The sequence below is a fragment of the Mesorhizobium sp. KR2-14 genome, assembly GCF_040049255.1.
Classification (GTDB): domain Bacteria; phylum Pseudomonadota; class Alphaproteobacteria; order Rhizobiales; family Rhizobiaceae; genus Pseudaminobacter.
This window is the reverse complement of record NZ_JBDZDR010000008.1, coordinates 57,434-114,224: the sequence shown is the minus strand read 5'-3', so window position 1 is coordinate 114,224 and position 56,791 is coordinate 57,434. Positions and strand designations below refer to the sequence as shown.

Here is a 56,791-nt window from a genome sequence, read left to right as displayed (position 1 = left end):
CTAGGCGGGCTTCGACCGGCAAACCATCCCGGCAATGTCTTGCAATCGCCCTGAAATGGGGCGATTGCTTTTTCGATGCGGACTGAGGAGAGGGTTTTTCAACCATGACGATTGCGCGCAAACTGATTTCGGCGGCGGCGATTGCGGCCGCAGCGGCCAGCCTGGCCGGATGCGTGGGTTCGGGGCCGGGGGTCGGCGGACCGATTTCGGTTGCCCCCAGAGGCGTCGAGGGCGAATGGATGAGCACTGACGGCGTTGCCGTGTCGCAGTTCTCCGGCGGCGCCTTCCAGACCAATGCGCTGGACACCGGCAACAAGCTGGCCGACGGAAGCTACCGTATGGCCGATGCCCGCACGGTGGAGATCACCGTGCGGTCGCTGATCCGCCAGAGCACGACCAACGTCAACTGCGCGCTGGTGACCCCCAACCAGCTCAACTGCACCAGCTCCAACGGCCAGCAATTCGTGCTGACGCGCCGGCAGGTGACAGGCTGAGCCGGAAGGCAGGCGCGACTCTCCAACCTATTCAAAGCGCGGGGCCCGGCCTCGCGCTTCGCCAGTCGGCGCCCGCCGTCGACCGGACAAGCTCCGGCATCGCCGTGAACGCGGTCGCAAGAGCCCGCCGTCATGATATGTGGCGCAGACTGTCTCGCCCGCCCGGTTTCGTCCACCGCGGGACCTCCCCCACACCGCTTCCGCTTTAACCATCGCCCCGCCGCTGCCAGGATTGCGCTTGCATGGACCCGGGCGCGATGTGAACATGCGCCCCGAGAACCGTAGCAAAACGGTCAAAGACAGCGGGCACTCTATTCGTCAGCATCAATCGGGAGACAGTTCATGAAGAAATTTGTCGTCGCCGTTACGCTGGGCGCATCGGCCCTGGCCCTGTCCACCGGCGCTTCATTTGCCGACTACACCTTGACCATCCTGCACATAAACGATTGGCACAGCCGCATCGAATCCAACAACAAGTATGAATCGACCTGCTCCGCGGAAGAGGAAAGCAAGGACGAATGCATCGGCGGCGCGGCCCGTCTGGTGACCGCCATTGCCGAACGCCGCAAAGCGCTGGAAGGGCAGAACGTGCTTCTGCTCAACGGCGGCGACAATTTCCAGGGATCGCTGTTCTACGCCACCTACAAGGGCGCCGTGGAAGCCGAGTTCCTGAACCAGATGAAGTTCGACGCCATGACCGTGGGCAACCACGAGTTCGACGACGGCGAGGATGCGTTGGTGCCCTTCCTGGAAAAGGTGCAATTTCCGGTGCTGAGCGCCAATGTTCACCCGAACGCCCAGTCGAAGGTGGGCGACCGCATCAAGCCCTCGATCGTGCTGGAAGTCGGCGGCCAGAAGATCGGCATCGTCGGCGCAGTGACGAACGATACGCCGGAAGTGGCGGCGCCCGGCCCGAACATCGCCATTGAGGACGACATCAAGACAATCACCGCCGAGGTCGAGAAGCTGAAGGCCGAGGGCGTGAACAAGATCGTCGCGCTGACCCATGTCGGCTATCCGCGCGACAAGGAGATGATCGCCAGGATACCCGGGGTCGACGTGGTGGTGGGCGGGCATTCGCACTCGCTGCTTTCCAACACCGACCCGAAGGCCGAGGGGCCCTACCCCACCATGGTCGACAACCCCGAAGGCTATAAGGTGCCAGTCACGCAGGCAGCCTCCTATTCGAAATATCTCGGCGAGTTCAAGGTCGTGTTCGACGACAACGGCATCGTCAAGGAAGCCAGCGGCGACCCGCTCTATCTCGACGCCAAGATCAAGCCCGACGAAGCGGTGCTGGCGCGCATCAAGGAGCTTGGCGCGCCGATCGAGGAATTGAAGGCCAAGCAGGTGTCGGAGACAACCGCCGACATCGACGGCAGTCGCGAAAACTGCCGCGCCCGGGAATGCGAGATGGGTAACCTGATCGCCGATGCCGTTCTCGACCGCGTGAAGGGACAAGGGGTCCAGATCGTGTTCCAGAACGGCGGCGGCATCCGCGCCTCCATCGGCAAGGGCGTGGTGACCATGGGCGACGTGCTGACGGTCCTGCCCTTCCAGAACACGGTGGCGACATTCCAGCTTTCGGGCAAGGACATTGCCGATTCCATCGAGGCGGGCCTCAGCGAGATCGAGGAGGGCAAGGGCAAGTTCCCGCAGGTGGCGGGCCTGAAATACAGCTTCGACAAATCGGTGGCAGCCAACCAGGGTCGGCTGAAATCGGCGGAGGTGATGGAAGACGGCGCCTGGAAGCCGCTGGACCCGGCCAAGATCTATGGCGTGGCTGCCAACGACTTCGTGCGGGCTGGCGGCGACGGCTACAAGATCTTCGCCGAAAAGGCGCAGAACGCCTATGACTACGGGCCGAGCCTGGAAGACGTGGTGGCCGATTATCTGGCCGCAAACCGCCCCTACACGCCCAAACTGGAAGGCCGCATAACCGAACTCGCCCGGGCAGAAGCCCCGGCCGAAGCCGCAGCGCCCACGCCGGAAGTCGCGCCCGCCGCCGAAGCCAAGCCGGCAGCCGGCGACAGCCACTCTATCGTGGCTGGCGACACCTATTGGCACATCGCCAAGAAGGCCTATGGCAATCCGTCCAAGTGGCGGCTGATCGCCAAGGCCAACCCGAAATATGCCGCGCGGCGTCTGCCGGTGGGCGCCACACTCACCATTCCGGCCGTGCAGTAGGCAAGCCGGCGAGACGGAAGAAAGGCCCTCCGCGTGTCCGGCGGGCCCTGCCGTTGTGCCCCGCGTCCAAGCGTCGGTCGCGCCAGGCGGGTGCAACCTTGCCGTGATCTCGTGAAGGAGGCTGCGGCCAGACGCTGCATTGGAATTCCGGTTCGACATCACTAAGTACCGGGCCTGCGCGGGAGAAATGCCGAGATGAGCTTGACCACAGACGACGTCCAGACCGGAAACCGGAACATCGGGCCGCTGCCCGCCGGCCATCCGCCGGTCAAGCAGCCCAAGGTTGGCATCATGCTGGTGAACCTCGGCACGCCGGACGGCACAGATTTTGCGCCGATGTGGCGCTATCTCAGGGAATTCCTGTCCGATCCGCGCGTGATCGAGCTGTCGCGCGTGGTCTGGTATCCGATCCTCTACGGGCTGGTGCTGACCACCCGGCCGAAGAAATCCGGCGCCAACTACAAGACCATCTGGAACGAGGCGAAGAACGAATCGCCGCTGCGCACCTACACGCGCGCGCAGGCCGAAAAGCTCTCCCAGATGCTGGCCGACAAGCCGAACGTGGTGGTGGACTGGGGCATGCGCTACGGCACCCCGTCGATCGCGAGTTCGGTTCAGCGCTTGATGGACCAGGGCTGCGAACGCATCGTGATGTTCCCGCTCTACCCGCAGTTCTCGGCCACAACCACCGCGACCGCCAGCGACCAGCTTTTCCGGGCGCTGATGAAAATCCGCGCCATGCCCGCGATCCGCACCGTGCCTGCCTATTACGATGAGCCGGCCTATATCGAGGCGCTGGCCAATTCGGTGAACAGCCACCTTGCCACGCTCGACTTCGAGCCGGAGGTGGTGCTTGCTTCCTATCACGGCATACCGAAAGCCTATTTCGAGAAGGGCGACCCCTATCACTGCCACTGCCTGAAGACGACGCGGCTGCTGCGCGAGCGGCTGGGCTGGGATGACAAGAAGCTCATCACCACCTTCCAGTCGCGCTTCGGCGCACAGGAATGGCTGCAGCCCTACACCGACAAGACGGTGGAGAAGCTGGCCAAGGAAGGCGTGAAGTCGATCGCCGTCATCAACCCCGGCTTCTCGGCCGACTGCATCGAGACGCTGGAGGAAATCGCCGGCGAGGCCGCCGAGATCTTCCACCATGGCGGCGGCAAGAATTTCACGCACATACCTTGCCTCAATGACAGCGACGACGGCATGGCCGTCATCGATACGCTGGTGCGCCGCGAACTGGCCGGCTGGGCCTGAGCCGCAGCCGGCTCACGCGCGCGACGCGCGGCCGGAGCGGGACTGAGCTTCGATCAATACCAGGCTCCTGCCCGCCGGCTCATCGGCGGGCGGCGGGCGGCGGAACGGGCGCGGTCACAGCGGCATCGGGCGAGGGCGAACCCGCGGGCGCGGCAAAATCATCGGCGCGCCCGGGCTGTGGATCGGGCGCGAGGCCCTGCTTCATCAGTTTCTCGTTGGGCGAACGTGGCGCCTGCCGCGTCGTCGCCTGCGCGCCAAGCAGCTCGCCGCCACCGTCCAGCGCAGGGTCGCTCAGCGAGACCGGCGGCGTGCGGTCGACAGGCTTTGCCTTGTCGGCCCCGGGCGCCGGCGCAAACACACCGGGCGCCAGCGCTTCGCCCGGCTCGGCAGCCACGCCCAGCATCTTGCGAAGCGGCTTTTCGGCGTAGAAGGCCAGCTTGCGCTTGCCCGCCCTGGTGAAGTTGATGCCGTCTTCCCCCCGCAGGCGCTCGGGCTGGCCATTGACATTGGGGCCCGTGCTCACGAAGGCGCCGTTCTCGTCGACGAAGCCATCCCACACATCCACGAATTCGCCGCCGGCACCCTCGCTGGCCGCGCGATAGATGTCGTTGAAGGCCAGCATGTCGGCCGTCGTCTTCGAAAGCCTGAACGCGGGCATGCCGACCCAGATGAAAGGCACGTTGCGCGCCGCAATGGCCTTCGCCATCTCATCAGCGCGGCGGGTGTATTCCTCCGTCCAGTTGTCCGTTCGAAGCGTCTCGCTCGTCGCGCCGACGCGCATGCGCTGGCGGTCGTTTGACCCGAGCATGACGACAACTGCCGCCGGCTTTTCGGCCTCTATCAAGGGGCCGATTTCCTTGCCCCAGTTGAAATGGTCCTCCCGCACGAAGCCGGACGAGCCTTTCGAGCGGTCGATGACCCGGACTTTCGGATTCTGCGCATAGACGGTCGACAAGCCCTCGGCGAGCCCGCTTCCGAGAAAATCGCCGACGACCAGCACCACCTTGGCGTCGGGCGCCTTTTCAACCGCTGCCACCTCCGGCTCGTGCGGAACGGCAGTGGCCTTGGTGCCCGGCGACTTCTTGGCGGCGCGAGCCTTGGGCTTCGGCTGGTGGTGCGGCACCGGAACCCTCTGCGCCGGCGGCTCGTAATATCTTTCCCGGCGCGGCAGGAAGAGGTCGAACAGGTTCCAGGGCCGTATCATCCGTTCCTGGGCGTAGGCCGGAGATGACAGCGCCTCGGCGAAAAAGCCGGCGGACGCGACCGCCAGCGCCAGAAGCAGCGCCGGCAGCCACGCACGAAATGTCGGCTTTCTCGATGGCAATGCCGGCTCCGTTGGGGTTGGCCCGGTTAACGCTTTCTCAGCCGCAACAGCACTTCCATGCTCGGGTGACCGTCCTGCTCCAGGCCGGCCTGGGCCTGGAAGGCACGGATCGCGGCGCGCGACCCTTCGCCAATCTTGCCATCGAACTTGCCTTCGTAATAGCCAAAAGTGGAGAGGCGCTGCTGAAGCTCCTGCTTTTCCTGGAAGGATAGCTTGGTGAAGGGCCGGTTCCAGTCGCGCACCAGGCCGCCATATCCGGCGATCTCGTCGGCAAGCAGGCCGACGGCGAGCGCGTATTTATCGGCGTTGTTATACCGCTTGAGGACCGAGAAGTTCTTGGTCATCAGGAAAGCCGGGCCGGAACGCCCGTCCAGCACCTTCAACTCCGCCATCTCGTTGCCATCACGGAAAGGCTTGCCTCTGGCGCGGGTGATGCCCAGGCTCTGCCACTTGGCCACCGAGAGCGAGCCGTTCGGGAACTTGCGCCCCTCCGGCAACTTCACCTCGTAGCCCCAGGTGCGGCCGGTCTGCCAGCCATTCTTGGCGAGCAGGTTGGCGGCGGTGGCGAGCGCATCCGGCACGGAGTACCAGATGTCGCGCTTGCCGTTGCCGTCAATGTCGACGGCATAGCGCTGGTAGCTGGTGGGAATGAACTGGGTGTGGCCCATGGCGCCGGCCCAGGAGCCCATCAGGTGGCTTTCGTCGATGTCGCCGCTCTGCAGGATCTTCAGCGCCGCGATCAGCTGCGTCTGTGCGAACTTGGCGCGCCTCTGGTCGCCATAGGCAAGCGTGGCCAGCGAGCGCACCACATTGCGCATCACCTTGTCGTTCTTGAGAATCTCGCCGTAGTTCGATTCCATCGACCAGATGGCGAGCAGGATGTGGCGATCGACGCCGAAGCGCGCCTCGATGCGGTCGAGCCAGGGCTTCCACTGGCGCGCCATGGCGCGGCCGTTGGCCACCGCCTCCTCATGCACGCGGTTGTCGAAATAATCCCAGACCGGGGCGGTGAATTCGGGCTGGAAGCGCGCCTTCTCCAGCACCTCGGGATCGACATCGCGCACATTGCGAAAGGCGCGATCGAAGGTGGTGGCGGAAATGCCGTTTTGCAGCGCGGTGCTGCGGAAGCCCGCGATCCACCGCTGGAAACCAGCATCGGCAAAGGCTGTGGTGCTTGCCGAAAACAGCAGGGCAAGCGACAGGCCGGCAGCCGCCGCGACGCCTGCGAAGCGAGTTGCGGTCTTACGAACGAGCATGATGTCCCTCCTTATCGGTCCTCGAAAAATACATTCATCGCGCACCGGGGTTATCAATCGGTTTACCATAGCGAAATTGGTTGCTATCGCCTTCGCGGCCTCCCAGCCGCCGTGGCTGTGGCAGTGCGATGTTCAGTATTCATCAATTTCGACGTGAAAATGTCTCATCCCGTGATAGGACCGACTCGCCTATTGGACCGTTCGCCATGAAAAAAGTACGCAAAGCAGTTTTTCCTGTTGCCGGGCTCGGCACGCGGTTTCTCCCAGCCACCAAATCCATCCCGAAGGAGATGCTGACGGTGGTCGACCGCCCCGTCATCCAGTATGTGGTGGACGAGGCGCGCGAGGCGGGGATCGAGCATTTCATATTCGTGACCGGGCGCAACAAGGCCGTCATCGAAGACCATTTCGACGTCCAGTTCGAGCTTTATGACACGCTGGCGCAGCGCGGCAAGGACGACCAGCTATCGCACCTGCAGCGCCTGCAGCCGCAGCCCGGACAAACCAGCTTCACCCGGCAGCAGGTGCCGCTGGGCCTGGGCCACGCGGTGTGGTGCGCGCGCGACCTGGTGGGCGACGAGCCCTTCGCCCTGCTCTTGCCCGACATGATCATGCAGACGGACCAGAGCTGTCTGAAGGAAATGGTCAAGCTCTATGAGCACACCGGGCAGAACATCGTGGCCGTACAGGAATGCGACCCGGCCGAGACCCACAAATACGGCATCGTCGGCCGCGGGCAGGACGTGCATTCGGGCTTCGAGATCACCGGCATGGTGGAGAAGCCCAAACAGGGCACCGCCCCTTCCAATCTCTACATCAACGGCCGCTACATATTGCAGCCGGAAATCTTCAAGATCCTGGAAGGTCAGGAAAAGGGCGCGGGCAACGAGATCCAGCTGACCGACGCCATGCTCAAGCTTGAAAAGCAGCAATCCTTCTATGGCTATCACTATCAGGGCCGCACCTTCGACTGCGGCTCGCCGGAGGGCTTCATCGAGGCCAATGTGGCCTTCTCGCTGTGGCACCCGGACATGCACGACAAGGTCGCAGCCATGCTGGGCAGGATGCTGGACGAACTGAAGCCCATCGAGAGGCGCAGGGCGCCGCGCTGAGCACAAGCGAAAAGGCCGGGTTCTCCCGGCCTTTTTTTTAAGCGCCGCGCCGGGTCAGCGCTGCAGCTTGAGGCCGAGGAAGGCGCTGTTGGCGTCGTAGTCGCGGTCCGGCAGACTGCTTCGGAGCCTCTCGTGCCGCAGCCTGCCGCTGATGCCGGCATAGCGGCTCAGCCACCATGTGGCGCCCGCCTCGGCCAGGAAGGTCACGTCGCGGCCATCCGAATGCGCATAGTTGCGATAGCCGATGCCCAGCACGGCATTGCCGGTGAGATTGGCGCGGATCGCGCGCTCGGCCGAAAGGGTGGCGACGTTCAGGACCGAACCGCTTTCGCCAGCATTGGTGGTGTTCTCGATGGTGGTCGAGGCAGCCAGATTGACCAGTGTGCCGCGCTCCGGCGACCATGTCAGCGCTGCGGCCACGCTTGGCGTCGAAACCGGGCCGAGCCGGGCGTCGTCAAAGCTTTCGCGCAGCCAGCCGGCCGAGAATTCGCCCGAAAGCTTCTCGCCGAGGTCGAGCGCCACGCCGGCGCGCGCGCCGACAAGATTGGAAGAGCGTTCATAGCCGCTGTCGTCAATCTTCTGGTCGTAGTAGCGGCGGCCAAGTTCCACCTCGGCAAAGGGCGTCAATGCCGGCGATACCTCGTAGCCGCCGCGCAGGGTTATCGACGCCAGGGTCGAGTCGCGATCCTTCTGCGAGAGAACGCTGCCGTCCCAAAGCTCGGCATCGCCATAAATGTCGCGTTCGACGCTGCCGGTGACACCCAGCAGAACGCGGCCGACATTCCTTTCGACGCCGAGGCTGGCGCCCAGCGTCTGCCGGATCGGCGACGATGCCGCGCCAATGATGGCGACGGGCGACGAGGCGCTTTCGGGAGTGCGCAGATAGCCGAATTCTCCACGGCCGTTCAGGCTCTCGCCAAGGTCGAGGTCCAGCCGCAGGTCGACGCCGATCTCGTCGTCCCTGACCTGCTCACCGGAAAGGGTGCGCTGGATCGCGCCATAGGCGTCAAGCGTTGCCGAATGGCCGCCCCAGTCGCCGATGGCATTGAGGCGCAAGGCGGTTTGCGACAGAACCGCGCTCGAGCCGCCGGGCTGGAGACTGGCATTGGAGGTGCCGACCAGCCCCTGCTCGAGCGTGGATCGCAGCAGAAAGCGGCCGACATGAATGCCAGGTGCGGCAAAGGGAGCCTCCTCCCGTGCCACATTACGGGCCTCGATGGCGTTCTCACGCTCTGCGCGCCGGACACTCTCCGGGTCCTCCTGCACGCCTTCCGAGGGCACGCGCACCGCAGCGGTGACAAGATCTTCGTCGACAGCGCCGGCTCTGCGGTTTTCCCGGACCGGCTGAGCACCCGCCGCTACGCGCGCGGCCTCGGCCCGCTGGCGTGCTGTGGAAAGCGGCCGCGCGCCCGATGCAGTCGACGGCCCGTCGAACGCGTCGGCATTGGCCGGCAGCGAAAACAGGTCCGGTTCGGCCGGGCCGGCATCCGGCACCGCGCCGGTGCTGACCGGATCATATTGCCAGGAAGAAGTCTGATCGGCCTGGGCTGCCTGGCCGCGCGGCAGGGGCGCGTTGGCGTTCGTGGCGGGAAGAGAGCCGCGCAAGCCGGTTTCCTGGGCCTCGGCCACGGCGGCGCCGAGCACGCCGGCGGCACCGGCCATGCACAGCACGACCGGCAGCAACCGTCGACCTCGGCGTCGTGACTGATCGGGGCGCACGCCTGACATTCTCACCTGACTGCATTCCGTGGCGCGGGGCGGCGCCAGCATTACCGAATCGTAAATTCGGATGGTTAAGAGAGTGTTGAGGGCGCAGGCAGCCCGGCAGCGCGCGCATCGATATGGACAGCCGCCCGACAACACGGTAATCGCATGCAACATGCACGCACGAACCCTAAAGACACCGCCCGACAGGCAGGCCTCCATAGCATCGGCGATGCGCACCGTGACGACGGAGCGCGCCGGCGTCGAGGCACTGGCCGAGGCGCTGCAAAATGGATTGTCCGAGCCTTTCGCCGAAGCGGTGGAGCTGCTGTCGGCAATCGGCGGGCGCGTGATTGTGACCGGCGTGGGCAAGAGCGGCCATATCGGCTCCAAGATCGCGGCGACGCTCGCCTCCACCGGCACTCCGGCCTTTTTCGTGCATCCCGCTGAAGCCAATCACGGCGACCTTGGCATGATCGCGCGCGACGACGCGATCCTGGCCATCTCCTGGTCGGGCGAGACGGTGGAGCTGAAAGGCATCATCGCCTATGCTCGCCGCTTTGCCATTCCCTTGATCGCGGTGACCGCCGGCGAAAATTCGGCGCTTGCGCGCGAGGCCAACGTGGTGCTGAAGCTGCCCAAGGCGCAGGAAGCCTGCCCGCACGGGCTGGCGCCCACCACCTCGACCCTGCTGCAGCTGGTGATAGGCGATGCGCTGGCAGTGGCGCTGCTGGAGGCGCGCGGCTTCACGGCCGAGCATTTCCGCACCTTCCATCCGGGCGGCCAACTGGGCGCCAACCTCACCCGCGTCGCAGACATCATGCATTCCGACGACAGGATGCCCATTGTGGCGCTCGGCACCAGCATGCCGGATGCGGTGGCCGAACTGTCTCGCAAGCGCTTCGGCTGCGTATGCGTGGTGGATGCCGATGGCAAGCTTTCCGGCATCGTCACCGACGGCGATCTCGCCCGCAACCTGCACCGCAACCTCGGTGAGCTGAAGGTTGAAGACGTCATGACGCGGCAGCCCCGGACCATCGAGCCGCGCATGATGGCAAGTGCGGCGATGGCGGTGATCAACGAACACAACATCAGCGCGCTGGTCGTGGCCGAGGACGAGCGCCCGGTGGGCGTCGTGCATTTCCACGACCTGCTGCGCATCGGCGTGGCGTGACGCCCTGCCCCGAACCTTGTCGGGGGCAATTCGCAAACATAGCAAACTGCGGAGAAAGCATGACGGCCAAAGCCGTCACGCTTCCTGGATTTGCACTCAGCGCGGCAACACGCTCGTGCCCATCAGCGCTTCATCGATAGCGCGCGCCGCCTGGCGGCCTTCGCGGATCGCCCACACCACCAGCGACTGCCCTCGCCGCACGTCGCCGGCCGCATAGAGCCGGTCGACGCTGGTGCGGTAGTCGCGCTCGTTGGCTTCGACATTGGTCGAGCGGCGCGCATCGAGACGGGTCTTTAGCCCCTCGCCCAGCTCCTCGGTCACGCCGCCGGGCATCGGGCCGGCGAAGCCGATGGCGATGAAGGCGAGGTCGGCGCGGATGACGAATTCGGTGCCAGGGATGGGCTGGCGCTTCTCGTCCACCTCGCAGCACTTGACGCCGGTGAGTTGCCCTTCCTCGCCGATGAACTCCAGCGTCGCCACCTGGAACTCGCGCTCGGCGCCCTCGGCCTGGCTGGAGGAGGTGCGCATCTTGGTGGCCCAATACGGCCAGACGGCAAGCTTGTTTTCCTTTTCCGGCGGCTGCGGGCGGATATCGAGCTGGGTGACGCGCACCGCACCCTGACGGAAGGCCGTGCCGATGCAGTCGGAAGCGGTGTCGCCGCCACCCACTACCAGGACATGCTGGCCGCTGGCGTAGATCGGCTGCGAACGCCACGCAGTCGACTGGATGTCCTCCTGCGCGACACGCTTGTTCTGCTGGACCAGGTAGGGCATCGCGTCATGCACGCCTGCGAGCTCCTCGCCGGGGATGCTGGCCGCGCGCGGCTTTTCGGAGCCGCCGCAATAGAGCACCGCATCGTATTCGGCGAGCAGTTCCGACACCTTCTTGTCGACACCGACATTCACGCCGCAGAAGAAGGTCACCCCCTCGCCCTGCATCTGCTGGACGCGGCGATCGATGAAGTGCTTCTCCATCTTGAAGTCGGGGATGCCGAACCGCATCAGCCCGCCCGGACGGCTCTCGCGCTCGTAGACATGCACGTCATGGCCAGCGCGGCCGAGCTGCTGGGCCGCGGCCATGCCGGCGGGGCCGGAACCGATGATGGCCACGCGCTTGCCGGTCATCTTCTCGGCCGGCTGCGGGCGGACGAGGCCGAGTTCGTAGGCCTTGTCGGCGAGCGCCTGCTCGATCGTCTTGATGGCCACCGGAATGTCCTCGAGGTTCAGCGTGCAAGCCTCCTCGCAAGGCGCGGGGCAGATGCGGCCGGTGAATTCGGGGAAGTTGTTGGTGGAATGAAGATTGCGGATCGCCGTCGCCCAGTCGCCGTTATAGACGAGATCGTTCCAGTCCGGGATCTGGTTGTGGACCGGGCAGCCCGTGGGGCCATGGCAGTAGGGGATGCCGCAATCCATGCAGCGTGCGGCCTGCTTCTCGACTTCGCTATCCGACAGCGGCAGCGTGAATTCCCGGAAGTGCCGGATACGATCGGCGGCGGGCTGATACTTGTGCACCTGCCGGTCGATCTCCAGAAAACCTGTAACCTTGCCCATTTCAAAACTCTTGTTCGTGGGTCGCCGCGCCCGCGCGGCAAAAAAGCAATTTCAGTGAGGATGGCGGCCTCGGGCGGCCGTTTCGCCGCCCGTCGCCGTGCGCTGCAGCGGCTATTCCGCCGCCACGCCCATGCGCATGCGTTCCATCTCGATCAGCGCGCGGCGATACTCGACCGGCATGACCTTGCGGAACTTCGGCCGATAATTGGCCCAGTCGTCCAGGATCTGCTTGCCCCGCGTCGAACCGGTGTAGTGCACATGGTTCGAGATGAGCTGGTACAGGCGCTCCTCGTCATGGCTGCTCATGTCCTCGGACACGTCGACGCGGCCCTTGTGGTCGATGTCGCCGCCATGGTGGAGCAGCTTCTCCAGCATGTCGTCTTCCGCCGGAACCGGCTCGAGCTCGACCATGGCCATGTTGCAGCGCTCGGCGAAGTCGCCGGCCTCGTCCAGCACGTAGGCGACGCCGCCCGACATGCCGGCGGCGAAGTTGCGCCCGGTCTTGCCGATGACGACGACAACGCCGCCGGTCATGTACTCGCAGCCATGGTCGCCCACGCCCTCGACCACCGCCACGGCACCGGAGTTGCGCACGGCGAAGCGTTCGCCGGCGACGCCACGGAAGTAGCACTCGCCCTCGATGGCGCCGTAGAGCACGGTGTTGCCGACGATGATGGATTCCTCGGCGATGATGCGCGAGTTCTCCGGCGGGCGGATGACGATCCGGCCGCCCGACAGGCCCTTGGCGACATAGTCATTGCCGTCGCCGACCAACTCGAAGGTAATACCGCGCGCCAGGAACGCGCCGAAGGACTGCCCGGCGGTGCCGGTCAGCTTCACCGTGATGGTGTCGTCGCGCAGGCCCTTGTGGCGGAAGCGCTTTGCCACCTCGCCCGACAGCATCGCGCCGGCGGAGCGGTCGACATTGCGGATTTCCGTCTCGATGGTCACCGGCTGACGTGCGTCCAGCGCGGGCTTGGCCTGCTCGATCAGCTTGCGGTCGAGCACGTCGTCGATCGGGTGCTTCTGCCGTTCGGTCCAGTGCGTCTTTTCGGGCGCGGCCTTGGGCTTGTGGAACAGGCGGCTGAAGTCCAGCCCGCGAGCCTTCCAGTGCTCGATCACCGCCCGCTTCTCCAGGAGGTCGGTGTTGCCGACGATCTGGTCGAGATGGGTGAAGCCCATCCGGGCCAAGAGCTCGCGCACCTCTTCCGCGACATAGAAGAAGTAGTTGATGATGTGCTCGGGCGCGCCCTTGAAGCGCTTGCGCAGCACCGGGTCCTGGGTGGCGACGCCGACCGGGCAGGTGTTGAGATGGCATTTGCGCATCATGATGCAGCCCGCCGCAATCAGCGGGGCGGTGGAGAAGCCGAACTCGTCGGCCCCCAGCAGCGCGCCGATGACGACATCGCGTCCGGTGCGCAAACCGCCATCGACCTGCAGCGCAACCCGGCTGCGCAGGCCGTTCAGCACCAGCGTCTGGTGCGTCTCGGCAAGGCCCATCTCCCACGGCGAGCCGGCATGCTTGAGCGACGTAAGCGGCGAGGCGCCCGTACCGCCGTCATAGCCGGCGATGGTGATGTGGTCGGCACGCGCCTTGGCGACGCCCGCCGCGACCGTGCCGACGCCGACCTCGGAGACGAGCTTGACCGACACGTCGGCCGCCGGGTTGACGTTCTTCAGATCGTAGATCAGCTGCGCCAGATCCTCGATCGAGTAGATGTCGTGGTGCGGCGGCGGTGAGATGAGGCCGACGCCCGGCGTGGAGTGGCGGGTCTTGGCAATCGTCGCGTCGACCTTGTGGCCGGGCAGCTGGCCGCCCTCGCCCGGCTTGGCGCCCTGCGCGACCTTGATCTGCATCATGTCGGAATTGACGAGATATTCGGCCGTGACGCCGAAGCGACCGGATGCCACTTGCTTGATGGCCGAGCGCTCGGGATTGGGCTTGCCACCCGGTAGCGGCAGGTAGCGGTCGGGTTCCTCGCCGCCCTCGCCGGTGTTGGACTTGCCGCCGATCTGGTTCATGGCGCGCGCCAGCGTGGTGTGCGCCTCTCTGGAGATCGAACCGAACGACATCGCGCCGGTGGAGAAGCGCTTGACGATCTCGGCCGCCGGCATCACCTCGTCGAGCGGCACCGGCTTGCGGCCGGTTTCCTCCGCGAGCCTGATGTTGAACAGGCCGCGGATGGTCTGGGCGCGTGCCGTCTCGCTGTCGATCTGCTCGGAAAATTCCTTGAAGGTTTCCCACGAGCCCTTGCGCACGGCGTGCTGGAGCGAGGCCACCGCATCAGGCGACCAGATATGCGCCTCGCCACGCATGCGGTACATGTACTCGCCCCCCACCTCGAGCGAATTGCGCAGCACCGGATCCTCGCCGAACGCCTCGGCATGACGGCGCACGGTCTCGGCGGCGATCTCCTCCAGCCCCACGCCTTCGATGAGGGTCGCGGTGCCGGTGAAATACTTGTCCACAAAGTCCGACTTGAGGCCCACTGCGTCGAAGATCTGCGCGCCGCAATAGGACTGGTAGGTCGAGATGCCCATCTTGGACATGACCTTGAGGATGCCCTTGCCGATCGACTTGATGTAGCGGTTGACCAGTTCCCGTTCGTCGACTTCCGACGGGAAGGCGCCGCGGCGGTGCATATCGATGAGGGTGTCGAAGGCGAGATAGGGGTTGATCGCCTCCGCACCGTAACCGGCAAGACAGCAGAAATGGTGGATTTCGCGCGGCTCGCCCGACTCGACCACCAGGCCGACCGAAGTGCGAAGGCCCTTCCGGATCAGGTGGTGGTGCACCGCAGCCGTTGCCAGCAGCGTCGGGATGTCGATGCGGTCCGGCCCGACCTGGCGATCGGACAGCACGATGATGTTGTAGCCGCCGGCGACCGCCGCCTCGGCACGCTCGCACAGCCGCTCGATTGCCGCCGGCATGCCCGCCGCGCCCTCATTGGCCGCATAGGTGATGTCGATGGTCTTGGTGTCGAAGCGATCCTCGGTGTGGCCGATGGAGCGGATCTTCTCCAGGTCGGCATTAGTGAGGATCGGCTGGCGCACTTCCAGCCGCTTGCGCCGCGACGTGCCGACAAGGTCGAAGATGTTGGGGCGCGGTCCGATGAAGGACACGAGGCTCATCACCAGTTCCTCGCGGATCGGGTCGATGGGCGGGTTGGTCACCTGCGCGAAGTTCTGCTTGAAATAGGTGTAGAGCAGCTTCGGCTTGTCGGACATCGCCGAGATCGGCGTGTCGGTGCCCATCGAGCCCACAGCCTCCTGGCCCGTGGTGGCCATGGGCGACATCAGGAGCTTGAGGTCTTCCTGCGTGTAGCCGAAGGCCTGCTGGCGATCGAGAAGCGAAACGTCCCGGCGCAGCGCCCGCGGCTCCACCGGCTTCAGGTCTTCGAGGATGAGCTGGGTGTTGGCGAGCCACTTCTTATAGGGGTGCCTGGCCGCGATCTCCGACTTGATCTCCTCGTCGGAGACGATGCGGCCCTTTTCCAGGTCGATCAGCAGCATCTTGCCGGGCTGCAGCCGCCACTTTGCAACGATATGCTCTTCGCCCACCGGAAGCACGCCGGCCTCCGAGGCCATGATGACGCGGTCGTCGTCGGTGACGATGTAGCGCGCCGGGCGAAGCCCGTTGCGGTCGAGGGTGGCGCCGATCTGGCGGCCATCGGTGAAGGCCACCGCCGCCGGGCCGTCCCATGGCTCCATGAGTGCTGCGTGATACTCGTAAAACGCCTTGCGGTCGTCATCCATGAGCTTGTTGCCGGCCCAGGCTTCAGGGATCAGCATCATCATGGAATGCGCGAGCGAATAGCCGCCCTGCCAGAGGAACTCGAGCGCATTGTCGAAGCAGGCGGTGTCCGACTGGCCTTCGTAGGAGATCGGCCACAGCTTGGAGATGTCGTTGCCGAAGAGCTCGGAATCGACCGAAGCCTGCCGCGCCGCCATCCAGTTGTTGTTGCCGCGCACGGTGTTGATCTCGCCGTTGTGCGCGACCATGCGGTATGGGTGCGCCAGCTTCCACGAAGGGAATGTGTTGGTCGAGAAGCGCTGGTGAACCAGGATCAGCGCCGTTTCGAAGCGCGGGTCCGACAGGTCCTTGTAATAGGCGCCCACCTGGAAGGCCAGGAACATGCCCTTGTAGACGACGGTGCGCGACGACATCGACACGCAGTAGGCGCCGATGTCGCGGTTGTTGTTCTCGGCATAGATGCGGCCCGAGATCACCTTGCGCAGGATGTAGAGCCGGCGCTCGTAGTCGTCATCGCTTTCCAGTTCGGCAGGGCGGCCGAAGAAGGCCTGCCGGTGATAAGGCTCGGAAGCCACGATTTCAGGCGCCTTCGACAATGAGGAATTGTCGACCGGCACGTCGCGGAAGCCGAGGAAGGGGATGCCTTCCGATTGGGCTGCCTCGCGGATCAGCGCCTCGATATGCTCGCGCTGGGCGGCGTCCTGCGGCATGAACCAGTGGCCCACGGCATAGTGGCCGGCCGGCGGCAGCTCAACGCCCTGCCCTGCCATCTCGTCGCGGAAGAAGCGGTCGGGGATCTGCACCAGCACGCCGGCGCCGTCGCCCACCAGCGGATCGGCGCCGACAGCGCCGCGATGGGTCAGGTTGTTCAGCATGAACAGGCCGTCGACGATCAGTTGATGCGACTTCTGCCCCTTCATGTTGGCGATGAAGCCGACGCCGCAGGCATCGTGCTCGTTGCGCGGATCGTAGAGCCCCTGCGCGGCCGGGGGAATACAAGTGCTCGGCGGGATAGTGGTGGAGTTGGTGGTTTTGGCGTCCATGGCTTTCGTCTGCGCGGGCGCCCAAGGCTGCGTCGTCACAGATGTCATGTGCGTCATCTTCCTACCTTTTTCGATCTCCTGCCCTCAAAGCGGGCATCTTTCCACTCCCTGCCAGCAGGCGGCTGTTTCCGTCGGCCGGCGGCACATCTTGTCGAGATCCATGGAAGGGCACACTGCGGTGGCGGTATGCCGTCCTTGGCAGATGCGCGGAATTGTGCCGCGCCGTACTCGCGGCAGGTCCGGCATCCATCGCAGCCATCGCCGGACTGGGGCGCAATTATACGCCAGATCCGCCGTCTTTTGCGCAGACAAAATAAGACAGCACTGCTGTCCTAATTTTCTATCGCAGACTTTTTTTTCCGGCACAAGAGACGCTTTCACAAAAAAACAACGAGGAGAGCGAAACAAAGTTTCACTTCTTCATGACAGGCTGAAACTTTCGCACGTTCGCCAAACTCGGCGGCTGAGGCGACTGCCGGGGCGGCGGACGGAATTTTGCACCCCAGGGTCTTGCGGAGGTGCGCCGAAACCGGTCAAGGTCCGCTCACTTTCAACCCGCATTTCCCGGAACGACAGCATGTTTTTTGCCTCAGACAACTGGGCCGGCGCCCACCCCAGGATCTCGGCCGGCCTTGCGGCCCACGCCTCTGGATTCGCCTCGGCCTACGGCACCAGCGACATCGACCGGAAGGTTGGCGAACGGTTCAACGAGATCTTCGAGCGCGAGGTGGCGGTGTTCTTCGTCGGCACCGGAACGGCGGCCAACACGCTGTCGCTGGCGGCGTTCAGCCGGACCGGCGGCGTTTCCTTCATGCACCGCGAGGCGCATATGCTGGAGGACGAATGCGGCGCTCCGGAATTCCTCACCGGTGGTTCGCGCCTGCGGGCCGTGGACGGGCCGCTCGGCCGCATGACGCCGGAAAACCTGGAACGGGCGATCTCGCATTTCGAGCCGGAATTCGTCCATTCCGGCCGGCCGATGGCCGTCTCGGTCACGCAGGCCACCGAGGTCGGCACTGTCTACAGCCTAGCCGACCTCGAGGCGATCGCGGCGGTCGCCAAGAAGCGCAACCTGCCGTTGCACATGGATGGCGCACGCTTTGCCAATGCGCTGGTGGCGCTGGACACGACCCCGGCCGAAATGACCTGGAAGCGCGGCGTCGACGTCGTTTCCTTCGGTGGCACCAAGAACGGCTGCTGGTGCGCCGAAGCCGTGGTGCTGTTCGACACTTCCCGGGCGCATGAATTCGGCTTCCTGCGCAAGCGGGCAGCACAGCTTTTCTCCAAGTCGCGCTTCATCGCAGCGCAGTTCGATGCCTATCTGGCCGACGATCTGTGGCTGGAAACGGCGCGCCACGCCAACGCCATGTCCGCGCGGCTGGCCGAGGCAATCGCGGCCTCGGGCAAGATGCGCCTTGCCTGGCAGCCGCAGGCCAACGAGGTGTTCGCGGTCATGCCGAAGGCGACGATGAAGGCGCTGAACGACAGGGGAGCGGTGTTCTATCCCTGGAACACACCGCGCAGCTATACCGACCCGATCGGCGTGGACGAGACCATGTGCCGCTTCGTGACCAGTTTCGCCACGACTGCCGAAGAGGTCGACCGCTTCGGTGATCTCATCGCCTGAGACCGCATGACCACGCAAAAAAGAGCGGCGCCCTGAGGCGCCGCTCTTTTGCTCGGGAGGAGCGTCCGGTTACGACCGGTCGGGTTTGTCAGTGGGTGGCCTTGGCCTCGATCTGCATGGCGTCCTTATCGGCGGCCTTGGCGATGGAAATCCGGCGCGGTTTCAGCTCTTCCGGAACCGTACGCTTCAGGTCGATGTGCAGCAGGCCATTCTTGAGCTTTGCGCCGACAACGTCGACATGGTCGGCAAGCTGGAAGCGGCGCTCAAAAGCGCGCGAGGCGATGCCGCGATAGAGAATTTCCGCGCCTTCGCCCTCGGTTTCCTTGCGCTCGCCCTTGATGCTGAGCACGTTCCGGTGGGCTTCGATCGCGATATCATCTTCCGAGAAGCCTGCCACGGCCATGCTGATGCGATAGGAGTCCTCGCCTGTCCGCTCGATGTTGTAGGGCGGATAGGACTGGCCGCTTTCCGGCTGGCCAAGGGAATCGAGCATCGTGAAAAGGCGGTCGAAACCGACGGTCGAACGATAGAGCGGCGAGAAATCAACGTGACGCATGGTTCTGTTCTCCAGTTGAGCAACACGGTTTGCGTTTGACCAGCGGGGAAATCCTGAGTGGCATTTCGTCCGGTCAGCGGCCCCGTTCTGGCGGCCGCATCAGTCATTTGGGGGCCCTGGGATGCCGTTTCAAGAGCCTGTTCGAGCTGGTGGCGCTGGCCGCATAGTTCCCTCTTGCAAGGGCCGGGGCGGAGATGAACGAGCGATGAACCGGGCCTTCGGCCGCGGTTCAGCAGGGCTCGGCTAAACCTTTCATCAACATCGCAATTGCAGCCCACGGGCTGTGGCGATGCCGACCCGGGCTGTCACGTCCCTTCCTCCCGGATCGATACGGCCGGAAGCCAGCCGCGCGCTGCTTCCGGCCGCTTTTTTTCACCCGCACGGGCGGTGGGAATTTCTTTGCTTTTGGTGGTTACGCTTCCTATCACCAGGGCAACGCCCGGAGCAGGCGAAGCGATGACCGACTTCCTCTATGACATTCCCGAGAATCCAAGGCCGGAAAAGGGCGTTTCGGGATTTCTCACCCGGCGCGATGGAAAGCGGTTGCGCTACGCGCGGTTCGCGGCGACCACGCGGCCACTGCACGGCACGGTGGTTCTTCTGCCCGGCCGCAACGAAAGCATCGAGAAATATTTCGAGACCATACGCGACCTGGCGCGCCGGGGCTTTGGCGTGGCCACGCTTGACTGGCGCGGACAAGGCGGCTCCGACCGGCTCCTGCGCGACGGCGCGCGCGGCCATGTCCGCAGCTTCGACGACTATGTGCACGATCTGGAGCAACTCTTCACCGAGATCGTGCTTCCGGATTGCCGCGGGCCCTACTACATTCTTGCCCACTCCACCGGCGCGCTGGTTGCGCTGCTGGCCGCGCCCTCGCTGAGCAATCGCGTGCGCCGCATGGTGCTGCTGGCGCCCTTCCTGGCGCTGTACAACGCGCCGCTTTCGATGAAGGCGCTCGGCCGGGTGGCTTCCATCTGCTACGGACTGGGGCTCGGTCGCCTCTATGCGCCCGGCACGCGGGACACGCGCACGCCTGTGCCCTTCGCCAGCAACGTGCTGACCAGCGACCCGCAGCGCTATGAGCGCAACGGGCGGATATGCGCGGCCTATCCGCAGCTTGCGCTCGGGGGGCCCACGGTGGCCTGGATCCGCGCCGCGAGTAAGGCGATTGCGCGGGTCTCGGAACCCGAGTTCATGGCGCGGATTCAGATACCCACACTGCTGATTGCCGCCGGCGCCGACAAGGTGGTTTCAAGCCACGCAGTCGAGGACTATGCAAGGCGGCTGCGCGTTGGCTCGCTGCTGACCATCTACGGCGCCCGCCATGAAATCCTTCAGGAATCGGATTTCTACCGCGAGCAATTCCTGGCCGCCTTCGACGCCTTCATTCCAGGCAGCGACGCCCCCACAGGGCACTAGCCCACCTGCGTATCCAGCCCGAAACTCAGCCGTTCATGATCGCCATGGCAGCCGCGTGCAGCTCGGGCGTGGCGGCCGCAATGATGTCGCCGCCCTTTTCGGCCGGGCCGCCGCTGAAAGTGGTGACGATGCCGCCGGCCTTCTCGATGATCGGGATCAGCGCAACGATGTCATAGGGCTGCAGGCCGGGGTCGATGGCAATGTCGGCATTGCCGGCCGCAACCATGGCAAAGGCGTAGCAGTCGGTACCGTAGCGGGCGAGCCGCACCTGCTGCTCCAGCCGGTCGTAGAGCGCGCGCTGGCCGCCCTTGAACAGCGCCGGCGTGGTGGTGAACATCGTCGCCTCGGCCAGCGAGGTGGTCTTGCGGGTGGCAAGCTTTCGGCTGCCGCCCGGTCCCTCATAGTAGGCGCCGCTGGCGTCGGCGTAGAACAGCTCGCCGGTGAAGGGCTGCGACATCATGCCGGCGACCGCATCCCCGTCTACCGTCAGGCCCACCAGCGTGCCCCAGACCGGCAAGCCCGAAATATAGGCGCGGGTGCCATCGATGGGATCGATCACCCAGACATGGCTGCTGGTTGCATTTACGGTGCCGTGCTCCTCGCCCAGAATACCGTGCTCAGGGAATTCCGCGTTGATGACGGCGCAAATGGCGCGCTCGGCCTCGCGGTCGGCCTCCGTGACCGGGTCAAAGCCGCTCGCTTCCTTGTTGGAGACCGCGTTCTGCTGGCGGAAACGCGGCAGCGTCTCGGCCGCGGCCGCCTCGGCTATGCGCCGCATGAATTCTACGGTGACTGGCAATGGATTCTCCCGATTTCCGGCTGTTCGCCACTAGCCCTAGCCCCGCCTTGTCGCATTGGCCAGGGTTAAAAAAACGTAAATGTAACTTGACATTTGTGCAGCGCACAATAGCTTTATGGGCAGACAGCTTTGCCTGTCGATGCCCTCTTTGGGCGTTTCCTCCCTAGACTCAAGCCGCGTTGTGCAAGCAGCGCGGCATTTTTTTGTTCGCCGCTTCTATTCGGCGGCCAGGGGCGGCGCGCCGATGTCGCTGTCCGGTGTGGCCATCAGGTCGGCGCAGAAGCGGGTCAGGTCGTCAGCCAAGGCATGGAAGCCGGAAGTCCTCTGGAACGTGCGCTCGTTCATATAGAGCCCCCGGTTGACCTCGATCTGTAGTGCGTGGAGGTTTCGCGAGGGCCGGCCATAATGCTCGGTGATGAAGCCGCCGGCATAGGGGCGGTTGTGGGCCACCGTGTAGCCCATCGAGATCAGCAGGCCGATTGCCCTTTCCGTCAGGGCGCGCGACGCCGAGGTGCCGAAACGGTCGCCGATGATGAAATCCGGCCGCATGCCGGTTTCGCCAACGCGGATGCTGGCCGGCATGGAGTGGCAGTCGATCAGCACTGCGAAGCCGAAGCGCGAATGGGTGCGCGCCAGCAAGCGCTTGAGCGCGTCGTGATAGGGCTTGTAGACCGTCTCGATGCGGCCGAACGCCTCCGAAAGCGGCAGCCGCCCGGGATAGATGGTGAGCCCCTCGCCCACCAGCTTCGGCACCGTGCCCAGCCCCCCGGCCACGCGGGCGGAGCGGATGTTGGCGAATGACGGCACCGGTTCGACGAACATGCGCGGGTCGAGTTCCCACGGCTCGCGGTTGACGTCCAGATAGGCGCGCGGAAAATTCGCCGCCAGCAAAGGTGCGCCCAGCGCCACCACGCCGCCGAAAAGCTCTTCGACATAGCAGTCCTCGGACCGGCGGATGGCGTCACGGTCGAGCCGCACCATGGCCAGGAAGCGTTCCGGATAGTGGCGGCCGCTATGCGGCGAGTTGAACACGAATGGCACGCGCTGCTCGGCGGCTTCACGCGCCTCGAAAGGCGGCACCGCCGAAAAGTCCTCAGACGCCGTCATGGCGCGTATCCAACCCTGAGAAAAGCGCTGTTCATGCCATGAAAGTGCCATCGGGCCGGCTTTATGTCTAGCGCTTCGGCGTGGGCGGCATGTGGCTTCCGGCGGCCGGCGGAGCGCGTCATTCACTTGATGTTTACCCTCCGCACTTCATATAGCACGTGGTTAACCGGCCGCCCGACGCAGCGACCGCGCGGAGCGATTCGAACAGGACACCCATGGCACGAATTCTTCTGGCCGAAGACGACGACGATATGCGTCGCTTTCTGGTAAAGGCGCTGGAACGCGCCGGCCACGACGTATGCGATTTCGACAACGGCGCCAGCGCCTATGAGCGCCTGCGCGAGGAACCCTTCTCGCTGCTTCTGACCGACATCGTGATGCCGGAGATGGACGGCATCGAACTGGCGCGCCGGGCCACCGAGATCGACCCCGACCTCAAGGTGATGTTCATCACCGGATTCGCCGCGGTGGCGCTGAATCCCGATTCGAAGGCCCCGCGCGACGCCAAGGTCCTGTCGAAACCGTTCCATCTGCGCGATCTCGTCCACGAGGTCGACAAGATGCTGCACGCCGCCTAGGCGGATTTGGCGGCTTCGGGAAAGGACTTTGAAAAAAGCTACATCTTTCCCGTTTCCGCCTATTGACGGGCCGGACCAAAAATGGTCTATCCGCCCGCATCGGATGGGCGTGTAGCTCAGCGGGAGAGCACTACGTTGACATCGTAGGGGTCACAGGTTCAATCCCTGTCACGCCCACCATCCGAAATCTCTTTTAGATCAACGATCTAGCGAGAGACGCCAGCCACTCAAAATGCATCGCAATTCATCGCTGTCACAGCGCGAGGCTTTGCAAGTTCCGCAAACGTAACGGCAAATATCCGTCGCCAGGGCCAGTGCAAAAAGATCGCTGGCGCAGACCGACAGCGCGGCATTTGCGGACTACCGGATACGCGCTTCGAACGGTTCAGTCTTGCGCGATCAAGCGCGAACTCGGCATCCTGCAACACGCCTTCGACATCGCTGTTCGGGAATGGTCCGTGCCGCTATGCACCAATCCCCTTAAATCCACAGCAAAGCCTACCGGATCGAACAGACGCGACCGGCGCATAAGAATGGGTGAGCTCACGCGACTTGAGTCCCAGCGCGCCGGGACCTGACGCTAAACCGCCGCTGCGGCCCGCTCGAGCTTGTCGAAGACGAGGTCGAGTTCAGCGTCGGTGATCGTCAGCGGTAGCGAAAGGCCGATGCTTACGGGCCCCTTGGAGGTGGTGGATAGGCCCTCGGCCATGCAGGCGCTGACGAGGCGAGCGGTGAACTCCGGCCCGGCAACCATACCACACGCGGCCGGATCGAACTCGACCGCAAGCAGCAGGCCACGCCCCCGCACGCCGATTATCGACGGCCTTCGCCGGGAGAGTTCGGCGATGCGCTCAATGATCCGCGTCTCGAGTTCGGCGGCGCGCTCCACAAGCCCGTCGCGCTCGATGATTTCGATGGTGGTCAGGGCCGCCAGCGTGGTGAGCGGGTTCTTCTCGTGGGTGTAGTGGCCGAGATCGAGTTCCGGCGCCACATTGAGGCGCGCGTCTGCGACTACAGCCGCAATCGGCAGGATGCCGCCTCCCAGGCCCTTGCCCATGACAACGGCGTCGGGCACCGCGCCGACATGCTCGAAGGCGAAGAAGCGGCCGGTCTTGCCGAGGCCGGACGGAATCTCGTCGAAGATCAGCAGCGCGCCGTGCTGGTCGCACAGGCGGCGCACTTCCTGCCATAGCCCCGGCGGCGGCACATGGCAGTTCGAGCGGATCGGCTCGGCGATGACCGCGGCGATGCCTCCGTCCGACTGCGCGAATGCACAGCGCATGTCCTCGAGCATGCGCTCGGGCCCATTGTCCTGCGCCCAGTATGGCGTCGCGTGCCAGCGCCCCGGCAGGAGCGGCCCGAGGCGAGCGTCGGGCCGGGCCCGCGTAAGGCCGAACGCGCCAAAACCGTGGCCGTGATAGCAGCCTTCAAGCGAGATCGTTTCATGGCGGCCGGTGGCCACGCGCGCGAGCTTCAGGGCAATCTCGATCGCGTCGGATCCGCCAGTCGCGAAAAGCACCCTGGCCGGCGCCCCCGGCCAGCGCGCGAGCAGCTTTTCGGCAAGCGCGACGGCGGGCTCGTTGGTGAAGCGGCGCGGCGAGAAGGGCAGCGTCTCCAACTGCCGCTTCAGGGCCGCCACCACCTCGGGATGCCGGTGGCCTATGTGGTGGACGGTGTTGCCGTGCAGGTCGATGAAGCGGCGCCCATCAACATCCTCGAGCCAGATGCCTTCCGCCGCGCGCAGCGCGGAGATGCATGGGCTCGACCCTTCCTGGTGGAAGAAAGCTGCGGCGTCGCGATCGACGAGGTTGTTTGGCATTGTCTTGCTCAGCAATTGTTCGTGGAGAAGCGAGGAAGCGGCGACCAGCGCCGCAGGGAGAGGCGACGGCTGACGAGGCTCTTGCGCTTCTCGATCAGCCAGGCGAGGCCCATGGCCGCGACCGCGAATACCAGCAGCACCAGGCTCTTGGCGGCGGCGTAGCCATATTCGCCCGAGTTGGCATGGTTGAAGATCGCAACCGATGCCAGCTTGTGATTGCCCGAGACCAGGAAGATCACCGAGGACAAGGTCGTCAGCGAGTCGATGAAGACATAGAGCATGCCGAGCAGGAGAGCCGGAAGCAGCATCGGCAGTGTGACGCGGACGAAGCGCGACACCAGGCCCGCGCCCAGGCTTTCCGCCGCTTCGTCGACGGACCGGTCCATGCGTTGCAGAGCCGCCCGTGCCGCGAGCACGCCGACGAACACATTCGCAAACAGGATGTTGAGCACGAGAATGGCCGACGTGCCGGTAAGCGACAGGCTATCGATGCCGAATGGAAGGTTGAAGGCGACGATGTAGCCGATGCCGAAGATGATGCCGGGCAGGATCGCGGGCACCAGCGCTAGGAAGACGATGAGATTGGCGCCCGGCGGCCGCAGACGCTCCACCACATAGGCGATCACGATGGCGAACAGCCCGCCGAGCGGCCCGGCGATTGCTGCGAGGCGAAGGCTGTCCCAGACATTGTCCAGCCCACGATCCGAACTTCCATAGCCGGTGCCGGCAAGCCCGACATCCACGCCGCTTTCGGAGAAGTAACCGAGCGTCAGGCTCCAGTCGACGCCCCACACGCGGGTTACCGCGCCGAGCGCCATGGTGCCGTAGATCGCGAATATCAGGGCAACCACCGTACCGGCGATCGACGTCAGCGCGATGCGCCAGGACCGCGGCATGGAAAGTTCCGAGCGACTGCTGGCGCTGGTGCTGGAATAGCCCTTGCGGCGGCCAAACATCTCGAGCCCGAGATAGAGCAGCAGGGAGGGAATGATGAGCCAGACGCACAAGGCGGCCGCGAGCGGCGTATTCCGGTAGGCAGTAATCTCGTCATAGACGACGCCGGCAAGCACGGGCGTGTCGCGGCCGAGGATCATCGGGTTGCCGAAATCCGTCAGGCTCATGATAAAGACGAGCACGACGGCGCGCTTGAAGGCCGGAAGAGCCATCGGCAGCGTGACGTGGCGAAAGGTGGTGAAATGGTTGGCGCCGAGGCCGGCGGCGGCTTCGTCGATACGGCCGTCCTGCCTGCGCATGACGTTGTCGAAAATGATCAGCGTGGCGGGAACGAAGGACAGCACCTGCGCCAGAACGACGCCGAAGAAGCCGTAGAGATTGGTCTCGTCGGCGTTGATGAGCCCGAGGCCCTGGTCAAGAAAGGTGTGTGTCACCAGCCCGCGGCGGCCGAACAGCATGACGGTGGCAGTGGCAATCAGCACCGGCGGTGCGACCAGCGGCATCAGGAAGGCCACGCGCATTGCGGATGGCCACGGTACGCCGCCGCAATTGATGCCGTAGGCGAGCGCGAAGGCCAGCGACACCGTGAAAACGACTGAAAAGCCGGCCAGCGTAACGCTGTTGATGGCTGCGTTCCACAGATACGAATCCTGGAACGGCTTGAGGTAGTGGTCGAGGCCCCAACTGTCGTCAGTTCCGTTGCGCAATGTGTCGAAGGCCTGCTGGCCAAGCTGATCCTTGACCTTGAACGCCAAAGCAGTGCGCTTGTGAAGCATCACATGGGCGATCGCGTAGTTGTCCTCGATGGTTGCCCGCAGGTCGGCCGGAAGGCTCGCCATGGCAGCCTCCATCGCCTTGGCCTGCTCTGAATAGGCGGCGCTGCGGTCCCATTCGATCGGGACCTCAGCGAGATTGAATGCAGCGGCCGTCGCCTCGACGCGCTCAGCCTCGGTCGCAGAATCGACCCATCGCTGAACCGTGCTGTCCCTCTCGGTCTGGGGCAACTCGGCAATTGCTTCCATCGTCACCGCCTTCAGGCGAGCCGGCGGCATCGTCCCGGAGATGACGAAGCTTTCCACGAGGACCATGCCGATCGGCACGGCGATGAAGACCGCCAGGAGAAACGCCACGATCCCGGTAACGACCGCGCGCGGCAACTGGCGCATGAAGCGCATCATGGCTGGTTCTCGCCAGGGATGATCATCGCGCGCTGCGCGTCGGGCTTGAGCGAAACCATCATGCCCCTCGACCAGAGACGGGCGGCCTCATGCGAGGGCCGGTCCACGATAACGATGCGCCCGGACGCAAGCCTCACGCCGAGGCGAACGACAGGACCGAGGAAGGTGGTTGTCTCGATTTGGCCGGCAACGCCGCCGCCACCCTGCACGACCCCGATGTGCTCGGGGCGGTAGAGCACGTTGATGGTTTCACCGGGCGCCAGGTGAGGCCCCAGGACCAGCGGCCAGAAATCGCCCGACGAATCCAGCCCGCCTGCAACCACGCGCCCTTCGACGAGATTGGAGCTTCCGATGAACTGGGCCACGAACCTGGATTGCGGGCGGTGGTAGATCTCCGCCGGGGTTCCGATCTGTTCGATGCGCCCGTTGCGCATCACGGCCACCCGGTCCGACATCGCCAGCGCTTCCTCCTGGTCGTGCGTCACGTAGAGGGTGGTGATGCCGAGCCTGTCGACGATTGCGCGCAGCTCGTTGCGAAGCTTTACGCGGATGCGCGCATCCAGTGCCGACATCGGCTCGTCGAGCAGGAGCACTTCCGGGTCGCAAGCCAATGCGCGCGCCAGCGCCACGCGCTGTTGCTGGCCGCCCGAGAGTTCATGCGGATATCGGTCGAGCAACCCGTCGATTTCGGCGAGTTGCGCAAGCTCGGCCACGCGCCGCTCGCGTTCCTTCCGGTCCCGAGAGCCTATCGTGAGCGCGAAGCCGATGTTGTCGGCGACCGTCTTCGTCGGGAACAACGCATAGGACTGGAACACGAAGCCCATGCGGCGGCGAGCGGGCGGCATGTCGGTGACATCCTGCTCCGCCCTCGTTACGCGCCCGCCGTCCGGCTGGGCGAAGCCGGCGATGATCCTGAGCAGCGTAGTCTTGCCGCAACCGGAATCGCCGAGCAGGGTCACGAACTCGCCCTTGGCGAGTTCAAGTGTCACGTCGTCAACCGCACGGCCCTTGCCATAGGCCTTGACGACGTTGCGAACCGCCAGATGCGGCCGGCCCTCTGTGAGGGCCGGCTGCGACGGTGCAAAGCGAAGGGCCGCGTCCGCCATTACTGCTTCAGGATGCGGGTGGCGAAATCGCGCTTGAAGGCCGACATGTCGACCGGGCGGCGCATTTCCCACAGGGTGATGTCCTTGAGGTCGACGAGGCCGTAGCCGGGGGCGGCGGTAGCGCCAACGACCTTGCCCAGGACCTCGGCCGCGTCATTGCTGGCCATGAAGTCGAGGAAAATCTTGGCCTCGGTCGGGTTGCGGCCGCCCGCAACCAGGCCGCCGCCTTCCGTCACGTTGGGCGTGATGCGGCCGTAGACGATTTCCACGGGCTTGCCGGAGGACTTGGTCTGGAAGCAGGTGGTGTCGAATGTCAACCCGATCGAGACTTCGCCAGCGCCCGCCATGGCCGCACCGCCCGAGCCGCCATCCGAATACTGATAGACGTTCTCGTTGAGGTTCTCGACGAACGGCCAGCCGAACGCGTCGACGAAGGTCGACAGGATTGCGCCACCGGTTCCCGACTTGAGCGGCGACGGCAGGGCAATTTCCTTGCTGTACACCGGCTTGATCAGGTCTTCCCACGTCGTGGGCATGGGCAGGCCCTTCTGCTCCAGCCGCTCCTTGTTGACGACCATGCACATCGTGGTGGCGAAATACTTGTTGTAGAAGCCATCGGGATCGCGGAACTCGGGAGCGATCTTGGAGTCCTTCGGCTCATAGGGCTCGAACACGCCGGCCTGCTTGAGCTGTTCGAGCGCGAAGTTGTTGACGAGATAGATCACGTCGGCCTGCGGCTTGGCCTTCTCGGCAATGGCGCGTTCGGCGATCGGGCCGGTGGAACCCGACACGAATTTCACTTCGATGTCCGGGTGCTTCTCGTTGAAAGCGCTGACCAGCGCGCTGTTGACGCTGTCGGAGGCGTTGTAGATGACGACCTCCGCGGCATGGGACGTGCCGCTTGCCAATGTGACTGCGGTGGCAGCCAGAACGGCAATCCGCGCGATGTTGGAAATTGAACGGGTAGACATGAAAAACTCCGAGGCTGCGAGAACTTCTATGCTATAAGTTTCGCTAAATCGTGTGACACCCGTATGAACGTGAACTTATGCAGCCGCAGAAAATCGTCATGAACCTCGCCCAGCTCCGCGCCTTCCATGCCGTCGCCAGTCACCGCACCTTTTCTGCCGCCGCCCAGGCGTTGGGAGTGAGCCAGCCGGCCATCACCCAGCATGTGAAATCGCTGGAGGACGCGGTCGGAACCAGGCTCTTCATTCGCATGGCCGGAGGGGTGGAACTGACACCCGATGCCCTGGACCTGTTGCCAAGGGTCAGGCAGGTGATTCTCATGCTCGACGACATCGGGGCACGGGTGGATGGCGGGCGCAGCCTGGCCGTCGGGCACTTGGCAATCGGCCTGTGCGCGCCTTACGTGGCCATGCCCATCCTGGAACGGTTTACCGCCGCACATCCGGGCGTGCGGCTCGACGTGCGGCTGGAAAACTCCAGCAGCCTGCTGGACCTCGTCGCGCAGAATCGGGTCGACGTCGCCATCGTGACGATGCCGACGCCACACCCGGATTTCGCTTGCGACCTACTGGTCTGCCAGCAGGTGCAAATCCTTGTGCACGAGGGCCACCCCTGGTGGGACCGCAGTGAAATCAAGGCTCAAGAGCTTCTCGGCCAGCGCCTGGTGACACGCGAGGCCGGCTCGATGACACGTCAACTGTTCGAGACGGCCCTGGCGAGCCACTCAATCGAAATCCCACCGCACCTGGTTCTCGGCAGCCGGGAAGCGGTGAAGGAGGCCGTCGCGGCAGGGATCGGCATCGGTATCGTGCTCGATCAGGAATTGGGGCGCGATCCGCGGCTGCGTGCCATTCCCATTTCCGACCTACGGATCACGGCGGGGGAATATCTCGTCGCAAGGCAGGAAACCCGCGGCCTGGGTGCCGTTGCAGCCTTTGCCGCGGTTGCGCACGAGGTGTTCAAGGGGACAGACCCAGTGCTGGACTGACGTGCAGGGGACAGCAGCGTCCTCAAGCACTAGATGCCCGGGGGGGTTACCCGCGGGGCCGGAAGGACCCGCGAATACCAAATGAGCTGGCGCGCCAAAGGAGCGCCAGCTCATCGCCGGTTATCACCAAAATCGGGAGATACTCTCGATTGTTGGGCCGATACCAGAAGGGCTTCCTACCGCGGCTTGCGCAGCATCAGTCCTTGCAGTTGTTCTGGTCGGCCTGAGCGGCTGCTGTCTTGCCGTGTTTCTGTTGCGACTCAACATCCTGCTGGGATGTGGCGAGGTCCTTGTTGCCGCCACCCTGTTTGGAAGCCAGTGGCATCGTGTCGCCGGTCTTCTGCGCAGGTTTGCCCGCATCGCGCTGCGGGGTTTCTAGCGGGGCATGCGTACCGTCCTTGGAAATGCCGGCTTGGCGATCGGGGCAAGCTGCAAATGTCGGTCCGCTGGTAAGCGCCATGAGGCAGCATGCCGCTACAGTTGCGATGAGCGCTTTCATGTCATCAATCCCTTTGCTGGTTGGGACAGGGAACGCACAACCGATGGCGAGAGCCGTTGTTCCAAATTAATTTAAGACGCAGCGGACGCTCGCAAGGCAAACCGAACGTCCTGAAAACCAGCTGCCCGACTGCTTTGCACCCGATAGCCGCAGCCGGGGCGGCGACGTTTTTCGCGCCGGCCGGGTTCTGCCATAGTCCTTCCCGCCAAGGCTGGTTCCTCTGTTGGGGTAAGCTGCACTGCGTCAGGCTCTTCTTTCGCTTGTCAGCATTTTTCCCGACTTGCTCAGTCCGTCGCCGGTCTGAGACGCTCATGGCGCCGCGGGATCAACCGCGGCTCTGGAGGGTAATCGCGATGTCTGGGAAGCTGGACGTGGTAGAGGAGCTGCTTGTGCTGGCAAGAGACCCGGAACCGTTCACCCGGGACGATCTGGCGGAGATTGCTCTGGTCGCCGCAACCGAGATCATAAAGCTCCGGCGCTACGATGCCTGGCTTGAGCGCCCCCAAAGCAAGCGCCCTCGCCAGCGCAGGCAGATGTCGCCGCAACCGTCCTCCTGAGCCTCGAAGTTCCGGCCCTGGCGCGACGAACGGGAGGAAGAAATGAAAGCGTCGTCGACAAGCTTTCGCGCAGCGGTGCTGCTGGCTCTGGTCGGCATGGTGTGGGGTATTGTCATGGCGATCTCGCAGGATCACTCCACCATGCCGGCGCATGCACACCTGAACCTGCTTGGCTGGGTATCGCTTTTCCTTTTCGGGATATTCTATCGGCTCAACCCGGGCATCGACCGAAGCCGCAGTGCGCGGATCCAGGTGGGTGTCTGGATAGTGGCCACGGTGGTACTCACGACAGGCGTGGCGCTCGAACATTCAGGAAATCCCGCTGGCGACCCCATTGCGGCCATCGGCTCACTCGCCGTGCTTGCCGACATGGTGCTCTTTGGCTGGCTCGTGCTGCGGCATGAGCGAAATGCCGACGTGGTCGGTTCCAAACCGATGCCGGCGGAATAGCCAACGCAAGAGAACTCATTTTTCGGGCGCTGTCTCCGAGTGCGGGGAAAAGCAAAGAGCCTGCCGAGTGGAACTCAGACAGGCTCTTTATGTATAGCCACCTACCCCTAGTTGGCTCTGCCCCAATAACGGCATTCTCACAAAATGGTTCCGGCCAAGGTGAAAAAATGCGGCAGGCCAGAGGCGCCCTTTCGAAGATTGTTACCGCTGGCCTCCTCAGGCGCTTTTGGGTCTCTTCTGAGAGCGGGCGGCGCGCGCTGCAGCCTTGGCAGATGTGTTCAGCGCCACGGCGGCGCGAATGAGCGCCTTCAGGGCCTCCTCATCGAGGCTGTCATCCTCGTGGAAATCGATGGCTCGTCGGGTATTGCCCTCCAGGCTGGAGTTGAAGAGGCCTGAGGGGTCCTCCAGCGAAGCACCCTTGGCGAAAGTCATCTTCACGACCTTCTTGTAGGTCTCGCCGGTGCAGATAATGCCATCGTGCGACCACACCGGAACCCCTCGCCACTTCCACTCCTCGACCACGTCGGGGTCGGCCTGCCTGATGAGATTTCGGATGCGGGCGAGCATTTCACCGCGCCAATCACCGAGCTCCTTGATTCTCGCATCGATCAGCTGCGAGGGAGACGCTCCCTCTTCAATCGAACCGCTCGCCATCATGCTTGCTTCGCCTTCTCCATCGTGGTTGTCACTCTAGCCTCCGCGCATGGGTCGCTCACATCCGTTCGCCAGGCAGTTGGCTGGCCTGCTTGACCCAGGCGGCGAGTTGAGCTTCGTCGACCCGGTCGTCCTCATGGATATGGAGGTAGCGCGTCTCCTTGCTCCTGGATTCGCCGGGAGGAACAGGATGCAGCGACGTGCCGCGGAAGAAGGCCACCTTCACATATCTGGTGAAGCAGTGAATGCCGAGGAACCAGCCCTGGCCTTCCACGCCGTACAGCGGCGAGTTCCATTTGACGGCCTTGCGCACCCCCGGAACGGTACGCACGATCAGCTCGTCGAGGCGGCGTCCCACTTCGCTCTTCCAGCCGGGCATGGCGGCGATATAGGCCTGGACGGGAGCGTCACCCTCGCCTTTCGCGATTTGAGGGTTGCCGCCCGCGAGCAGGGCCGGCTTTGCGGCGGCCTGGCCGGCGGCCTTGGGCGAGTCGGCGGGCGTCTTTCTAGCCATTGCGTGCTTCCCCAGAGAGACGCAGAGGATACTTCGATTTTTGGCGATGTCGACCCGGCCGCCGAGCGGGATCGCTACTCGGTCGGTGTCAGGGATTCCAGAAACGCGATCAGGTTGGCCTGCTCCTCGGCCGTCAGGTCGAGCTGGCGCAACTCGCTGTGCCCGGCCGGAGCGGCCGGCGCGGCATTGTAGTGCGCTACCGCCTCAGCCAGGCTGGCGATCTGGCCTGCGTGCATGTATGGCGCCCGCCCGGCGACATCGCGCAGCGACGGCGTCTTGAACGCGCGCACAAGCTCCTCTCCTTCCGTTTTCATGAACGCGAGTTCCGCGCACTCGGCAGGTGCTGCATCGCTGAACTCGCCAAGACAGTTGAACGGGTCCTGTCGGACCTTGGAAGCACCGTCCATTCGCCCGATATCCTCCGGCAGCGCCGGGACGGAAGCCACGCCCGTGTTGTGGAAGTCGTTGTCGGTAAACAGCGGGCCGTTGTGGCAATTGATGCAGCTGGCTTTGCCGATGAACAGCCGCAAGCCTTCGATTTGCGCGGGCGACAGTGCATTGGAGGGCTTGCCCGCCGCCAGAGCGTCGGCATACCGGTCGAAACCGGACGCGGCAGGCATGATGGTGCGCTCGAACGCGGCGATCGCCTTGCCCACATTGCTGAAGGCGCGGTCGACCGAGGTGTCGCCGGGAGCCACGCCGAATACGTCGGCATAGGCTTCGGCATAGTGCTTGGCCACGGTCGCCACGATGTCGGCGCGATTGCTTCCGTGTTCAACCGGGCTCTCCAGCGGCCCCAGCGCCTGGGCCCACTGGCTGTCGGTGCGCCCGTCCCAGAACAGCCAGGGGCTGTAGGCCGTGCCGGCGATGGGCATGGCGCGGCGCGTGGTCGTGCCAATGCCCTGAGCGAGCGGCTTGCTGTCCTGAAACTGCTTGTCCGGAAGGTGGCAGGTCGCGCAGGCGACCTGACCATTGGCGCTGAGGCGCGTGTCGAAGAACAGCGCTTTTCCCAAGGCCGCGGCAGCGGGCATGTCCCCGACGGCGTTGGACGGGTCGGGCGGCAGCGGCGGCAGGGCGCCGAGCGACAACGACGCTATGCGCTGGCGCTCTTCGGCCGACCACGGGCTGCCTTGGCCCAGATAGAAAAAGGCCGTGGCAGCCAGGGCCACCAGGGCAATCAGAGCCACGGCCCGGATGGGAAACAAGGTGCCGCGCATGGTCAGAGCGCCAGGTTGAAGACGGCGGTGTCAGCGCCCGCCGCGCCATTGATCTTCACCTCGATGCGCCACCAGCCCGGCATGTTGAATCTGACGCCGCTGACGACCTTGCGGCCGGAAGCGTCCTGGCCGGTCACGCGAGGCACGGAAGGCAGCCCGTGGCCGTGCTGGGGCATGCCGCCGTCAAACTCGATCTCGGCTTTTGCCGGGCGGCCATTGGGACCTGTGACGGTGACGGTCCATTCATGCATTTTGCCTACCGGGATCGGATCGATGCCGGGTGCTACGGTAACGAGATAGTGTCCGCCGTTTGAGGCATGCGAACGGCTGTAGTCCAGGCCGGCCGGCGGCTTGCCGGCCATGGCCAGTGAGATGCCGCCTGCAACCAGAACCGCGGCGGCAGGGATGAACCAGAGGGTCTTGCGAAACATGTGTCTTTTCCTTTCGAGCATTGGGTGGCGCTCGAATAGAGAAGACAGCGGGGAAACACTTGAACGAAGGGGCTGGATCTACGCGATTTGTTGTTGCAGCTGCGCGGTCGTGTCGATCCGAATGGATGTAGGGGTCAGGCCGTACATCCGCCGGCAGGTGCGCGTCAGGTGTGCGGAATCCGCGAAATTTGCCGCATGGGCCGCTTCCGTCCACGAGTAGCCGCCGAACCCCATTTCGAGCGCGCGGTTCAGGCGCGCCCACAGCACAAATGGGCGGAAACCAATGCCGGTCTGTTCGACGAAGAGATGGCGCAGTCGCCCCTCGCTCAAATTCGCAACCGCGGCGACGTCGGCAAGGGACATAGGCTGGTCGAGGTGGCGTCCGATCCAGTCCATGGCCTGGAGGATGCGCGGATCGGCGGGATGGCGAGGCGGCGCCGACCCCGCAAGGCCGGAGATGAATGCCAGAGCCTTCTCGGCCAACACCTCGTCGTCGACGCCCTGGTCATAGGCGCCGGCCAAGTCGTCGACGTTTGCGTCGAGGGCCATGATCGGCCCGCCTTCGAAGCGTTCCAAAAGCGCTCGACCCAGCTGGCTTTCCGGTTCCAGCAGGATGTTGGCGATACGCCGGCCGGGTGCGCGGAACTCATGCGGTGCCCCCGGGCGAACGAGCGCTCCGTGCTCGTATCTGGACCAAGGCACACCGGCATCGAGCCGGAATTCCACCGGACCGTCAAACCCCACGGCAAGCTGAATGGCGTGATGCGCATGCAGATCGACCGGAGCCACGGCAATCCCGATCCACAGGTTGCCGCCTCCCCAAAAGATGACACGCCCGATCCCGCTGACTTTCATGAGCGGACTGTAACCTTGGCGCGGCTCAAGTACAGCCCCGATGCAGGATTATCTGCGCTGATGTGTGCTACGGAGCTAGAAGTTGGTTCGAGCGCGAAGCCAGCGTAGCCGCATCAGCCGGCAAAAATCGCCCACGGATCGCCGCACCTTCGACCACAATTCCGGCAGAGGCAGGCCGGCCGCACCCCTGCGGTTCTTGAAGGCGCGGGTAATCGGCTTTTCGATCAGTTCGTAGGCCGCCACGCCCACTCCGACCCCGCCGACAACCGCAAGCGGCAGGGCCACGAGAACCGGAAGCGACAGTATCGCGGCAAGCTTGGCCACGACCGAGATCGCAAAACTGTGCCACAGATAGATCGAGTAGGAGGCATCGCCCAGATAGGCTGCCGGCCGAAAACCCTCGATGACGCCGCCGCGCTCGAGCGCCAGCGTGCCGATCACCAATGCCGCGGCCGCCGGGCCGAAAACCCAGGGCGTGAAGCCGGCGCCTGTGGCGCCGACGAAGGCAAAGCAGAGGAAAGCCACCAGAACCAGCCCTAGCCCGGTGGTCGGCGCGGCGATGTTTTCGTCGGCCCAGGCCTTGCCGATCAAGGCCCCGAGCAGGAATTCGAGAATGATCGGATTGGTGTAGGTGGCAAGCAGCGGGTTGCCGCTCTCAAGCAGCGAGCCGAGGGCCACGAGCCCGACCAGAACCGACGCCAGCGCGGCGAGCCGATGCCGTGAAGGCAGAAGCAGCGTTGCGGCAAACACGGCATAGAAGAACATCTCGTAGTTCAGCGTCCAGCCCTGAACCAGCACCGGCCAGATATCGCCGGTGCTGGGCGATCGGTGTGGGATGAAGAACAGCGAGCCAAGGACATGGCCGAGCGTGAGCTTCAGATTGGGAAACAGGCCAAACAGCGCTCCGCCGACCATAACGACGGTGGCGATCCAGTAGACCGGCGCGATCCGCTCCAGGCGCTCGCGCAGGAAGCGTGTCGGCGCCACCGGCCGTGCCTGCGCGATCGTCCACATGATGAAGCCGCTGACCACGAAGAAGACGTCGACGCCCGCCGCGCCGATGGCGAAATGCGCGCCGCTGCGCTCGGCCGCGTGGAAGATCACCACCGCAAGCGCCGCCAGCGCGCGCAGGTATTGAATGCCGTAGAGCCTGTTCATCGGGCGTGCCGCAGACCGAGCGGTGCAGGGGTCGGCGAGGTCGCAACGAGGCGCCGCGTCGCCCGGGAGGTCGCAAGCAGGCCGGCGGTATAATAGAGCATGAAGGAGCCCACGGCGTAGGGATGGATGATGTCGACCTCGAAAAAGGAACGCACGAGGAGCATGGCGACCAGCCCGAAGGCGACATGGGAAGCAGCGTTGTCGCGGTCGTCCAGCAGCCGCAGCAGGTGCCCCGCCGGCACGCACAACACGATCACCGCCAGCAGCAGCAGGCCGACCGCGCCGAGTTCGACCAGTACCTCGATATAGGTGTTGTGGAAATGGAAGCCGCTGCGCGAACCGATGTAGAACTCCTGCCACAGCCGCTCGGCCTCGGAAAAACCCTGCACCCAATAGGCCTGGTAGCCTACGCCGAAGACGGGAGACTCGGCCCAGGCGGCGAGCCCCTCGCCCCAGAGATAGGTGCGGCCGGTGAGCGTCGAATCCTTGCCAAAGGCACCCAGCAGCAGGTCGATGCCGCCGACATTCAGGCCGACGAAGACGACGCACAGCGCAGCGACCAGTCCGGCCAGGAAGAACATTTTCCGCGTGCGCGGGGCAAACAGAAGCAGCGGGCGCAATGCAACCAGCATTCCGAGCGTGGCAGCCGTGGCGATGATGGAGGTGGCCGACTGCGAGGCCAGCAGCGCATAGCCGGCAAGCGCAAAGGTCGCGAGCGCCAGCAGGCCCCACACGCCACGCTCGCGCAGGATGAAAAGCGCGGCGAAGGCGAAATAGACGCCGAGCGAAGAAAAGAAGCCGAGCAGGTTCTTGGAGGAGAATGCGCCGACGAAGCTGTAGTCGCCGTCGAGCGGATCATAATGATAGCCACCGAAGGCCAGGGAATAGAGCACCACGAGGCACACGCCGGCGAGCGCGCCAAGCGTAAGCGTACGCACGCTGACGGTGCGCGCGGCAATCAGGGCGCAGACTATGTGCGACAGATATTGCACCCCTGCCCGCGCTGTCACGTTTGGCGCGGCCGACCAGAACAGCGACAGGCAGGCAAGCAGGCCGAAGGCGACGATCCAGTGGAACCTGGCGTAGTTGCCCAGCGAATGGCGATAGTCCACCGCGACCAGCGGCAGCCACAGCGCATAATAGAGCAGGATCGAAGCCTGCCCGAAACGCGTAGAATAGGCGAAGACGAAGATAGACAGCGCGATCGCGACGAAGCCGTACGCGAAATTGTGGTCCGGGCTGACGAAGCGAGCCTTGGCGATCTTCATGCGGCTGCGCTCAGCGCTCGGCCGGCATGGCGACGCCGACCTTGATGACATCGCCGGGCAGAACGGGCGTGTTCTCGTCTGCCGGGACCTCGCTTGCCTTGCCGTCCCTTTCGCGCACGATGACATAGGCGATAGTCGGCGCGTGCTGGCCCTTGGCACCCGCGGCTGCCTGCGGACCATGCGACAAGGCCTCGCCCATAAGATCCTTGTACATGGCTATCTTCAGGTTCAGCGCCTCGATGTCTGCCTCCGCCTGCTGGCGCGCCTGGGCGATCTCGGCGTCGCGATCGCTTTGCAAGTTTGAGGCATCCTGGGTGGCCTTGCTGATGTCCTGCCTGGCGCGCAGGATCGAGGTTTCCATGTCGAGCACCTTGCTCTCCAGGTCGGCAACCGAGCGCTCCAGCGACAGCACTCGGGAGTTCACCACCAGCCCGCGCTCGGCAAGATTGCCGATGCCGTCGAGTTCCTTGCGCGACAATTCCATCTGCCGGCTCTGGCTGGCGATCTTCTTCTCCAGCGAGGCCACCTCGTTCTGCAGCAGCGTCTTGAGATCGTTCAGCGCCGCCAGTTGCACCTGCAGCCGCTTTTCGCGCGCAGCTCTGAAGGCGGTCTCGTCGGCGATCAGCTTCTTGCCCGCCTCGGTCTGCTTCAGTTCCTCGGGGAAGTCGATTTCGGCCTGACCGGCCGCCTCGGCGATCAACCTTGCTCGGCGCGCCAGAAGCCCATCGCGCTGCGAGACAAAGACATCGTAGTTGCCGCGCGCACTGATGAAATCCCTCTCGACGCGAATGCCGGCTTCAGCGCCACGCCGCAGCCCGCCGGCCAGGCTCACTGCCTTCAGAACGGTCAGGTCGGGCACATAGGCATAGCGCCCCGGCGACTGCACATCGCCCGAGAGGAAGACGGGACGGTATTCGGCTATTTCGACCGAGGCTTCGGGCCTGTCGACGAGGCCCAGTCTCTGCTGAAGTTCCGCACCAACGGCCGAGGCAATCTCTGCCGTGGTCTTGCCGCTGGTAGGCATTTCGCCGACGAACGGCAGCGAGATAGAGCCCGATTGACCGATCGTGTATTCACCGCTCAGCGACGACCAATCGCGCACGGCGCCTTCTGCGGTGCGCCATTCGACGACACGGATGCGCAGCCTGTCCATCGCGCCCAGCCTGTAGTCCTCGGCCTGCGCCAGCGTCGGTGCCAGCCACGCGACGACCGAAATTGCGAGAACTGCGCGGGCGGAGCGGACGGCCGCGAGCCTTTCGAGACGTGTCTTTCTGATCTGTCCGGTCAAAACGTGCCTTTCCTGACGATTTTCCTTTGCGGCGCAGCGGGTCAGTAGCTGCCGCGCGACGACAGCACCGCGGGCACCGTCCTTGCGATGATTTTGAGGTCGAAGGTGAAGGACCAGTTCTCGACATAGTGCCGGTCGAAGGCGACGCGGGCATTGTAGGAGACGTCATTGCGGCCGCTGACCTGCCACAGTCCGGTAAGGCCCGGGCGCGTCGACAGATAGATGTCGGCCGCCGCACCGTAGAGTTTCAGCTCTTCCTCCACCACGGGCCGCGGCCCGACGATGCTCATTTCCCCGCGCAGGATATTGATGAGTTGCGGCAGTTCATCGAGGCTGAGCTTGCGCAGCACGGAGCCGACGCGGGTGACGCGCGGATCGTCCTGCAGCTTGCGGGTGGCGTCCCACTCCGCGCGCAGATGCGGGTTTCGGGCGAGGTGCTCGGCCAGCACCTCATCGCCGTTTTCGACCATGGTGCGGAATTTCAGGCAGCGAAAGCATTCGCCCCCGCGCCCGATTCGGCGGTGGCCATAGACGATGCCGCCGCCATCGGACATTTTCACCAGCGCCGCCAGCATGAGCAGCAGTGGACTGAGCAACAGGAGCGCGGCGGCTGCGCCCAACACATCGAAACCGCGTTTGACAGCGCCGCCGATCGGGGGCTGCGCCTTGCATTTTGGGCTGATCCCGGGGGTCAAATTGGCCAGCTTGGCAGCATATTTCATATGGCAGCTCCGCAATAAAAATGGCTGTGACAATAAAAAATGCCGCACTGCAGCACGACGTCGGCCGTGCCCGGATAGGCCAAGTGTGTGATCGAAATCAGACGACCGGGAAATATCCGATCATATTTTGTAACAGTGGCTTACAATGCGCCCGTCTCACGACAGCAATTACCGGCAAAGACATGACGAGGCACACGCCGAAATGAAAGTAAAATATGATATTAAACTGTGAAATCCTCACAAACAGCGGATTCATGCTAACAATTCGACAAATTCACGCGAATATATATTGGTAGTCTCGCCGATAAGTCCTGCAACCTCGAAAGAAAGCCGGACACCTCAACGATCGGTCCGAGTCATCCCGCCAGTACGAAGATTCAGCCGCCAGTTGCGCGTTTGAAGCGGGAAAGGAAGTCCTCCGCCATGTTGCCGCGCGATTTGGCGTCCAATATAGATGGAACGCACGCCTCTTTGCGATAACGCCGGTTTTCGAAGACTTCGAAGGTAAATTCAGGCGCGCCGGCCTCGAAGAAGCGGTGCCTACTTGGGCGAAGGGCGACCGGGCATGATTTCCAGCGCATATGAGCGCGCAGACTGCACAAGGGCGTAGGCATGTCCTTCGTGCTGTTTTTCCGCGGCCTCGTCGGTGTGCTGATAGCGTTCGCGATCACCACCTACATCGTCACCCAGTCGGTGTGGACCACTTTTGTCCAGACCGTGATCTGCGCGGTCCTTCTGCAAGCCGGCTACTTTGCGGCTGTCCTGTTCATGATCTGGCGCGCGAGTGCCGAGCCTGCCCAAACCGAGGCGAATGCCAAGGCTGATCAGCAAGCCTCAGCCGACGGCGACGTTCACGGCAAGGACGGCCACCTGCCCGGCGTGCCGCCTTCGCCGCACCACTAGCGCTTTCCCCCACAACCCGGGTCACACAATCGCCTTTCGCAAATGCGAACGGTCCATCTTGCGATTCGAGCCCTGGCGGGCGGCAGTGCGAGATGGAGAGGCACATGACATCAGGCCAGGCGCCAGTGTGCGTCGTTATTGCAGCCATGAACGCCAGCGGCACAATCGCCCGCGCCGTTGGTTCGGCGCTTCGCGAGCGCGAGGTCTGCGAGGTGCTGGTGGTCGACGACGGGTCGAGCGACGACACGGCGGAGGTTTCGCTTGGCGCGGACGACGGCACGGGACGACTGCGGATCTTGCGGCTGGAAACCAACCGGGGGCCGGCCTTTGCCCGAAACCATGCCATTGCGCGCTCCACCGCGCCGCTGATTGCCATTCTCGATGCCGACGATTTTTTTCTTCCCGGCCGCTTCAAGACCTTGTTGGCGCAAGACGACTGGGACTTCGCCGCCGACAACATAGCTTTCATCGACGCGCGCCATGCGCATGCCGAGCAGCAGGTTGGCGCGTTCGCGCCTGAGCCACGCGTCCTTGATCTGGCAGCCTTCATCGAAGGCAACATCTCGCGGCGCGGCGCCTCGCGCGGAGAGATCGGCTTTCTGAAGCCGGTGATGCGCCGCGGCTTCCTCGAAGCGCATGGGCTGCACTACCGCGAGGAACTGCGGCTGGGCGAAGACTACGACCTTTATGCCCGCGCCCTGCTGCGGGGCGCGCGCTACAAGGTAGTTCATGCCTGCGGCTATGGCGCGGTGGTGCGCCACAATTCGCTAAGCGGGCAACACCGAACGCTCGACCTTAAACGGCTTTATGAAGCGGATCGCGCCATGCTCGCATCCGGCGAAGTGCCGGCCCATGCGCGGCGCTTGCTGGAGAAACACGAGCGCCACATCCGCGCCCGCTATGAGCTGCGGCGCTTTCTCGATGAAAAGAAGGAAGGCGGGCTGATGCGGGCAGGCCTCCGCGCCCTGACGCGGCCCACCGCCCTGCCCGCCATTGTCGGCGGCGTCGCAGCCGACAAGCTCGAGGCGTTCAACACGAAGCGCGAGCCTGTGGAGGACGACGGACCTGCGCCGCTGCGCTACCTGCTCCCCGCCCGGCCCGCCGCTCAGAAATAGTCGCGACGAATTTCTTCCAGCACATGGCGCAGACGCTGCTTGCGCTCGGTAAGTGCAGCATCGGCGCTGAGCTGCGGGGAGGCACGCCGCGCCTGCCACAAGGCGAGCGTGGAAGGTGCCGCCAGCGCCTGCTTGGCCAAGCCGCGCAGGCCCGCCGAGCGCGGCGGCTCTGCGCGCGCCATCACCGGGCTTTCGTCGAATTGACGGCTGTTCGGGTTGTCGTTTTCCGAAACCTTGCTTTCGAACTCCATGCCCCAGAAGCGCGCACCCTTGGTGATCGCCTCGGCGCGAGACGAAATCGGCACATGGCGCGGCCGATAGTCTACGCCAAGGCTCGCCGCCCAGTCCTGCCACTTGAAGCTGTTGATGGAGCGTGACGTGCTGACAGCAACCCAAGGCACGCGGAAGGCATCGGCCAGGATGGCCGCGTGCATGGATTCGGCCACGACCAGTTCGGCCTGCGCGATGGCGCGAATGACCGCCTTGGCCTCGCCGCACGGGTCGACATAGCCCAGCCCCGCCGCCTGGCAGACGACCGGCCAGATCCCGCCGACGGTGGATTCCCAATGCGGCACGAAAATCGCGCCGCCCGTCTTCGGCAGGTTCTGGAACTCCGGCATGTCCGCCACCATCACCGCGGGGTCGACGATGCCGAGGCTGTCGGCGATGCCGAGCTTGCCCGCCGTCAGCGGCCCGCGCACGCAGCGAATGTCCCATTCAAATGGATCGGAGAAATCGGGCAGGGAGCCATAGCCAAAGCCGCTGCCGATCACGAGCTTCCTCACGCCATGCGGCAGCAGCGCACGGTTGAGCACCGTGCCGACGCCGACGAGAAGCACGTCGGGATGAACCTCGCGAAAGCCCGGGAGCAGGAAGTCCCAGAGCCAGAGGTTGAGGTCGTCGCCGAAATTGCCGTGAGCGGATTCCCAGTAGAACGGATGCATGAGGCCTCGGCTATTTTGAGATCTTGGCTACGGCGAGTTCGACGGCATTGCGCAGGATGCGCGGGTCGCGCCAAGCCCATTGCGCAAGCAGGCGCAGTTGCGGCGCTTTGCGCCGTTTCAGGAGCCGCGCCTGCCCCCACAGCGCCTGGTTGCGCGCGGTCTGCTTGTAGGCGTGGATCGAAGCCTGGTCCTCCGCCCCATGCGAGAAGCGCTGCTCGAGATGGTCGAGCGCAACCCAGGTGTTGAACTGCTGCTTAAGGAACAGCGGCGAATCCGCGTCCATGCCGTGGAAGATGTTGATGCCCTCGCCGCGCGTTGCGCCGACACTTTCGCACAGCACCGTGCGGCGTGCAGCGCGCGCGCAATCGTAGAAGAACAACACGTCTTCAGCCGCCAGTCGCAGCGCCGCCTCGAAACGCACGTTCCGGAACAGGTTCTTGCCGATGACCATGCAGGAGAGATGCATGAAGCTCCAGTTCTTCAGCATCACGCCGGCAAGGTCGGGCACCTCGACAAACGGCGGATCGTCGGAGAGCCGGTCGACCTCGGCAATGCCGGCCAGGTCGGCCACGCCGAAGTGGTAGTAGAAGGCTTCGCCGCCCGCGATCGAGGCCCAGTAACAGTCGGCATCAAAAAGTGACAGGCCACCCACAGCATTCTTCAGGTGGTCGGGGGTCCACTCATCGTCGGAATCGAGGAAGGCGGCATAGGAGCTGTCCGCCGGCACATGGTCGAGCCCGGTGTTGCGCGCGCCGCCGGGACCAGCATTCTCCTGTTTTATAACGGCTATTCGCGCTCGCTCTTCCAATGAAAGCCCATGGAGCTCGGCCTCCACGGGCAGCGGCGAGGCATCGTCGACGACGATCACGTCATAATCTGAATGACTTTGGGCAAACACGGAATCCAGCGCGCGACGCAGAATACCGGGCTGTCGCTGGTAGTATGGAATGATGGCAGTGCACTTCGTCATTCTTTCGCGCCTTAAAAAAAGTCCAGGGAGGCTCGCAGGCTATCGACTGTTCAATGGCTCGCGATTCGATGGCCCGGAAAACCCGGGCTCGTTGACGATGCAGCCCTTACGCAATGACAAACGGGGCTCGTTCATGGCGCCAGCAATCAACCTGAAGACTGTGACAAACAATGTCGGCTGGAGCGTCCTTTCGAAGACCAGCACATTCGGGCTGAAATTTGTCACCGTCCCGATCCTGGCGCGCATCCTCAGCCCGCAGGACTTCGGCGTGGTGGCAGTGGCGCAGACCGTGGTGATGTTCCTGACCATGATCGGAAGCGCCGGGCTCGCCACCTCGCTGGTGCTGCAGAAGCAAGAGGACATGGAAACCGTGCATACGGTTTTCTGGGCCAATCTGCTGATGGCGACCGTGATGGGGGCGGCGCTTTACATATGGGCCGACCTGTTTGCCGGCCTGCTCGGCGCGGCCGACGCGGCCTATCTGCTCCGCATCATGGCGCTGCTCATCCCCATCCAGCTTTGCGGCGACGTCGCCTATTCGCTGCTTGCCCGACGCATGGCCTTCGACAAGGACGCGGCCTGGAGCGTACTTTCCGAATCCGTCGGCGCGCTGGTGGCGGTGGGGCTGGCGCTGCTTGGGTGGGGCGTGTGGGCGCTGGTGGCGCAGCTGTTTTCCTCGGCGCTGGTGCGGCTTGCGGGCCTGTTCTACGCCACCGGCTATCGGCCGCGGCCGTCTGTTTCGCTGCCTAAGCTGGCAGGCCTGACAAAGTTCAGTCTCGGCATCACCGGGTCGGAAATCTTCAACTTCATCACCTTCCAGTCGCCCCTGGTGGTGGTGTCGCGTCACTTGGGCCTCACGGATGCCGGCGCCTATTCGGCCGCCAACCGCTTTTCCAGCATTCCCAATCAGGTGGTGATTTCGGCGCTGATGGGCGTGCTGTTTCCCGTTTTCAGCCACATGCATGGCGAGCAGGAGCGCCGCACCAACGCCCTGATGCTGAGCACGCAGCTGTGCACGCTGTTTCTGGCACCGATGATGTTCGGCATGTGGGCCGTCGCCGAGCCGGCCATGCTGGTGATCTTCGGCCAGCAATGGGCCCATGCATGGCCGGTGCTCGGGCTGCTTGCCCTTTCAAAGGGCATCATGTCGCCCTGCAGCACATTCATCCCCTATCTGAAGGGCGTGGGCCGCAGCAATGTGCTCTGGTGGGTTTCGGTGGTGCGCGCCGCCCTCGTCTATGGCGCCGTGAGCTACGGCGCGATGAGCGGCGGGCTTGTTGCAGCGATGGTGTGGCTGTGCGCGGCCAACGCGGCAACGCTGGTATTCTATTCCTGGGCGGTGTTCCGCACCGACGGCAGCGCCTTCCTGTCCGGCTTCTATGTCACCACCCGGCCGATGATCGCCTCGGTCGTCATGGCGGTGGCGGTGCGCTTTCTGCTCGACCAGATCAGGGAAGCGGTGCCGAGCGCGGCCTGGCAGCTCGTCATCGGCAGCATTGCCGGCGCGCTCATCTACGGGCTGCTGGTGCTGCTGACCGAGCGCGCCCTTTTGCGCAAACTGCTGGAGCTGGTCAAACAGCGCCGCGCTTCGCAAACTGCCACCGAGGCGAGCATCTGACCCCGGCCTTGGCCGCAATTTCATCATTGGCGGGCGCGTGGTAGTTTCGTTTCGTATTCCTCGATCAATCTGAAGAGGCCGGCATGGCATTGTTCCGCTTTCGAACCAGAAGTCCCGGCCGCGACAGCGCCACCGATGAAAGCCGTCGGCAACGCCTGCAGCAGCTTCTGGATACGCTGAACGCGGAGATCGAAGCCGAGCGCAACGGCCTGCGCAATCGCTACGACAAGATCGTGGCCGACGCCGCATTCTCGCAGCAGGCCTTGGAGCAGAAAAGCGCCGGCGACGACATCTCTTCGCGCATCGACGAGTTGACCGGCGCCATGATGCGCTACACCGAGCGGCTCTCCGCATTGGACCGGCAAAGCGCTTTTGTTACCGAGATGCATAGCCGGCTAGAAGCGTTTTTCCGGGAGAACACAAGGTTCGCGGACTCCGGGAGGAACCCTGGCGCGAAACCGGAATAACGAGCGCTTACAAAATGTTATCCGCTCCGGCCGGCTATTGTCGGCCGCGGTCACAATCTCATCTCCCCCCTGTCCTATGCATCCAGCCATTCTTGCTGTGATTTTTGAAGGACGCGGTTTCTCCGGAAACCGCAGAGCATAAAGGGGAGAGGCCACGTGACGCCAATCGCGACCAGAACCACCCGAATCAATTTCAACTTCGCTCTCATGGGGGCGGCTGCACTTCTTGCCTCGACGGGCGCCGCCACATTGCCAAGCCTCGCGCAGGACCCCATAGGCGCATCCTTTGTCGAGAACTTCGACAAGCTCGACAGGAGCCGCTGGTACATCTCCGACGGCTGGTCGAATGGCGATCACCAGAATTGCGTCTGGTCTAAGAACCAGGTCTCGGTTGCCAATGGCGTGCTCAAGCTGGGTTTCGCAAAGCAGACGCTGAAGGACCGCAATCATGTCTGCGGCGAGATCCAGACCAACGCGCGTTTCGGCTACGGCACCTTCGAGGTGCGTATGAAGGCCGTGGCCGGCTCGGGCCTCAACACCGGCTTCTTCACCTATATCGGCCCCACGCACGGACAGCCCCATGACGAGATCGACTTCGAGGTTCTCGGCAAGGACCCCTCGAAGGTGCAACTCAATCAGTATGTGAATGCCAAGAGCGTGGGCAGCGCAGCGCTGGTGGACGTGCCGGGCGGCGCCGCCAAGGGGTTCCACGACTATGCCTTCGTCTGGGAGAAGGAGCGCATCCGCTGGTATGTGGACGGCAAGCTGGTCGGCGAGGCCACCGACCCGGCAAAGATCCCGAGCCATCCGTCAAAAATCTATATGAGCCTCTGGGGCTCCGACATCCTGAAGTCCTGGATGGGTGCCTTCGTCGAGCCCGCGGGACCGGTCGCCGCGGAGATCGAGCGCGTCGCCTACACGGCGCCGGGCGATGCCTGCCAGTTTCCTGAATCGGTTGCCTGCAAGCTGAAATAGCCGCGGAGCAACCCGATGCTGCACGTACTCTATCTCGTGCATGACCTGTCCGACCCGGCAGTTGGCCGACGGGTGGCCATGCTGCAGGCCGGCGGCGCCGAGGTGTCGCTGGCCGGCTTCCGGCGTGCCGACAAACCCGCGCCCGGCCTGGAAGCTTTGGCGCCAATCGATTTCGGCTCGACGCGGGACGGCAAATTCGCACAGCGCCTAGCAGCCGTAGGCAAGGCGGCGCTGGTGCTTGGCGCACGCCTGCGCAAGGTGCGCCGGCCCGATGTCATCATCGGGCGCAATCTCGAAATGCTGGCGCTGGCACGGCGGGCGCGATCGCTGTTTTCGGCCGAGGTGCCGATCGTTTATGAATGCCTCGACATTCACCGGCTGTTGCTCGGCAGCGGCGGCATCTCGCACGCCATGCGGGCGGCGGAAAGGCGGCTCGGCGACGATGTCTCGCTGCTGATGACAAGCTCGCCCGCCTTTGTGCGCAATTATTTCCAGCGGTTCGACCAGATCGAGGCGCCAGTGCTGCTGCTGCACAACAAGGTGCTGGAACTGGACCGCCAGCCGGCGGCCCGGAACGGCGCCCCCCCGCCCGCGCCTGGCGACCCCTGGGTGATTGGCTGGTTCGGTGCGTTGCGCTGCCGCAAATCGCTGGAGTTGCTGGCGGCCTTCACGAGACAGGCGCAAGGCCGCTTCGAAGTCGTGCTGCGCGGTCGCCCCGCATATTCCGAATTCGCGGATTTTGACGGTTTCGTCGCGGCCGAGCCGCACATGCGCTTCGAGGGGGCCTACCGCAATCCCGAGGACCTCGCAGCCATCTATGGCGAAGTGCATTTCGCTTGGGCGGTCGACTTCTTCGAAGAAGGGCTGAATTCCAGCTGGCTGCTGCCCAACCGGCTCTATGAAGGCTGCCTGCACGGAGCAATCCCGATTGCCATGGCCGATACCGAAACCGGCCGCTTCCTGGCCGAGCGGCAGATCGGCCTTCGGCTAGAAAAAGCTTCCCCGGATGCATTGGCGACGCTTCTGAGCAACATCGATGCCGACGGTTTTGCGGCCCTGCGCGGTGGGGTCACCGCCCAGGACCGCGGCACATGGGTTTGCGACAGGCAGGACTGCCTGGCGCTGGTGGAACGGCTGAGAGGGCTTTCGACACGAAGAGAGCCCGCCGCCCTGCTTGAGGCGGCCTGAGAACAGCCAACAAATGAGCGTGACGATGACCGAAGCGAAGCTGCCGGCCCGGCCGTGCATGATTGTGATTCCCTGCCTCAACGAGGCACAGAACATGGAGGCGCTGGTGATGCGGCTGGAACCCTCCGCAGAGCGCCTCGACATGGCGATCGTTGTGGTGGATGGCGGCAGCACCGACGGCACGCCGGAAATCGTCGAGGCCCTTGCGGACTCGAACCCCCGCGTGCAGCTTCTTCACAATCCGCAGAGGCTCCAGAGCGCTGCGGTCAATCTCGCCGTCGAACAGTTTGGCGACGTTTTCCGTAGCTTCATCCGCATCGATGCGCATGGCGACTACCCCGTCGACTATTGCGAGCGGCTGATCGAGGAGGCCGAGACCACGCACGCGGATTCGGTCGTCGTCGCCATGGCCACGCGCGGCTTCAGCGCTTTTCAGAAGGCGACGGCGATGGCGCAGAACTCGAGGCTCGGCAATGGCGGCTCGCCGCACCGCCGAGGCGCCAGGGGCCATTGGACCGACCACGGTCATCACGCCTTCATGCGCGTGAGCGCTTTCCGCGCCGTCGGCGGCTATGACGAAGGTTTTAGCCACAACGAAGATGCAGAACTGGATTATCGGCTGCGGGCCGCCGGCTATCGCTTGTGGATGACCGACCAGACCTTCATGGTCTACTATCCGAGAACCACAGTGCGGGCGCTGTTCAGGCAATATCTCGGCTACGGCAGGGGGCGGGCAAAGAACATCCTCAAGCATCGCGCCGTTCCGAAAATCCGGCAGATGATCCCGCTGATGGTCGTTCCGGTCGTCGCAGGTGCTTCGCTCGCGGTGCTGAACTGGGCGGCGGTGTTGCCGGCCGCGCTCTGGGCCTCTGTCTGCCTCGGCTACGGCGTGTGGATGGCTTTGGGCCAGCGCAACCCCTATGGGCCGCTGGCGGCCTTCTCGGCAATGGTCATGCACCTCGCCTGGTCGGCGGGCTTCTGGTTGCAGCTTCTGGATTTCCGCAAGCGCGAGGAAACGGCATGAGCACGCCTGGCACCAGCGCACCAAAACCCCGGCGCATCGACATCGGCGTTTGCACCTTTCGCCGGCAGGAACTCGAGGACACGCTGCGCTCGCTAGGCGCGCTCACGATCCCGCCTGACACGATGCTGCGCGCAATCGTGGCCGACAATGACGCGGTGCCGAGCGCACGCGGCCTCGTCTATGCTTTGGCGAGCCAGTTGCCATTTGACCTTGTCTATGTGCACTGCCCTGCCGCCAACATTTCGGTCGCCCGCAATGCGTGCCTCGAGAGCAGCAACGGTGACTTCCTTGCATTCATCGACGACGACTCGACGGCCTCCCCCGCCTGGCTGGCCGAGTTGCTGAAGGTCGCCGACGCCACCGGCGCGGATGCTGTGCTGGGGCCGGTTCAGGCGGTTTATGGCCCCGGCGCGCCCGGCTGGATGAGCCAAGGCGATTTCCACTCCACCACGCCAGTCTTCGTGAAAGGCCAGATCCGCACCGGCTACAGCGGCAACGTGCTGCTGCGTTGCGCTTCGCCATACGTCGCCGGGCGCCGCTTCAACCTGGCGCGTGGCCGCAGCGGCGGCGAAGACACGGAATATTTCGCCCGCCTGCACCTAGCCGGCGGCACCATTGCCTATGCGCCGGGCGCGGTGGTGGTCGAGCCGGTTGCCAGCGAGCGCGCACGGCTTTCGTGGCTGCTCAAGCGGCGCTTCCGTATCGGACAGACCCACGGCCGGCTGCTTGGCGAACTGCAGCAAACCCGGCAGCCGCTGCCCCAGGCCGGGCTGGCGTTTGCCAAGGCCGCCTACTGCTTCGCGGCGGCAACTGCGAACGCAATTTCCGCAGAACGGCGCAACCGCTTCGGCCTGCGCGGGGTCATGCATATCGGCGCTGTGAGCGGAATTCTGGGCGCGCAAGAGATCGAACAATATGGCAAGCGGCAACCGGCGGGAGAACGCGGCAATGCAGCCTGACGTGACTTTCATCATGGCGGCCTACAACGCCGAGGCGACGATCGCCCACGCCCTGCGCAGCGCGCTTGACCAGAAAGGCGCGAGCGTCGAAGTGGTGGTGGTCGACGATTGTTCCCGCGACAGCACGGTCGAAGTCGCCCGGGCCTTTCCCGAGGACACGGTCCATGTCGTCGCGCTAGGCCAAAACCGGGGTCCGGGCGGGGCTCGCAACGCCGGCCTCTCTGTGGCGCGCGGCCGCTGGATCGCGGTGCTCGATTGCGACGACACCGTCTCGCCGCAGCGCCTCGCCCGCATGATCGGCCGCGCGGAAGCGGCGGGCGCGCAAATTGTCGTCGACAATCTCGATGTCGTCCGCGCTATCGGCGCCCGCGAAACCATGTTCAAGGCCGACTTGCTGGAAAGCATTGGCGAACTCACCCTGCCTGCCTTCATCGCAGCCAACATCATGTTCGAGGAGACGTTCTCCTTCGGCTACATGAAGCCGGTGTTCGAACGGGCTTTCATCGAGCGGCACGGGCTGCGCTATGACGAACGACTGCGCATCGGCGAGGATTATATCTTTCTCGCCTCCGCCCTGGCCACGGGCGGCCGATGCGTCATCGAACCGGAGGCAGGCTATGCCTACCACATCCGCGAAGGTTCCATTTCGCGCGTGCTGGAACTGCGCCATGTGGAGGCGATGCTCGCCGCCGATGCCGAGTTTGTGCGCGACCATCAGTTGGATGCGGCGGCCCAGGCCGCGCAGGCGCGACGCACCCGCAGCCTCCGGGAGGCTGCAGCCTTCCTGTCGTTGGTGCAGCACCTGAAGGAAGGGGCGCCTTTGAAGGCTGCTGGCGCGGCACTGCGCGACCCGGCGGCGCTGAGACACCTCCGGATGCCCATTGCCGCCCGCTTGCGGCGGCTTGCAACCACATTTCAGTCTCGCCAGACGCCCGGTCGGGCCGGCTGAGACGACAAACACCGGTATTGGGCGGGGATTGCTCGATATCCGACCAACAGGAAGAGGGAAAAGCATATGATGAAGAAGGTGAAAAAGGCGGTGATTCCGGTCGCGGGGCTCGGAACCCGGTTCCTGCCGGCCACCAAGGCGATGCCGAAGGAAATGCTGACCGTGGTCGATCGGCCGGTGGTGCAGTATGCCGTGGACGAGGCGCTGGAAGCCGGCATTGAGCACATCGTTTTCGTCACCGGGCGCAACAAGCATGTGATCGAGGACTATTTCGACATCCAGCCCGAACTCGTGGACACGCTGACCCGCTCCGGCAAGAAGGAACAGCTTGCGTCGCTGGAGCGGATGCAGTTGCCCGCCGGCTCCATCAGCTTCACGCGCCAGCAGGCCCCGCACGGGCTGGGCCATGCGGTCTGGTGCGCGCGCGACATCGTCGGCGACGAGCCTTTCGCGCTGCTTCTGCCGGACATGGTGTCGTTCGGCGAAAAGGGCTGCCTGGCCGGCATCATGGAACTGTACGAGCACACCGGCGGCAATGTCATCGCCGTCGAGCAGTGCGATCCGACGGAAACCAACAAATATGGCATCGTCGGCAAAGGCCGCGTGGTGCAGGGCGGCGGCTTCGAGGTGACGGCGATGGTTGAGAAGCCGGCTCCGGCGGCCGCACCGTCCAACTATTACATCAACGGCCGCTACATCCTGCAGCCGGAGGTGTTCGACATCCTGGCCACCCAGGAGCGCGGCGCCGGCAATGAAATCCAGCTGACCGACGCCATGAAGCGGCTGTCCGAGAGCCAGGCATTCCACGCCCACCACTTCAAGGGCCGCATGTTCGACTGCGGCTCGAAGGAGGGCTTCATCCAGGCCAACGTGGCCTTCGCCTTGGAGCGTAGCGACATCCGCGGACTGGTGTTCGAGCCCATCGCGCAGATGATCGCCTCGCAGACGCGCCGTAACGAAGCCGCCTGAGCAGGATGATTTCGCGGCCGGCGGCATCCGTCGCCGGTCGCAATCGGCGCGCGACAGTCCAGAGGATCAACCCGCGGGAGTGGCGGCCAGGCCCATGCACCAGAAAAACATTCCATTGAACAGCAGAATGCCCCGGGAAGCCGAGGACGCCGACCGCTTCATCGATCTGGAGCGCCTTGCCGCAATCGCGCTCAGGCAGGCGCGGGTGGTGGCTGTCGGCGCTGGGATCGGCCTGGCGCTCGGCGCGGCCTATCTCGTTTTCACGCCTTCCGAATACACCGCCGCCACGCGCATCCTGCTGGACAACAGCCTGACCAGGTTTGCCGAGGAGAAGAACCCCGCACCCGCGGCCATGCAGGCCGACTCGATGATTTCCAGTGAGGTCGAGATCCTGAAATCGGCACGGCTTGCCCGTGCAGTCGCCGTCGCCCAGAACCTGCAGGCCAACGAAGCCTTCCTGAACCCGCCACGCTCGCCCATCGGCTGGTTGAAGGGGCAGGTGAAGGCGGTGACCGGGCTGTTCTCTTCCGCACCCGAACCGTCGCCTGCTTCGGTCGAGAACGCGAGGATCGGCAAAGCTACGGCATTGCTGCAGGCGGGCCTCAATGCCGAGCGCGTCGGCCGCAGCTATGTCATCGAGGTTTCGTTCCGTGCCAACGACCGCAAGCTCGCCGGTGCGATCGCGCGCGCCTATGCCGATGCCTATCTTTCCGACCAGCTCGACGCCAATTTCGATGCCACGCAGCGCGCGACTGTGTGGTTGCAGGGAAGGCTCGCCGAATTGCGCGAAAGCTCGCAGGCGGCCGCACTGGAAGTCGAGAAGTTCCGCGCCGAACATGGGCTGACCTCAGCCCGTGGCGAACTGATTTCGGAACAGCAGCTTTCCGACCTCAACAGCCAGCTCATCCTCGCTCAGGCCGACACGGCGAATGCGTTGGCACGCTACGACCAGTTCAAGGCGATCATCGACAGCGGCCCTGACAACGCCGTGAGAAACGCGACCATTCCGGCTGACAAGGGCGGCAACAACGCCGTCATCAATGATCTGAAAGCGCGCTATCTCGGCGTCACCAAGCGCGAGCAGGAAGTCTCGACCCGCTTCGGCAAGGACCATGCCCAGGCAGTGGCTCTGCGGCGGGAGCAGGCCGACCTGACCGGCCAGATCTTCCAGGAATTGCAGCAGCTGACCGAAAGTTATCGCAACGAGTACGAGGTCGCCAAATCGCGCGAGACGTCGCTTCGCAACAATGTGGGGCAGATGGCGGGGCAGAGTTCCGAGGCCGGGCAATCGCTGGTGCGGCTGCGCGAACTGGAACAGAAGTCGGCGGCGCTCGCCACACTTTATCAAACCTTCCTCTCGCGCCACGAGGAAGCGTCGCAGCAGCAAACCTTCCCGATCGCCAAGGCGCGAGTGATCTCCGAGGCCGGCGACCCGGTTTCGGCTTCCAGCCCGCGCAAGGCCATGGTGCTTGGCCTGTCGCTGGTGCTCGGCCTGTTCGGCGGCGCGGCGGCAGGCGCCTTCCGGGAGTTTCGCGAGCGCTTCTTCCGCACCGGTGAAGACGTGCGCACTGCCCTCGGCTTTGACTTCCTGGGCTACTTGCCAGTCGTCGGCACAAGGCTATCCAACAGCAATGCCGGGTCGCTGGCCGAGGCGGCACCGCCTGTGACCCCGCGCATTCTGCGCGTGGCGATCAATGCGCCCTCTTCCTCCTTCGCCGAAACGCTGCGCAACACCAAGCTCGCCTGCGACGTGGTCTTGCAGGGCAGGCCCAGCAAGGTGATCGGCTTCGTCTCGGTCCTACCGCACGAGGGCAAGACGACGGTGGCCGCGAATTTCGCCGGGCTGCTCGCCGCAAACGGCGCCCGCACCCTGCTGATCGACGGCGACTTGCGCAATCCGGGCCTCAGCCGCGGCCTTTCGCTGGCGCCCGACAAGGGGCTGGTGGAGGCCATAGTGGGCGAACAGCACTGGCAGAACACGGTGATGGTGGACCGCACGACGCGGCTTGCCATCATTCCTGCGGTGGTGCGCCGGCGGCAGTCGCATACCAGCGAGCTCCTGTCCGGTCCCGGCATGCAGGCATTGATCGAGGAGGCGCGCGCTGCCTACGACTATATCGTCGTCGACCTGCCTCCGCTGGGGCCGGTGGTCGATGCCAAGGCCTTTGCGCCGATGGCCGACGGTTTCGTGATGGTGACCGAATGGGGCAGCACGCCGCGCGCGCTGGTGCGGGCGGCGATGCAGGCGGAACCGCAAGTCGCCGACAAGGTGCTGGGGGTAGTGCTCAACAAGACGGACACCGGCCAGCTAGCGCGCTATGGCACGTTCGGCGGCGCCGAACGGTACCTCCAGCACTACGCGTCCTATTATGTCGAACCCACAGCGACAAAGGGCTAGCCCCGCGCAGTGGTTGTCCAATCTAAACCGCCCGGTTGCTGAGATAGCGGCCCTTGTTGCGGAAGATCCGCAGGGCCGTCAGCCGGCCACTGTAGTAGCAACCGGTATCTATGTTGATGCGGCCGCGCTCCAGCTTTGCCTCGGCGACCGGCGTGTGGCCGTGCACCACGTATTTCCTCAGCGGATGCGGGCTCTCATAGAAAGCCGATCGAATGTAGATCAGGTCATCGTCCGTTTGCTGATCGAGAGCCGCTTCCGGGCGGATGCCGGCGTGGACGAACACGTAACGCTCGGCCTCCACCATGATGGGCAGCGACCGAAAAAACGAGACATGGGCGGCGGGTATGGCGCGGCGGATCACTTCGTTCACCTGCCGCGACGATCGGTAGACATGGCCCAGCCGGTCTGGGTCGACGCCGTAGGAAAACAGCGTCGCCGCAGCCCCCATCGGCATCCATTGCGACAGCGACAGGTGTCCGTCCAGATAGTCGAGCAGGGCTACTTCGTGATTGCCGGTCAGGCAAATACGGTCGAAGCCGGGTGGAGGCGGCGCCATCAGGTGATCAACGACCCGGCTGGAGTCCGGCCCACGGTCGATATAGTCGCCCAGCATCACGATGATCTTCCGGCCGGGCAACGATCGGGCGTCGTCGACTATCACCCCCTCCAGCGTCAGCAGCTCATCGAGGCAGCCATGTATGTCGCCGATAGCGTAGACTGCGGCGTCGGCCAGGTCGAGCCGCAGCCGGTCACGTTGGGCTCGCCTGGCGGCCCTGTCCGGGCCGAATAAGCCGGCAAACGTCTTCATCCAGCGCCCTTCGTTCCGTTTCGACAGCTGCCGGCCGCGGGCCTGTGGAAGGGCCGGCCTGGCTCTCTGTTATCCAGCGTCGCACTTTGTGAACCCCGATCCACCTGGAATCTGCCCGGATTCACATTTGGACCACCCGCGCAGTTCAAAATGGCGGGGTATTCGTCGCCACCCATGCCACCCGGCCATGGGAGCAGATTGAGGCGACAGGATGAAGGCCTCGTTTTGAGGCCGTTGCCACCTGTGCGGAGCATCCGTGCCCGCAAGCGCCTGTTTGAGGCGCCGCAGTATTTTTTAGGAGGAAAGATTTTTGACGTCATCCCTCGCTTCTCCCGCCCATGTTCGCCGTTCGCCAATCGAAAGGACAATGTCGGACCGGATCAGGATCGCGCGGGCACTGTGCATCTTTTTCATGACCTTCGTTCACGTGCAGCCCGGCATCGCCGAAAACGTCTATGATCGCGACGCCGGCTTTTTCGACATCGTCTATTTCATCCTGACCCGGTTGGTCGGGCTCAGCTCGGTTTCGCTGCTCAGCATCGTCTCGGGTTTCTTCATCGTCTCCAGCCTGCACAAGTCGGGCTCGCTTGCGATCTACCGCTCCAAGGTGAAGACACTGGTGGTGCCGCTGGTTGCCTGGAACCTGCTGATGCTCGGCCTGCTCGGGCTCTACGGCCTGCTTTCCGGCAAGTGGCAGGACTGGCCGGAATTCACCCCGCTCGGCCTCGGCAATGCCATTTTCGCGCTGACCGGATGGCCGCTCGTGGTGCCGCTCTGGTTCCTGCGCGATCTCTTCGTGTGCTGCCTTCTGTCACCGGTGCTCCATGTGGCGCTGACACGCACACCCATCGCGACGATCCTGGCGCTCGTTGCCCTCACCCTGTTCGGCGAAGATTTCTACCTGTTGCAGCGGCCGCAGCTTCTGCTCTTCTTCGGCCTCGGCATGTGGCTGCGCCTTGCCGCTGCCGACGAAGCCAAGATCGACAGGATAGCGAGGCCGCTGGCCTTCGGGCTGATCGCAATGGCCGCCATTTTCCTCACGATCCGCGTGGAACGGGTCCTGCTTGCGGAGATGGACGAAACTCTGCGGCTGACACTCGACACGCTGCTGCGCGTCACCATGGCGGCAGGCTTCTGGTGGGCAACGGAGGCGATCAGGCGCTCCCCACTCGCCGAGCCGCTGATGCGCTTCGAACCCTACGCCTTCTTCCTGTTCTGCAGCCACGCCATCCTGTTCAATTTCGGCGGCATCATCTTCCGCCGGTTTTTCGGCAATTACGGCTCTGACCTGTTCCCGATCACCTTCTTCGCCTTGCCCTGCCTGGCGGCGATAGCTGCCATCGTCGGCCTGCAAATCATCAGCAGGTCGAATTTGCTTCTCTTCCTGTTCAATGCGGGGCACCGTGTATCCACACTGAACCGCAGCGCCCGGGAACAGACCGCTTGAGAAACATTAGACAAGCAATATGCGCTGCTCGTATCTTGCTGATGTATTTTCAGGATCGGTTCAAACCGAAGCCGTTCGCGCATAAGAATATTGCGAGTTGATCCTAGCGGGGGGAAAGAAACATGACCATCAGGCTGGGCCTTGTCGGCCTCGGCAAGATTGCGCGGGACCAGCACCTTCCTGCCATTGCGGCAACGAAGGAAATCGAGCTGGCCGCGATTGCCAGCCGAAGCGCTGGCCTGCCGGGCCTGCCCTGTTTCCACGACATCGACGCGCTTCTCGCCAGCGACACGGCGGTCGACGCCATCTCGCTCTGCACGCCGCCGCAAGGGCGCTTCGAACAGGCGCTGGCGGCGCTCGATGCCGGCAAGCACCTGATGCTGGAAAAACCGCCCGGCATGTCCGTCGCAGAAGTGGAGGCGCTCGGCCGAATGGCGCGCGACAAGGGGTTGACGATCTTCGCCACATGGCATTCGCGCGAGGCG

At 64.2% G+C, this 56,791-nt stretch carries 50 protein-coding genes and 1 tRNA gene (2 of these 51 cut by a window edge); 26 read left to right on the top strand and 25 right to left on the bottom strand.

All coding sequences use genetic code 11. The features are described from left to right. The 4 genes from ABLE86_RS18975 to hemH form a co-directional block, all read left to right on the top strand. Positions 1–4 carry the 3' end of a homospermidine synthase gene (locus ABLE86_RS18975; RefSeq protein WP_348780543.1) on the top strand. The gene continues 1,442 nt to the left of window position 1, outside the view, so the window shows 4 of its 1,446 coding nt (coding positions 1,443–1,446); its start codon lies off the left edge, out of view; its stop codon occupies positions 2–4. 100 nt (positions 5–104) lie between these two features. Continuing rightward, positions 105–494 carry a hypothetical protein gene (locus tag ABLE86_RS18970; RefSeq protein ID WP_348780542.1) on the top strand — a complete coding sequence of 130 codons (390 nt, stop codon included), beginning with the start codon at positions 105–107 and terminating at the stop codon, positions 492–494. Between the two features lie 342 nt (positions 495–836). Next, the gene (locus ABLE86_RS18965) at positions 837–2,681 is read left to right on the top strand and encodes a 5'-nucleotidase C-terminal domain-containing protein (protein WP_348780541.1); all 1,845 of its coding nucleotides are present in this window, start codon (positions 837–839) and stop codon (positions 2,679–2,681) included. A gap of 195 nt (positions 2,682–2,876) precedes the next feature. Then, positions 2,877–3,941, top strand: a complete 1,065-nt coding sequence (gene hemH / locus ABLE86_RS18960) for a ferrochelatase (protein WP_348780540.1) — start codon at positions 2,877–2,879, stop codon at positions 3,939–3,941. Positions 3,942–4,020: 79 nt separating this feature from the next. Here hemH and ABLE86_RS18955 read toward each other — a convergent pair whose 3' ends face one another. Beyond that, positions 4,021–5,265 (bottom strand): DUF459 domain-containing protein, encoded by a 1,245-nt coding sequence (locus ABLE86_RS18955; protein WP_348780539.1) that lies wholly within the window; start codon positions 5,263–5,265, stop codon positions 4,021–4,023. Positions 5,266–5,291: 26 nt separating this feature from the next. Continuing rightward, positions 5,292–6,521 carry a lytic murein transglycosylase gene (locus tag ABLE86_RS18950; protein ID WP_348780538.1) on the bottom strand — a complete coding sequence of 410 codons (1,230 nt, stop codon included), beginning with the start codon at positions 6,519–6,521 and terminating at the stop codon, positions 5,292–5,294. 206 nt (positions 6,522–6,727) lie between these two features. On the opposite strand from ABLE86_RS18950, the gene galU (ABLE86_RS18945) reads away from it, so the two are divergent. Then, positions 6,728–7,633: a UTP--glucose-1-phosphate uridylyltransferase GalU gene (gene galU / locus ABLE86_RS18945; RefSeq protein WP_348780537.1), complete on the top strand. Its 906-nt coding sequence runs from the start codon at positions 6,728–6,730 to the stop codon at positions 7,631–7,633. A 54-nt stretch (positions 7,634–7,687) separates the two neighbouring features. Here the strand turns inward: galU (ABLE86_RS18945) and ABLE86_RS18940 are convergent, their stop codons facing one another. Then, positions 7,688–9,316, bottom strand: a complete 1,629-nt coding sequence (locus ABLE86_RS18940) for an outer membrane beta-barrel protein (RefSeq protein ID WP_348780536.1) — start codon at positions 9,314–9,316, stop codon at positions 7,688–7,690. Between the two features lie 196 nt (positions 9,317–9,512). Between ABLE86_RS18940 and ABLE86_RS18935 the strand changes: the two genes are divergently transcribed. Beyond that, on the top strand, positions 9,513–10,511 hold the full coding sequence (locus tag ABLE86_RS18935; RefSeq protein ID WP_348780535.1) for a KpsF/GutQ family sugar-phosphate isomerase: 999 nt from the start codon (positions 9,513–9,515) through the stop codon (positions 10,509–10,511). Between the two features lie 96 nt (positions 10,512–10,607). Here ABLE86_RS18935 and ABLE86_RS18930 read toward each other — a convergent pair whose 3' ends face one another. Beyond that, positions 10,608–12,062, bottom strand: a complete 1,455-nt coding sequence (locus ABLE86_RS18930) for a glutamate synthase subunit beta (RefSeq protein ID WP_348780534.1) — start codon at positions 12,060–12,062, stop codon at positions 10,608–10,610. Positions 12,063–12,173: 111 nt separating this feature from the next. Further along, positions 12,174–16,916 (bottom strand): glutamate synthase large subunit, encoded by a 4,743-nt coding sequence (gene gltB / locus ABLE86_RS18925; RefSeq protein WP_348780533.1) that lies wholly within the window; start codon positions 16,914–16,916, stop codon positions 12,174–12,176. Positions 16,917–17,436: 520 nt separating this feature from the next. On the opposite strand from gltB, the gene ABLE86_RS18920 reads away from it, so the two are divergent. Further along, entirely contained in the window at positions 17,437–18,486 is a 1,050-nt protein-coding gene (locus ABLE86_RS18920) for a low specificity L-threonine aldolase (RefSeq protein ID WP_348780532.1), read from the top strand. 88 nt (positions 18,487–18,574) lie between these two features. On the opposite strand, the gene ABLE86_RS18915 is transcribed toward ABLE86_RS18920, so the two are convergent. Next, positions 18,575–19,042, bottom strand: coding sequence for an Hsp20 family protein (locus ABLE86_RS18915; RefSeq protein ID WP_348780531.1), 468 nt, complete (start codon positions 19,040–19,042; stop codon positions 18,575–18,577). A gap of 456 nt (positions 19,043–19,498) precedes the next feature. On the opposite strand from ABLE86_RS18915, the gene ABLE86_RS18910 reads away from it, so the two are divergent. Then, positions 19,499–20,461: an alpha/beta hydrolase gene (locus tag ABLE86_RS18910; protein WP_348780530.1), complete on the top strand. Its 963-nt coding sequence runs from the start codon at positions 19,499–19,501 to the stop codon at positions 20,459–20,461. 25 nt (positions 20,462–20,486) lie between these two features. On the opposite strand, the gene hisN is transcribed toward ABLE86_RS18910, so the two are convergent. Both hisN and ABLE86_RS18900 read right to left on the bottom strand, forming a co-directional pair. Then, positions 20,487–21,260 carry a histidinol-phosphatase gene (gene hisN / locus ABLE86_RS18905; RefSeq protein WP_348780529.1) on the bottom strand — a complete coding sequence of 258 codons (774 nt, stop codon included), beginning with the start codon at positions 21,258–21,260 and terminating at the stop codon, positions 20,487–20,489. A 216-nt stretch (positions 21,261–21,476) separates the two neighbouring features. Beyond that, entirely contained in the window at positions 21,477–22,418 is a 942-nt protein-coding gene (locus tag ABLE86_RS18900; RefSeq protein ID WP_348780528.1) for an N-formylglutamate amidohydrolase, read from the bottom strand. A gap of 164 nt (positions 22,419–22,582) precedes the next feature. Between ABLE86_RS18900 and ABLE86_RS18895 the strand changes: the two genes are divergently transcribed. Next, the gene (locus tag ABLE86_RS18895) at positions 22,583–22,945 is read left to right on the top strand and encodes a response regulator (protein ID WP_348780527.1); all 363 of its coding nucleotides are present in this window, start codon (positions 22,583–22,585) and stop codon (positions 22,943–22,945) included. A 105-nt stretch (positions 22,946–23,050) separates the two neighbouring features. Next, a tRNA-Val gene (locus ABLE86_RS18890) sits at positions 23,051–23,125 on the top strand. A gap of 400 nt (positions 23,126–23,525) precedes the next feature. Here ABLE86_RS18890 and ABLE86_RS18885 read toward each other — a convergent pair. The 4 genes from ABLE86_RS18885 to ABLE86_RS18870 are packed head-to-tail and all read right to left on the bottom strand — an operon-like array spanning position 23,526 to position 28,973. After that, a complete protein-coding gene (locus ABLE86_RS18885; RefSeq protein ID WP_348780526.1) occupies positions 23,526–24,764 on the bottom strand; it encodes an aminotransferase class III-fold pyridoxal phosphate-dependent enzyme in 1,239 nt (412 codons plus the stop codon). Positions 24,765–24,772: 8 nt separating this feature from the next. After that, positions 24,773–26,896, bottom strand: coding sequence for an iron ABC transporter permease (locus ABLE86_RS18880; protein WP_348780525.1), 2,124 nt, complete (start codon positions 26,894–26,896; stop codon positions 24,773–24,775). Continuing rightward, complete coding sequence (locus tag ABLE86_RS18875; protein WP_348780524.1) at positions 26,893–28,002, bottom strand: ABC transporter ATP-binding protein; 1,110 nt, start codon at positions 28,000–28,002, stop codon at positions 26,893–26,895. Before ABLE86_RS18875 ends, ABLE86_RS18880 begins: the two co-directional genes overlap by 4 nt. Beyond that, positions 28,002–28,973 (bottom strand): extracellular solute-binding protein, encoded by a 972-nt coding sequence (locus ABLE86_RS18870; RefSeq protein WP_348780523.1) that lies wholly within the window; start codon positions 28,971–28,973, stop codon positions 28,002–28,004. The genes ABLE86_RS18875 and ABLE86_RS18870 overlap by 1 nt, the downstream gene beginning before the upstream one ends. A gap of 77 nt (positions 28,974–29,050) precedes the next feature. Here ABLE86_RS18870 and ABLE86_RS18865 point away from each other — a divergent pair, with 77 nt between their 5' ends. After that, on the top strand, positions 29,051–29,959 hold the full coding sequence (locus ABLE86_RS18865; RefSeq protein ID WP_348780522.1) for a LysR substrate-binding domain-containing protein: 909 nt from the start codon (positions 29,051–29,053) through the stop codon (positions 29,957–29,959). Between the two features lie 196 nt (positions 29,960–30,155). On the opposite strand, the gene ABLE86_RS18860 is transcribed toward ABLE86_RS18865, so the two are convergent. Continuing rightward, positions 30,156–30,458 carry a hypothetical protein gene (locus tag ABLE86_RS18860; RefSeq protein WP_348780521.1) on the bottom strand — a complete coding sequence of 101 codons (303 nt, stop codon included), beginning with the start codon at positions 30,456–30,458 and terminating at the stop codon, positions 30,156–30,158. Positions 30,459–30,811: 353 nt separating this feature from the next. On the opposite strand from ABLE86_RS18860, the gene ABLE86_RS18855 reads away from it, so the two are divergent. Next, entirely contained in the window at positions 30,812–31,015 is a 204-nt protein-coding gene (locus ABLE86_RS18855; RefSeq protein ID WP_348780520.1) for a hypothetical protein, read from the top strand. A 42-nt stretch (positions 31,016–31,057) separates the two neighbouring features. Then, the gene (locus ABLE86_RS18850) at positions 31,058–31,465 is read left to right on the top strand and encodes a hypothetical protein (RefSeq protein WP_348780519.1); all 408 of its coding nucleotides are present in this window, start codon (positions 31,058–31,060) and stop codon (positions 31,463–31,465) included. A gap of 216 nt (positions 31,466–31,681) precedes the next feature. On the opposite strand, the gene ABLE86_RS18845 is transcribed toward ABLE86_RS18850, so the two are convergent. From ABLE86_RS18845 to ABLE86_RS18805, 9 genes are all read right to left on the bottom strand, one after another. After that, complete coding sequence (locus ABLE86_RS18845; RefSeq protein WP_348780518.1) at positions 31,682–32,122, bottom strand: DUF1801 domain-containing protein; 441 nt, start codon at positions 32,120–32,122, stop codon at positions 31,682–31,684. 55 nt (positions 32,123–32,177) lie between these two features. Beyond that, complete coding sequence (locus ABLE86_RS18840) at positions 32,178–32,633, bottom strand: DUF1801 domain-containing protein (protein ID WP_348780517.1); 456 nt, start codon at positions 32,631–32,633, stop codon at positions 32,178–32,180. Positions 32,634–32,707: 74 nt separating this feature from the next. Next, positions 32,708–33,850: a cytochrome c peroxidase gene (locus tag ABLE86_RS18835; RefSeq protein ID WP_348780516.1), complete on the bottom strand. Its 1,143-nt coding sequence runs from the start codon at positions 33,848–33,850 to the stop codon at positions 32,708–32,710. A 2-nt stretch (positions 33,851–33,852) separates the two neighbouring features. Next, positions 33,853–34,281 (bottom strand): FixH family protein, encoded by a 429-nt coding sequence (locus tag ABLE86_RS18830; protein ID WP_348780515.1) that lies wholly within the window; start codon positions 34,279–34,281, stop codon positions 33,853–33,855. 78 nt (positions 34,282–34,359) lie between these two features. Beyond that, a complete protein-coding gene (locus tag ABLE86_RS18825; protein WP_348780514.1) occupies positions 34,360–35,136 on the bottom strand; it encodes an AraC family transcriptional regulator in 777 nt (258 codons plus the stop codon). Between the two features lie 75 nt (positions 35,137–35,211). Beyond that, complete coding sequence (locus ABLE86_RS18820; protein ID WP_348780513.1) at positions 35,212–36,294, bottom strand: acyltransferase; 1,083 nt, start codon at positions 36,292–36,294, stop codon at positions 35,212–35,214. Continuing rightward, positions 36,291–37,562, bottom strand: a complete 1,272-nt coding sequence (locus ABLE86_RS18815; protein ID WP_348780512.1) for an O-antigen ligase — start codon at positions 37,560–37,562, stop codon at positions 36,291–36,293. The genes ABLE86_RS18820 and ABLE86_RS18815 overlap by 4 nt, the downstream gene beginning before the upstream one ends. 10 nt (positions 37,563–37,572) lie before the next feature. Then, entirely contained in the window at positions 37,573–38,760 is a 1,188-nt protein-coding gene (locus tag ABLE86_RS18810) for a polysaccharide biosynthesis/export family protein (RefSeq protein ID WP_348780618.1), read from the bottom strand. A 131-nt stretch (positions 38,761–38,891) separates the two neighbouring features. Beyond that, complete coding sequence (locus tag ABLE86_RS18805; protein WP_348780511.1) at positions 38,892–39,572, bottom strand: sugar transferase; 681 nt, start codon at positions 39,570–39,572, stop codon at positions 38,892–38,894. Between the two features lie 612 nt (positions 39,573–40,184). Between ABLE86_RS18805 and ABLE86_RS18800 the strand changes: the two genes are divergently transcribed. After that, on the top strand, positions 40,185–40,475 hold the full coding sequence (locus tag ABLE86_RS18800; RefSeq protein WP_348780510.1) for an exopolysaccharide production repressor protein: 291 nt from the start codon (positions 40,185–40,187) through the stop codon (positions 40,473–40,475). A 104-nt stretch (positions 40,476–40,579) separates the two neighbouring features. Next, the gene (locus tag ABLE86_RS18795) at positions 40,580–41,590 is read left to right on the top strand and encodes a glycosyltransferase family 2 protein (RefSeq protein WP_348780509.1); all 1,011 of its coding nucleotides are present in this window, start codon (positions 40,580–40,582) and stop codon (positions 41,588–41,590) included. Here ABLE86_RS18795 and ABLE86_RS18790 read toward each other — a convergent pair. Next, positions 41,581–42,534, bottom strand: coding sequence for a polysaccharide pyruvyl transferase family protein (locus tag ABLE86_RS18790; RefSeq protein WP_348780508.1), 954 nt, complete (start codon positions 42,532–42,534; stop codon positions 41,581–41,583). The two genes, ABLE86_RS18795 and ABLE86_RS18790, sit on opposite strands and share 10 nt — an antisense overlap. 10 nt (positions 42,535–42,544) lie before the next feature. Continuing rightward, entirely contained in the window at positions 42,545–43,504 is a 960-nt protein-coding gene (locus ABLE86_RS18785) for a glycosyltransferase family 2 protein (RefSeq protein WP_348780507.1), read from the bottom strand. Positions 43,505–43,637: 133 nt separating this feature from the next. Here ABLE86_RS18785 and ABLE86_RS18780 point away from each other — a divergent pair, with 133 nt between their 5' ends. The 9 genes from ABLE86_RS18780 (at position 43,638) to ABLE86_RS18740 (ending at position 54,051) form a co-directional block, all read left to right on the top strand. Then, positions 43,638–45,122 (top strand): lipopolysaccharide biosynthesis protein, encoded by a 1,485-nt coding sequence (locus tag ABLE86_RS18780; protein WP_348780506.1) that lies wholly within the window; start codon positions 43,638–43,640, stop codon positions 45,120–45,122. Positions 45,123–45,205: 83 nt separating this feature from the next. Continuing rightward, entirely contained in the window at positions 45,206–45,589 is a 384-nt protein-coding gene (locus tag ABLE86_RS18775; RefSeq protein WP_348780505.1) for a hypothetical protein, read from the top strand. 207 nt (positions 45,590–45,796) lie between these two features. Beyond that, positions 45,797–46,564 (top strand): glycoside hydrolase family 16 protein, encoded by a 768-nt coding sequence (locus tag ABLE86_RS18770; protein WP_348780617.1) that lies wholly within the window; start codon positions 45,797–45,799, stop codon positions 46,562–46,564. Between the two features lie 15 nt (positions 46,565–46,579). Beyond that, complete coding sequence (locus ABLE86_RS18765) at positions 46,580–47,752, top strand: glycosyl transferase family 1 (protein ID WP_348780504.1); 1,173 nt, start codon at positions 46,580–46,582, stop codon at positions 47,750–47,752. Positions 47,753–47,777: 25 nt separating this feature from the next. Continuing rightward, on the top strand, positions 47,778–48,776 hold the full coding sequence (locus ABLE86_RS18760; protein ID WP_348780503.1) for a glycosyltransferase family 2 protein: 999 nt from the start codon (positions 47,778–47,780) through the stop codon (positions 48,774–48,776). After that, positions 48,773–49,735 carry a glycosyltransferase gene (locus tag ABLE86_RS18755; protein ID WP_348780502.1) on the top strand — a complete coding sequence of 321 codons (963 nt, stop codon included), beginning with the start codon at positions 48,773–48,775 and terminating at the stop codon, positions 49,733–49,735. The genes ABLE86_RS18760 and ABLE86_RS18755 overlap by 4 nt, the downstream gene beginning before the upstream one ends. Next, complete coding sequence (locus ABLE86_RS18750) at positions 49,725–50,684, top strand: glycosyltransferase family 2 protein (protein ID WP_348780501.1); 960 nt, start codon at positions 49,725–49,727, stop codon at positions 50,682–50,684. The genes ABLE86_RS18755 and ABLE86_RS18750 overlap by 11 nt, the downstream gene beginning before the upstream one ends. Before the next feature lie 69 nt (positions 50,685–50,753). After that, positions 50,754–51,653, top strand: coding sequence for a UTP--glucose-1-phosphate uridylyltransferase GalU (gene galU / locus ABLE86_RS18745; RefSeq protein ID WP_348780616.1), 900 nt, complete (start codon positions 50,754–50,756; stop codon positions 51,651–51,653). Positions 51,654–51,747: 94 nt separating this feature from the next. Then, a complete protein-coding gene (locus ABLE86_RS18740; RefSeq protein ID WP_348780500.1) occupies positions 51,748–54,051 on the top strand; it encodes a polysaccharide biosynthesis tyrosine autokinase in 2,304 nt (767 codons plus the stop codon). 22 nt (positions 54,052–54,073) lie between these two features. Here ABLE86_RS18740 and ABLE86_RS18735 read toward each other — a convergent pair whose 3' ends face one another. Continuing rightward, complete coding sequence (locus ABLE86_RS18735) at positions 54,074–54,859, bottom strand: metallophosphoesterase family protein (protein ID WP_348780499.1); 786 nt, start codon at positions 54,857–54,859, stop codon at positions 54,074–54,076. 367 nt (positions 54,860–55,226) lie between these two features. On the opposite strand from ABLE86_RS18735, the gene ABLE86_RS18730 reads away from it, so the two are divergent. Both ABLE86_RS18730 and ABLE86_RS18725 read left to right on the top strand, forming a co-directional pair. After that, the gene (locus ABLE86_RS18730) at positions 55,227–56,306 is read left to right on the top strand and encodes an acyltransferase (protein WP_348780498.1); all 1,080 of its coding nucleotides are present in this window, start codon (positions 55,227–55,229) and stop codon (positions 56,304–56,306) included. Between the two features lie 122 nt (positions 56,307–56,428). After that, on the top strand, positions 56,429–56,791 hold the beginning of the coding sequence (locus tag ABLE86_RS18725; RefSeq protein ID WP_348780497.1) for a Gfo/Idh/MocA family oxidoreductase. The gene runs 561 nt beyond the window's last position; only the first 363 of its 924 coding nucleotides appear in the window; the start codon lies at positions 56,429–56,431; its stop codon lies off the right edge, out of view.

Excerpts from the sequence above, each read along its gene's own strand:
- ABLE86_RS18765 (WP_348780504.1), top strand. The coding sequence starts at position 46,580 with ATGCTGCACGTACTCTATCTCGTGCATGACCTGTCCGACCCGGCAGTT.
- ABLE86_RS18820 (WP_348780513.1), bottom strand. The coding sequence starts at position 36,294 with ATGAACAGGCTCTACGGCATTCAATACCTGCGCGCGCTGGCGGCGCTT.
- ABLE86_RS18855 (WP_348780520.1), top strand. The coding sequence starts at position 30,812 with ATGTCTGGGAAGCTGGACGTGGTAGAGGAGCTGCTTGTGCTGGCAAGA.
- ABLE86_RS18950 (WP_348780538.1), bottom strand. The coding sequence starts at position 6,521 with ATGCTCGTTCGTAAGACCGCAACTCGCTTCGCAGGCGTCGCGGCGGCT.
- ABLE86_RS18895 (WP_348780527.1), top strand. The coding sequence starts at position 22,583 with ATGGCACGAATTCTTCTGGCCGAAGACGACGACGATATGCGTCGCTTT.
- ABLE86_RS18860 (WP_348780521.1), bottom strand. The coding sequence starts at position 30,458 with ATGAAAGCGCTCATCGCAACTGTAGCGGCATGCTGCCTCATGGCGCTT.
- gltB (WP_348780533.1), bottom strand. The coding sequence starts at position 16,916 with ATGACGCACATGACATCTGTGACGACGCAGCCTTGGGCGCCCGCGCAG.
- hemH (WP_348780540.1), top strand. The coding sequence starts at position 2,877 with ATGAGCTTGACCACAGACGACGTCCAGACCGGAAACCGGAACATCGGG.
- ABLE86_RS18730 (WP_348780498.1), top strand. The coding sequence starts at position 55,227 with ATGTCGGACCGGATCAGGATCGCGCGGGCACTGTGCATCTTTTTCATG.
- galU (WP_348780616.1), top strand. The coding sequence starts at position 50,754 with ATGAAGAAGGTGAAAAAGGCGGTGATTCCGGTCGCGGGGCTCGGAACC.
- ABLE86_RS18875 (WP_348780524.1), bottom strand. The coding sequence starts at position 28,002 with ATGGCGGACGCGGCCCTTCGCTTTGCACCGTCGCAGCCGGCCCTCACA.
- ABLE86_RS18965 (WP_348780541.1), top strand. The coding sequence starts at position 837 with ATGAAGAAATTTGTCGTCGCCGTTACGCTGGGCGCATCGGCCCTGGCC.
- ABLE86_RS18915 (WP_348780531.1), bottom strand. The coding sequence starts at position 19,042 with ATGCGTCACGTTGATTTCTCGCCGCTCTATCGTTCGACCGTCGGTTTC.
- ABLE86_RS18795 (WP_348780509.1), top strand. The coding sequence starts at position 40,580 with ATGACATCAGGCCAGGCGCCAGTGTGCGTCGTTATTGCAGCCATGAAC.
- ABLE86_RS18775 (WP_348780505.1), top strand. The coding sequence starts at position 45,206 with ATGGCATTGTTCCGCTTTCGAACCAGAAGTCCCGGCCGCGACAGCGCC.
- ABLE86_RS18870 (WP_348780523.1), bottom strand. The coding sequence starts at position 28,973 with ATGTCTACCCGTTCAATTTCCAACATCGCGCGGATTGCCGTTCTGGCT.
- ABLE86_RS18755 (WP_348780502.1), top strand. The coding sequence starts at position 48,773 with ATGAGCACGCCTGGCACCAGCGCACCAAAACCCCGGCGCATCGACATC.
- ABLE86_RS18850 (WP_348780519.1), top strand. The coding sequence starts at position 31,058 with ATGAAAGCGTCGTCGACAAGCTTTCGCGCAGCGGTGCTGCTGGCTCTG.
- ABLE86_RS18740 (WP_348780500.1), top strand. The coding sequence starts at position 51,748 with ATGCACCAGAAAAACATTCCATTGAACAGCAGAATGCCCCGGGAAGCC.
- ABLE86_RS18760 (WP_348780503.1), top strand. The coding sequence starts at position 47,778 with ATGACCGAAGCGAAGCTGCCGGCCCGGCCGTGCATGATTGTGATTCCC.
- ABLE86_RS18780 (WP_348780506.1), top strand. The coding sequence starts at position 43,638 with ATGGCGCCAGCAATCAACCTGAAGACTGTGACAAACAATGTCGGCTGG.
- ABLE86_RS18920 (WP_348780532.1), top strand. The coding sequence starts at position 17,437 with ATGTTTTTTGCCTCAGACAACTGGGCCGGCGCCCACCCCAGGATCTCG.
- ABLE86_RS18785 (WP_348780507.1), bottom strand. The coding sequence starts at position 43,504 with ATGACGAAGTGCACTGCCATCATTCCATACTACCAGCGACAGCCCGGT.
- ABLE86_RS18865 (WP_348780522.1), top strand. The coding sequence starts at position 29,051 with ATGCAGCCGCAGAAAATCGTCATGAACCTCGCCCAGCTCCGCGCCTTC.
- ABLE86_RS18910 (WP_348780530.1), top strand. The coding sequence starts at position 19,499 with ATGACCGACTTCCTCTATGACATTCCCGAGAATCCAAGGCCGGAAAAG.
- ABLE86_RS18930 (WP_348780534.1), bottom strand. The coding sequence starts at position 12,062 with ATGGGCAAGGTTACAGGTTTTCTGGAGATCGACCGGCAGGTGCACAAG.
- ABLE86_RS18880 (WP_348780525.1), bottom strand. The coding sequence starts at position 26,896 with ATGATGCGCTTCATGCGCCAGTTGCCGCGCGCGGTCGTTACCGGGATC.
- ABLE86_RS18735 (WP_348780499.1), bottom strand. The coding sequence starts at position 54,859 with ATGAAGACGTTTGCCGGCTTATTCGGCCCGGACAGGGCCGCCAGGCGA.
- ABLE86_RS18830 (WP_348780515.1), bottom strand. The coding sequence starts at position 34,281 with ATGTTTCGCAAGACCCTCTGGTTCATCCCTGCCGCCGCGGTTCTGGTT.
- ABLE86_RS18845 (WP_348780518.1), bottom strand. The coding sequence starts at position 32,122 with ATGATGGCGAGCGGTTCGATTGAAGAGGGAGCGTCTCCCTCGCAGCTG.
- galU (WP_348780537.1), top strand. The coding sequence starts at position 6,728 with ATGAAAAAAGTACGCAAAGCAGTTTTTCCTGTTGCCGGGCTCGGCACG.
- ABLE86_RS18840 (WP_348780517.1), bottom strand. The coding sequence starts at position 32,633 with ATGGCTAGAAAGACGCCCGCCGACTCGCCCAAGGCCGCCGGCCAGGCC.
- ABLE86_RS18835 (WP_348780516.1), bottom strand. The coding sequence starts at position 33,850 with ATGCGCGGCACCTTGTTTCCCATCCGGGCCGTGGCTCTGATTGCCCTG.
- ABLE86_RS18885 (WP_348780526.1), bottom strand. The coding sequence starts at position 24,764 with ATGCCAAACAACCTCGTCGATCGCGACGCCGCAGCTTTCTTCCACCAG.
- ABLE86_RS18805 (WP_348780511.1), bottom strand. The coding sequence starts at position 39,572 with ATGAAATATGCTGCCAAGCTGGCCAATTTGACCCCCGGGATCAGCCCA.
- ABLE86_RS18900 (WP_348780528.1), bottom strand. The coding sequence starts at position 22,418 with ATGGCACTTTCATGGCATGAACAGCGCTTTTCTCAGGGTTGGATACGC.
- ABLE86_RS18815 (WP_348780512.1), bottom strand. The coding sequence starts at position 37,562 with ATGAAGATCGCCAAGGCTCGCTTCGTCAGCCCGGACCACAATTTCGCG.
- ABLE86_RS18800 (WP_348780510.1), top strand. The coding sequence starts at position 40,185 with ATGTCCTTCGTGCTGTTTTTCCGCGGCCTCGTCGGTGTGCTGATAGCG.
- ABLE86_RS18790 (WP_348780508.1), bottom strand. The coding sequence starts at position 42,534 with ATGCATCCGTTCTACTGGGAATCCGCTCACGGCAATTTCGGCGACGAC.
- ABLE86_RS18935 (WP_348780535.1), top strand. The coding sequence starts at position 9,513 with ATGCACGCACGAACCCTAAAGACACCGCCCGACAGGCAGGCCTCCATA.
- ABLE86_RS18825 (WP_348780514.1), bottom strand. The coding sequence starts at position 35,136 with ATGAAAGTCAGCGGGATCGGGCGTGTCATCTTTTGGGGAGGCGGCAAC.
- ABLE86_RS18970 (WP_348780542.1), top strand. The coding sequence starts at position 105 with ATGACGATTGCGCGCAAACTGATTTCGGCGGCGGCGATTGCGGCCGCA.
- ABLE86_RS18750 (WP_348780501.1), top strand. The coding sequence starts at position 49,725 with ATGCAGCCTGACGTGACTTTCATCATGGCGGCCTACAACGCCGAGGCG.
- ABLE86_RS18770 (WP_348780617.1), top strand. The coding sequence starts at position 45,797 with ATGGGGGCGGCTGCACTTCTTGCCTCGACGGGCGCCGCCACATTGCCA.